Raw genomic sequence first — 57671 nt, 5'->3', positions numbered from 1 at the left:
TTGATCCTTTTACGCTCACGCTGGTGTGTACCGTTCTGCTGGCCTCTTTCTTCCCGGCGCGCGGCGGTTTTGTGCCGTTTTTCGAAGGGCTGACTACCGCCGCTATTGCGCTGTTGTTTTTTATGCATGGGGCAAAGTTGTCACGTGAGGCGATCATCGCTGGCGGTAGCCACTGGCGTTTACATCTTTGGGTAATGTGCAGCACATTTGTGCTTTTCCCGGCGCTCGGCGTGTTGTTTGTCTGGTGGTCGCCGGTGAATATCAGCCAGGAACTGTATACCGGTTTCCTTTATCTGTGCATTCTGCCTGCGACCGTTCAATCAGCTATCGCCTTTACCTCGCTGGCGGGCGGTAATGTCGCAGCGGCGGTGTGCTCAGCATCGGCTTCCAGCTTACTCGGCATCTTTCTGTCGCCGCTGCTGGTTGGCCTACTGATGGACCTGCACGGTGCAGAAGGTAGCCTTGAGCAAGTGGGCAAGATCATGCTGCAACTGCTGCTGCCGTTTGTGCTGGGGCACCTTTCACGTCCGTGGACCGGTGCCTTTGTGGCGAAACATAAGAAGTGGATTTCAAAAACCGACCAGACGTCGATTCTGCTGGTGGTTTACTCCGCCTTTAGCGAAGCGGTGGTGAACGGTATTTGGCATAAAGTGGGCGTCGGCTCACTGTTGTTTATCGTGGTGGCGAGCCTGGTGCTGCTGGCGATTGTCATCGCGGTAAACGTGGTTGTTGCGCGTAAGTGCGGGTTCAACAAAGCCGATGAAATCACTATTGTTTTCTGCGGTTCGAAAAAGAGCCTCGCCAACGGTATCCCTATGGCCAACATCCTGTTCCCGACGTCGGTGATCGGGATGATGGTGCTGCCGCTGATGATTTTCCATCAGATTCAGTTAATGGTCTGCGCCGTGCTGGCGCGTCGCTATAAACGTCAAACGGAGCAACAGCAGGCGCAGGAAGCGGCGAAAGCCTAACCGCGTTTCAGAGGCTGCACCAGATGACTCAGCCCTTCGGTTTTGATAAGCAAGGTTATCTGCATCAACTCGCCCAGCCGCCCGGCAGGAAACGAATCCTTCCGGGCAAACCATAGCAGATACTCTTCAGGCAGATCGATAAGCCGCCGCCCCTGGTACTTACCAAACGGCATAACGGTGTTAGCAATCTCGACGAGCTGTTCCTTTTCCATTTACGCTCCCAGCAGGCGAATCATCTCGGCTTCGTCGATCACTTCAATCCCCAGCTCCTGCGCCTTCGCAAGCTTAGAGCCTGCCGCTTCCCCGGCAATCACCAGATCCGTTTTCTTCGACACGCTGCCCGCCACTTTTGCGCCTAACGCCGTTAAACGTGCTTTGGCGTCATCGCGCGAAAGCTGGCTCAGGCTACCGGTCAGCACGATGGTTTTGCCGGCAAACGGACTGTCGATCTCTTCGGCTTTGACGACAACCGGCGCAGGCCAGTGAATACCTACATCCTCGACTAACTGGCGGATAACCTCGCGGTTGCTCTCTTCATTGAAGAAGTTATCCACGTGCTTCGCCACGACAACCCCGACATCAGGCACTTTTTGCAGCTCGTCAACGCTTGCGGCCATCAGCGCCTCCAGCGTACCAAAGTAAGCCGCCAGACCGGCCGCCGTGGCTTCGCCAACCTCGCGAATACCAAGCGCATAGAGGAAACGGGCAAAAGTTGTCTCTTTGGCTTTCTCCAGCGCATTGACCACGTTTTGCGCCGATTTCGGCCCCATACGATCTAACCCGGTGAGTTTACCGGCCGTAAGGCGGAACAGATCCGCCGGCGTGTGGACATACTCTTTTTCAACCAGTTGGTCGATTATCTTATCGCCCATGCCATCAACATCCATTGCACGACGAGAGACAAAATGCTTAAGCGACTCTTTACGTTGCGCGCCACAGATTAATCCGCCGGTACAGCGAGCAACGGCTTCGCCTTCAACACGCTCAACATCAGAACCGCACACAGGACAGTGCGTCGGGAAAAGCACTTCTCGGGTTTCCTGCGGACGCTCAGAAAGTACCACATTGACCACCTGCGGGATCACATCCCCGGCGCGGCGAATCACCACTTTGTCGCCAATACGCAGGCCAAGGCGGTCAATCTCATCAGCGTTGTGGAGCGTTGCGTTACTGACCAGCACCCCGGCAACGTGTACCGGCTCAAGCCTGGCGACAGGCGTAATCGCACCGGTCCGCCCAACCTGGAACTCCACATCACGCACAAAGGTCATCTGTTCCTGCGCCGGGAATTTGAAAGCAACCGCCCAGCGTGGCGCGCGGGCGACAAAGCCCAGCTGTTCCTGTAAATCAAGCGAGTCGACCTTAATCACCACACCATCAATATCAAAACCAAGCGTTGGGCGATCGGCCTCAACCTGGTGGTAGAAGGCCAGCACCTCTTCCGGCGTGCTGCATAAACGTATGCGGTCACTCACCGGCAGCCCCCAGGTTTTGAACTGCTGCAAACGCCCCAGATGACTACGCGGCAGTTCACCCCCTTCGAGAATGCCGATGCCGTAACAGAAGAAGGTTAACGGGCGTTTGGCGGTGATACGCGGATCGAGCTGGCGCAAGGAGCCTGCCGCAGCGTTACGCGGATTGGCAAACACTTTCGCACCGGTACGCCGCGCATCTTCGTTGATTTTTTCAAATCCCGATTGCGGCAAAAACACTTCACCACGCACTTCAAGGCGGGCGGGGATATTGTCGCCGTGCAGCTTGAGCGGGATGGCGCGGATAGTGCGCACGTTGGTGGTGATATCCTCTCCGGTGGTGCCATCACCGCGCGTTGCCGCACGCATCAGCACACCGTTTTCGTAGAGAATACTGACCGCCAGGCCATCCAGCTTTAGCTCGCAGCAGTAGGTGAGCGCGTCGGTGCTTTTCAGCCTGTCCTGCACACGTTTGTTAAAAGCGAGGAAACTCTCTTCGTCAAACACGTTGTCCAGCGACAGCATCGGCACTTCATGGCGTATCTGGCTAAAAGCGGTAAGCGGTGCTGCGCCAACACGCTGCGTCGGCGAATCCGGTGTCACTAAATCCGGGCGCTGCGCTTCGAGTTCACGCAGTTCACGCATCAGACGATCGTACTCGGCGTCCGGGATCTCCGGTGCGTCCATAACATGGTACAGATATTCATGATGGCGAAGGCTGGTTCGCAGTTCTGTCAGTTGTTGTTCAATTGAGTCCATATCGCACCATCAATGATAAAAAACCCCCGACTGGCGGGGGTTCTGAAAGGAAATAATGTTCGTGGTTCCGTTACGCGTTGGCGTCTTTGACCTCGCGAATACGATCCTGGTATTCACGTAATTTCTGCGGCGTCATCATCCGACGCTGATCGTCCAGCACCACGCCACCTACTTCGTCGGCGATATGCTGCGCTGATTGCAGCATCAGTTTAAAGTTTTGCAGCTCGTCGCCATAAGACGGCACCTGCATAAAGATGGTGACGCCAGGCGTTGCCATCTCGCTCATCGTATCGACATCAAACGTGCCGGGATTGACCATATTGGCAAGGCTGAAAAGCGCCGGGCCACTGCCGTCCGGGCTAAGATGACGATGAAAAATGCTCATATCGCCGAATTTAAACCCGGCCTGCAAAATGCTATTCAGTAGCACTTCACCATTCAACGTGCTGCCATGGTGTGCAGCAACGTTCATGATAATCACGGTTTCTTTACGCTGCGGTTTTTCCACCGGCGCTTCGACAACCGGTTCAGGTTCCGGCTGAGGCGCTGGCTGCGCAATTTCAGGTTGCGATTGATACTGTGGCGCAGGCTGCTGCGGCGCTACAGGCTGTTGCGGGGTATGGCGCACCGGCTGCGTTTCAAATGCAGGTGCTTGCGCAGGGCGTTCCGGCTGCTGCTGTGAATAAGGCTGCTGCGCGTGGTGTGGCGGCTCTTCAGGTTGAACCGGCTGTGCCGACGGGCGTGGCTGTGCCGACGGGCGTGGCTGTGCCGACGCATAAGGCGGCTGATATTGGTGCTGACGCGGCGTGTCCTGCTCGTTACTGACTCCCGGCGCATGATTCACTTTGTGAACACGAACTTCACCTACGCCTTCGTCGTCTTCGACATCCTCGTCATCCAACTCTTCGTCGTCACGTCTCGACTTCATACGTTTTAATGGGCGATCCCGGAACATAGACGAACGTTCTTTGCGACTGGTCCAAAACCCATGAACCAGCAAAGCAATTATGGCGATCGCGCCAACAATGATTAATATCAGACGCAAATCCTGCATCATTATATTCTCTGTTGTTCTAACACCTTGCCACCACGGCAAACATTTACTCACTAAGAGTATTTGCGCATTACGTCAAGTGCAAGTGCGCGCGTGTCTTTCACAGCATAAAGATGAACGAAATTGTGCTTTTTGCTGTTTTTTCGAACATTTCCGAACGGGTTTCCCCCGTATGATGAATATTATAAGCTGCAGTTTTAGGTCGTAATGATAGGAGTATGACCAGATTATGGTTTCATCATCCCCGTCTGCTGCTCGCAGTGGCATGTTTTACTTTTCCCAGGGTTGGAAACTGGTCACACTGCCAGGCATTCGCCGCTTTGTGATCTTGCCGTTAATGGTGAATATTTTGCTGATGGGCGGCGCGTTCTGGTGGCTGTTTACCCGCCTCGATGGTTGGATCCCTTCGCTGATGAACCATGTGCCGGACTGGCTGCAATGGCTTAGCTATTTACTGTGGCCCATTGCCGTTGTCTCAATTCTATTGGTGTTCGGCTACTTCTTCTCAACCCTTGCGAATTGGATTGCTGCACCCTTTAACGGCTTGCTGGCAGAACAACTGGAAGCACGTCTCACCGGCGCGACACCGCCCGACGTCGGCGTTTTGGCGTTGCTCAAAGATGTGCCACGCATAATGAAGCGCGAATGGCAAAAACTGGCCTGGTATCTGCCCCGCGCCTTGCTGTTGCTGGTGCTCTATTTTATTCCCGGGATTGGGCAAACCGTCGCCCCGGTGCTGTGGTTCCTGTTCAGTGCATGGATGCTGGCTATCCAGTATTGCGACTACCCGTTTGATAACCACAAAGTGCCGTTTAAAGCGATGCGCGTTTCCTTACGCGAACGTAAGGTTATTAATATGCAATTTGGTGCGCTCACCAGCCTGTTTACGATGATTCCAGTGCTGAATCTGGTGGTGATGCCAGTAGCAGTATGTGGCGCGACGGCGATGTGGGTCGATTGCTACCGGGAAAAACACGCAGTTTGGCGGTAAGGAATTATTCCGTTTCTTATTCCATACTGGTTAGCATTATTTCGCCTCAGCATATAGATATGCGATTTCCTTACTTCCCCCTCAACAGTAAGTGCGTATGCTGAGGTGGTTCCCAAATTTCATACAGTTAAGGACGGGCTATGAGTAAGATTTTTGAAGACAACTCGTTGACGATAGGTCATACGCCGCTGGTTCGACTGAACCGCATCGGTAACGGCCGCATTCTGGCGAAGGTCGAATCACGTAACCCAAGCTTCAGCGTAAAATGCCGTATCGGTGCCAATATGATTTGGGATGCCGAAAAACGCGGGGTGCTGAAACCGGGCGTAGAACTGGTTGAACCAACCAGTGGCAACACCGGGATCGCGCTGGCCTATGTAGCGGCTGCACGCGGCTACAAACTGACGCTGACCATGCCAGAAACCATGAGCATCGAACGCCGTAAACTGCTGAAGGCATTAGGTGCGAACCTGGTACTGACGGAAGGCGCAAAAGGCATGAAGGGTGCGATCCAGAAAGCGGAAGAAATTGTCGCCAGCGATCCAGCGAAATTCCTGCTGTTGCAGCAATTCAGTAATCCGGCTAACCCGGAAATTCATGAAAAAACCACCGGCCCGGAAATCTGGGAAGACACCGATGGTCAGGTAGATGTATTTATCTCCGGCGTGGGCACTGGCGGTACACTGACTGGCGTAACGCGTTATATCAAAAATACCAAAGGCAAAACTGACCTGATCACCGTCGCAGTCGAACCAACGGATTCTCCGGTTATTTCCCAGGCGCTGGCAGGTGAAGAGCTAAAACCAGGCCCACATAAAATTCAGGGCATCGGCGCGGGTTTTATTCCCGGTAACCTGGATTTGAAACTGATCGATAAAGTTGTCAAAATCACCAACGAAGAAGCCATCAGTACTGCGCGTCGTCTGATGGAAGAAGAAGGTATTCTGGCGGGTATCTCTTCGGGTGCTGCTGTTGCGGCGGCGCTGAAATTACAAGAAGACGAAACCTTTACCAATAAGAATATCGTGGTGATTTTGCCTTCTTCTGGCGAGCGTTATTTAAGTACCGCATTGTTTGCCGATCTGTTTACAGAGAAAGAATTGCAACAATGATGCCAGATTGTTAAATCAGCATAAAAAAGCACCCATTGCGGTGCTTTTTTGTGGCATATATCAAATTTTTGTCCTACCTGGCATTGCCTGAAACCTCCTGGTCTGGTATTTAACCATCACATTTATTTTGATGCGCGAAATTAATCGAAGGCAAGATTTCATCAAGCTGAATCGATTTTATGATTTGGTTCAATTCTGCCTTTCGCTGCATAATGTTTAATGACGAGCGAAACGTCAGCAGCCAGAAGCGCCAGCGTTTGGTTGCGCCAGGCAGGCTTCTGTAGTTTGTCCCGTTGCGCCGGCGCTAACAATACAGGCTAAAGTCATGCCGCCAGGCTAGACTTTAGTTCCACAACACTAAACCTATAAGTTGGGGAAATACAATGTTCCAGCAAGAAGTTACCATTACCGCTCCGAACGGTCTGCATACCCGCCCTGCTGCTCAGTTTGTGAAAGAAGCAAAAGGCTTCTCTTCTGAAATCACTGTGACTTCTAACGGCAAAAGCGCTAGCGCGAAAAGCCTGTTCAAACTGCAAACTTTGGGCCTGACTCAAGGTACTGTTGTGACGTTGACCGCTGAAGGCGAAGACGAGCAAAAAGCGGTTGAGCATCTGGTTAAACTGATGGCAGAACTTGAGTAAGTTTTACTTACTCGTTCTTTTCAAGATCAGTCACAAGTAAAGGTAGGGTTATGATTTCAGGCATTTTAGCATCCCCGGGTATCGCTTTCGGCAAAGCACTGCTGCTGAAAGAAGACGAGATCGTCATCGACCGGAAGAAAATTTCTGCCGACAAGGTTGACCAGGAAGTTGAGCGTTTCCTGAGCGGTCGTGCCAAAGCATCGGCACAGCTGGAAGCAATCAAAACGAAAGCGGGTGAAACTTTCGGTGAAGAAAAAGAAGCCATCTTCGAAGGGCATATTATGCTGCTGGAAGATGAGGAGCTGGAGCAGGAAATCATAGCCCTGATTAAAGATAAGAACATGACTGCCGATGCGGCAGCGCATGAAGTTATCGAAGGTCAGGCAACTGCCCTGGAAGAGCTGGATGATGAATATCTGAAAGAACGTGCCGCTGACGTACGTGACATCGGTAAGCGTCTGCTTCGCAACATCCTGGGTATGCCGATTATCGATCTGAGCGCAATTCAGGAAGAAGTGATTCTGGTTGCGGCTGATCTGACACCGTCAGAAACCGCACAGTTGAACCTGAAAAAAGTGCTTGGATTTATCACTGATATCGGTGGTCGTACTTCCCATACTTCTATCATGGCGCGCTCCCTTGAGTTGCCAGCGATCGTGGGCACCGGTAGCGTCACCACGCAGGTGAAAAACGGCGATTATCTGATCCTCGATGCGGTTAACAACAAAGTCTACGTTAACCCGAGCGATGAAGAGATTGAGACACTGCGCGCGGCGCAAACTCAGGTTGCTGAAGAGAAAGCCGAACTGGCGAAACTGAAAGATCTGCCGGCGATCACCCTTGATGGTCATCAGGTGGAAGTGTGCGCCAACATCGGTACCGTTCGCGATATCGCGGGTGCTGAGCGCAATGGCGCCGAAGGTGTTGGTCTGTACCGTACCGAATTCCTGTTCATGGATCGCGACGCCCTGCCGACGGAAGAAGAGCAGTTCGAAGCCTACAAAGCGGTGGCTGAAGCCTGCGGTTCTCAGGCTGTTATCGTCCGTACCATGGACATTGGCGGCGATAAAGAGCTGCCGTACATGAATTTTCCGAAAGAAGAAAACCCGTTCCTGGGCTGGCGTGCTGTGCGTATTGCCATGGATCGCAAAGAGATCCTACGCGATCAGGTACGTGCGATTCTGCGCGCTTCCGCTTTCGGTAAACTGCGAATTATGTTCCCGATGATCATCTCTGTCGAAGAAGTGCGCGCACTGAAGAAAGAGATTGAGATCTACAAACAAGAATTGCGTAACGAAGGCAAGGCGTTTGACGAGAGCATTGAAATTGGCGTGATGGTGGAAACCCCTGCTGCCGCGACAATTGCCCGCCATCTGGCGAAAGAAGTCGATTTCTTTAGTATCGGTACCAATGATTTGACGCAGTACACCCTGGCGGTTGACCGTGGTAATGATATGATTTCACATCTTTACCAGCCGATGTCACCGTCTGTACTCACCCTGATCAAGCAAGTTATTGATGCTTCTCATGCGGAAGGCAAATGGACTGGCATGTGTGGTGAGCTTGCTGGCGACGAACGTGCTACACTTCTGTTGCTGGGGATGGGTCTGGATGAATTCAGTATGAGCGCCATTTCTATCCCGCGCATTAAGAAGATTATTCGTAACACAAACTTCGAAGATGCGAAGGTGTTAGCAGAGCAGGCTCTTGCTCAACCGACAACGGACGAGTTAATGATGCTGGTTAACAAGTTCATTGAAGAAAAAACAATCTGCTAATCCACGAGATGCGCCCAAATTACTGCTTAGGAGAAGATCATGGGTTTTTTCGATAAACTGAAATCTTTGGTTTCTGATGATAAAAAAGACACCGGAACCATTGAGATTATTGCCCCACTTTCTGGCGATATCGTCAACATTGAAGATGTACCGGATGTTGTATTCGCTGAGAAAATCGTTGGTGATGGCATTGCTATCAAACCGACCGGTAACAAAATGGTAGCCCCGGTTGATGGTACTATCGGTAAAATCTTTGAAACCAACCATGCCTTCTCTATCGAATCCGATAGTGGCATCGAACTGTTTGTTCACTTCGGTATCGACACCGTTGAACTGAAAGGTGAAGGTTTCAAACGCATCGCAGAAGAAGGCCAGCGCGTAAAAGTTGGCGATCCGGTAATCGAATTTGATCTGCCGCTGCTGGAAGAGAAAGCCAAGTCAACCCTGACGCCGGTGGTTATCTCCAACATGGACGAAATCAAAGAGCTTATCAAACTTTCTGGTAGCGTAACCGTGGGCGAAACCCCGGTGATCCGCATCAAAAAGTAATGCGTAATGCATAAAAGAATGGCGCCGTAAGGCGCCATTTTGCTTTACTGTGGCGGTAAAATTAGCTCGTCATAGCCTTTTTCCAGCGTATATCCCATCACTTCTACGACCCGATCGCCCGCAGCGTGTATCGCCACATCAAGCGCTTTTCCCTGAACAATACCGCTCACCAGTTCAGAACAAAACAGGTCACCAGTACCTTTAAGATCCGTCGCAACACGCGGATAACCACTCACATGAACCGCATCAGCGGTAACCAACACAACATGAATTTGCTCATCTTGTTGCTCAACCGGCGCACTGGTGATCGCCACCCAATGCAGCGTTTCCGATAACAGACCTTTTGCCGCCTCAATCGCGCTTTGCAAATCCGGGCATGGCCGACCGCTCAGCACTTCCAGCTCGAACACATTTGGCGTGATACCCTGCGCCAGTGGCAGCAGATGTTCACAATATGCCTGCGGAATTTCTGGTTTTACATAGATGCCGCTATCGGTATCACCGATCACCGGATCGACCAGAATCAACAATTGCGGATGTTTTTCCCGCAGCACCGTGAGCCACTGTGCCAGTAGTTTTATCTGGCTGGCGCTGCCCATATAACCGGTCGTGACAGCTTTAACGCTGCGCAGAACATCACGCTCTTCCAGTGCCTGTAAATAGCCGCTAAACCACTCATCGGGAATGACGCCGCCGTAAAAGGTGTCATAGTGCGGCGTGTTACTAAACAGCACCGTCGGTACGGCCAGTACATTCAAATGGTGCTGGCGAATATTTGGCACCGCTATACTGTTGCCCACGCTGCCATAGACAACCTGTGATTGTACGGCAACGATATCGGCCTGCTGCGCCCGGGTCTTATCCCTGAACAGGATCATCTCCATTTGGTCTCCTTAACGGGTTAAATCCCCGCGCCCTGCGAATAACTCTCTTCACCAAATACGCCAGTAGAAAGATAGCGATCGCCGCGATCGCAAATAATGGCGACAATCACTGCGCCCGGGTTCGCTTTCGCCACCCGTATTGCCCCTGCTACTGCGCCGCCGGAACTGACACCGCAGAAAATGCCTTCCTGCACCGCCAGTGCGCGCATGGTATTTTCCGCTTCGCGCTGATGGATATCCAGCACCTCATCAACCAGAGAAGCGTTAAAAATCCCCGGCATATACTCGGCAGGCCAGCGACGAATACCGGGAATACTGCTGCCCTCTTCCGGCTGCAAACCGATAATCGTCACTTTTTTATCCTGCTCGCGCAGAAAACGCGATACCCCGGTAATAGTGCCGGTAGTGCCCATACTGGAGACAAAATGCGTGATTCGCCCGCTGGTCTGCCGCCAGATTTCCGGGCCGGTGGTGGTGTAATGTGCGTAGGGATTATCCGGGTTGTTAAACTGATCGAGCAGTTTGCCTTCACCGCGCGCCGACATGGCCAACGCCAGATCGCGCGCCCCTTCCATGCCCTGCTCTTTGCTGACCAGAATCAGCTCCGCACCGTAGGCGCGCATCGCGGAGCGGCGTTCCTGGCTCATATTATCCGGCATCAGCAATTTCATGCGGTAGCCTTTCAGCGCGGCGATCATCGCCAGCGCAATACCGGTATTACCGCTGGTCGCTTCAATCAGTACGTCGCCAGGTTTGATCTCCCCGCGCTTTTCTGCCTGCACAATCATTGACAGTGCCGCTCTGTCTTTCACCGATCCCGCCGGATTGTTGCCTTCCAGTTTGACCCAGATTTCACTACCGTTGTCCGGGCTCAGGCGTTGCAATTTGACCAGCGGCGTATTGCCAATGGTTTGTTCTAATGTGTTCACAATCGCTGTCCAATAAAAAACCCGGTCGCAAGATGCATACCGGGCTTGTAGGCCGGAGAAACCTTTACGCTATCCGGCAGAAACCACGTCTGTTTAAGCTATCAGGCAGAATCCGCCAGAGCAAGTTCCGTACGGGACTCAATACGTTCATTACCGTTGTATAAACGGGCATGTTGCAGACCGACGAATAGCCGCTCACCGCGCTGTGGGGGTTGCTCATCACGTATCACCACGGTCAGCGGGTCCGTGTTCCAGCCCAGTGGTTGCACCACCAGTTGGGTGTAATGGCCCTTCGGGCTGGCTTCCAGCACCTGTACCGGCAGCGGAGAATCAAGGCTGGTGCGACGGCTGACATCCACTTCCCACGGGCGCAGAAACAGATCGACATCACCCTGGTAAGCCGGCGTATAACCAAGCGGCCAACGGTGCGCGCCAACATGAAACTGTCCGCCGCGCACCGTACCTTTTAGACGGTTAACCTCGCCCATAAACTCCAGCACAAAGCGGGTTGCGGGTTCGCGCCAGACCTGATCCGGCGCATCCGCCTGTTCAATATTTCCCTGGCTCATCACCACGACGCGATCGGCAACTTCCGTCGCCTCTTCCTGATCGTGCGTAACAAACACGCTGGTGAATTTCAGCTCTTCATGCAACTGACGCAACCAGCGGCGCAGCTCTTTACGCACCTGCGCATCAAGCGCACCGAAAGGTTCATCCAGCAGTAAAATTTGCGGCTCTACCGCCAGTGCACGCGCCAGCGCCACACGCTGTTTCTGTCCACCGGAAAGCTGTGCCGGAAAGCGTTCCGCCAGATGTGCTAACTGCACCATTTCCAGCAGTTGCGTCACTTTGGCTTTGATCGCCGCCGCATTCGGACGTTCTCGACGCGGCAGCACCGTCAGGCCGAAAGCGATATTGTCGAACACCGTCATATGGCGAAACAGCGCGTAATGCTGGAACACAAAGCCGACGCGGCGCTCGCGGGCATGTAAGCGGCTGACGTCAGTCCCGTGAAAACGGATACGCCCGCTGCTCTGATGCTCAAGACCGGCGATAATACGCAGCAACGTTGTTTTGCCGGAACCGGACGGCCCCAGCAGCGCCACCATCTGGCCGGAAGGGATATCCAAAGAGATATCATTCAGCACCTGGGTGCGACCAAAAGACTTCTTAATATTGGCAATCTCAATGCTCATGATTTCCCTCCTGTTGCTGGCGTTTTTCCTGATTATTCAAACGCCACTGCAACGCACTCTTTAAAAACAACGTCAAAATAGCCATCAAAGTCAGCAGGGCCGCGGCGGTAAACGAACCGACGGTGTTGTAATCCTGCTGCAGTAACTCAATTTGCAGCGGCAGCGACAGGGTTTCACCACGGATAGAGCCGGAAACCACCGACACCGCGCCAAATTCGCCAATCGCCCGCGCGTTAGTCAGCACCACGCCGTACAGCAGCGCCCAGCGAATGTTTGGCAGTGTCACGCGCTTGAACATCTGCCAGCCGGAAGCACCAAGCAGAATCGCTGCTTCGTCCTCCTGACTCCCCTGGCTTAACATCACCGGCACCAGTTCGCGCACCACAAATGGGCAGGTGACAAACACGGTAACCAGCACCATGCCCGGCCAGGCGAACATAATTTGCAGATTATGCGCATCGAGCCAGCCGCCAAGCGGGCCGTTCGAGCCATAAAACAGCAGATAGATAAGACCTGCGACCACCGGCGAAACAGCAAAGGGAATATCCAGCAGCGTCAACAGTAACTGGCGGCCGGGGAAGTTAAAGCGCGTCACCAGCCAGGCCAGCAACGTGCCGAACACCAGGTTCAGCGGCACCGAGATCAGCGCAATCAGCACCGTCAGCCAGATGGCATGCAACATGTCGGCATCGGCGAGGTTTTGCAGTACCGGCGCCAAACCTTTGCTAAAGGCCTGCACGAAGATATACATCATCGGCACAACGAGGATAAACGCAGAAACAAGGACGCCCGTGCCAATCAAAAACCATTTGCCCCAGTTCACCTGAGGTTTGTCATAGCGTTTCAATTCAGTAATTTCCGCCATTAGTGACCTACCACACGCTGACCAAAGCGGCTTTGCAGAGTGTTAATGGAAAACAGCAGCAGCAGAGAAGCCGCCAGGATCACCGAGGCAATCGCGCTCGCCGCCGGGTAATCAAACTCCTGCAGGCGCACAAAAATCATCAACGAGGTGACTTCGGTCTTCCAGGCGATGTTACCGGCAATAAAGATCACCGCGCCAAACTCGCCAAGACTGCGGGTAAACGACAACGCTACACCCGCCATCAGCGCCGGAGAGAGTTCCGGCAACACCACTTTGCGAAAACTTTGCCAGCGCGTCGCGCCCAGCGTTTCCGCCGCTTCTTCATACTCCGGCCCTAACTCTTCCAGCACCGGCTGGATGGTGCGAACCACAAACGGAATGCTGGTAAACGCCATTGCCACCGCAATACCGAGCCAGGTATAGGTCACTTTGATATCAAACTTCGCTAACCATTCGCCGTAAAAACCATTCACCGAGAACAACGATGCCAACGTGAGGCCCGCGACTGCCGTTGGCAGCGCAAAGGGTAAATCCATCAGCGCATCCAGCAATGTACGACCAGGGAAACGGTAACGCGTGAGGATCCACGCCATCAGCAAGCCAAACACGCCGTTAAAAACAGAAGCGACAAACGCAGCAATCAGCGTGACTTTATAGGCGGCCACCACCTGCGGATTAGTGACCACCTCCCAGTATTGCGCCCAGCTCATCTGCGCCAACTGCATCACCAGCGCACTCAGCGGCAACAGCAGTATCAGACAAACAAAAAACAGGCTGCTGCCGAGGCTTAAACCAAAGCCGGGCAGCACGCGTTTTGATCCTGCAAACATCACTTACGCCCCGCCGCGAGCAACGTGTCCAGTTCACCACCGCTGGCGAAATGGGTTTTCATCACCTCAGGCCAGGAACCAAACTTGTCTTCTACACGGAACAGCGCCGTCTGCGGGAATTTATCGCTCAGTTTTGCCATTACTTCCGGGTTGTTCACGCGATAGTAGTAATCGGTAATGATGGTTTGCGCCTGCGGGCTGTAAAGCCAGGTGAGATAAGCTTTCGCCGCTTTTTCCGTGCCGTTGGCCTTCACGTTTTTATCCACCCACGCCACCGGGAATTCAGCCAGGATGTTGACCTTCGGTACGACAACCTCAAAACCCTGCGCTTCATACTGCTTGCGGATGTTATTCACTTCCGATTCAAACGAGATCAGCACATCGCCAAGCCCGCGCTCAACAAAGGTGGTTGTCGCGCCGCGACCACCGGTGTCGAATACCTCAACGTTTTTAAGGAATTGCGTCATAAACTGCTGGGTTTTAGCGTTGTCGCCGCCATCCGCTTGATCCGCGGCGCCCCAGGCTGCCAGATAGGTGTAGCGCGCATTGCCGGAGGTTTTCGGGTTCGGGAAAATCAGCTTCACGTCGCTGCGCACCAGATCGTTCCAGTCGTGAATGTTCTTCGGGTTTCCTTTTCGTACCAGAAACGCCATCGTCGAGTAGAACGGTGAACTGTTATTCGGCAAACGGCTCTGCCAGTCCGCCGGGATCAGGTTGCCTTTGTCATGCAGGATCTGCACATCGGTGACCTGATTGTAAGTCACGACGTCCGCTTTCAGCCCTTGCAGAATCGCCAGCGCCTGCTTTGAGGAACCCGCATGAGATTGCTTAATGGTCAGCTTGTCACCGCCGTTATCTTTCGCCCATTGCTGTTCGAACGGCGTGTTGAGGGCCGCAAATAGCTCGCGTGATACATCATAAGAGCTGTTAAGCAGTTCCGTCGCTTGTGCCTGAGCGGCCCACAGCGTCAGCGCTGCCAGCGTCAGATATCCTTTTTTCAGTAAATTAACGGCCATTGCGCACCCTTATAAGCTGATGACATTTCGTCACTCAGTTTATTTATAACGGGTGTGAAACCAGTAACGGTTTTATATACCAATTGGTGATTTGGAATCAGAAAAGAATATAAGCAGAAGGGAGTAGTGACCGGGTTTCCCCGGCCAGGCAAAAGTGCGTGATTTACAGCGCCAGCAGCTTATCCAGCGACGGCGCGAAGTAGTAACCGCCGGTCACCGGGCGGGTAAAACGCAACATTGCGTCACGCTTACCATCGGTGTCGCCAAACATGCTCAGCAGTTGCTGCTCGATGTTGTACAGACGGGCGCAATAGGTACAGAAATAAAGCCCATGCGTGCCGCTGGCGGTGCCATAAGGCAGGCTCTGGCGGACGATTTTCAGCCCTTTGCCGTTTTCCTTCAGGTCGACACGCGTCAGGTGCGACGTGTCCGGGCGCGCATCGCCATCGATCTCTTCATTGGCCTCTTTCGTGCGACCGATCATCATCTCCTGATCGCCCACGCTCATGCGGTTAAGCTGCTTGAGGTTATGCTCCCAACGCTGCACCATCACGTAGCTGCCACCGGCGTCCACACCATCCTGAATAACGGCGACCTCGCGGCGCTTCTCATCGCCGGCCGGGTTTTCCGTACCGTCGATAAAGCCACTCAGATCGCGCTCTTCCACCCAGCGGAAACCGTGCGTCTCTTCTTTGACATCAATCACCTCGCCGAACGTCGCCAGCGCGGCCTGGGCGACGGAGAAATTCACATCGTGGCGCAGAGAAAGAATGTGGATCAGCAGATCTCGCTGTGTCGCAGGCGCAAGGCCTTTGCCATACGCCGGAAAATCTTTTAGCTCGTCTGCGCCTTCGGCACCGTTCAGCGCGCGCCAGGTCTTGTTGCCAAAGGCAATGGTCGAGCCCAGCGCCGCATCGGGGAATTGCAGTTGAAAGGTCGCCAGCTTATCGGCGAAAACGCGGCTCGCCACGCGCAGGGCATCCGGATCCCCTTTAACGTTGGCTTCAATCCAAATCGCCGCACGGCAATGTTCTGGCAAAATACCGCTTTGAACCTGGGACATGACTCCTCCTGGAAAAAACAGGCCACGAAACCGTGGCGATAATCGCGGTATTGTACCTGTTTTTCCAACAGCAGCAGCGAGTTGAGATCAAATTAACGGCGCCAGATAAGCTTGCTCACTTTCCAGTTTTTCAGCGCATCATCGGACGGCATCAACCCTTCCGGGCCGCTCCACTGGCCGGTAAATACGTAGCTGATATGCTGACTACCCGGCGCTTTACACTCCACACCCACGCTGTCATCGCCCGCGCCTTTCACGCAGTTGCCGAAAGCTTTATCAAACAGGGTATTGAACGGCGCACCGATTTTTACCCCTTTGTCGGTGGCGATACTGCTGTCCAGCACATCAATACGGCTGACCGCGCCATTTTCCCCGTTCACCACCAACGCCAGTTTGTCGTCTTTTAGCGCTTCAAAATAACGAACGATGCTGCCTTTTTCCGTCTTCATCCCGCTGCGCAGATGATAGTCACCACCCAGCGCATCATGAATTGCCTGCTCGTTAAGCGGCGTACTGGCGGTGACGTTACCGACACCGTTTTCACTCACCTCAACAGATGAACCAAACCAGTTCCACGGATAGGCCGCCGACCAGTTGACGGAAGCCAGCGTCGAACAGCCGGTTAAGGCCAGCGGCAGAACGCAAATAAGTGTACGCAGGGATTTCATGCTTCATTCCTTTTATTCAATGAACGCCTGTTGGAGTCCCGGAAGTGAAAAAAGTGCCGCTCAATGTTGAGCAGGGGAAAAACAAGCCCGAAGACGCCGGTTTGCCGCCAGCCACCACAGCGCAAAAAGATCGGCAATAACCAGAAACAGCCCAACGCCGGAAAGCGCCTCGCCGGTATACCAGCGCCAGGGTTGCCATACCAGCAACGCCAGTTGCGCCAGCAATACCAGCGGGTAGAGCGCACGCCACAGGCGGGGAAAATGTTCGCGGCGACCGCTCAGTAAAAAGGCCAATGCTGCCGGCATACCCGGCAGCAAGCCCAGCCAGAAATCATCGTGATCGGGGTAAAACAGCGCGAGCAGCGCGTCGCCCTGCCCGCGCGATGCACCCGCAATGACAAACAGCACCCAGGTGCGCGCCTGTAGCAGCAACACGCACCAGAACAGAAAAGGGATTTTCAGGCGACCGTGGTTATCGTAATCGGCGGGATTAATCTCAGTACTCTTCATCTTCAATCAAACGTTTACCCAAACTGGCCGAGTCCATATGTTCATAACCGAGGCGCTCATACATGCCGATAACCATCTCGTTATCTTCCCGCACCATCAGGTTAATTTTCGGGCAGCCGCGGGCAATCAGCTTTTTCTCCAGCCGGTTCAACAAAGCGTTAGCGATGCCACGACCGCGAAACTCAGGATGAACGCCGAGGTAATAAGCCGAACCGCGATGACCGTCATAACCGCCCATCACCGTGCCGACCACTTCACCACCGACTTCAGCTACCAGAAACAGGCTCACATCGTGATTCACTTTGCGTTCAATATCCATTTCCGGATCGTTCCATGGTCGCAACAGCTCACAACGCTCCCACAAGGTGATCACTTCTTCGAAATCTTCCTGGCGAAAAACGCGTATCTCCATGGTATTCCCCGTCATTTTCAGCTGTGTAAACGTAGATTATGGCCCTAAGCGCCGCTGTCGCCAATATCCGGCATCTTCGGCGCTGAAATTTGGCATAATGTCACTCTGTCACGTATTGAAATGAAAAGTAAAACATTAGTTCGCACGGATAGTCGTAACGGTAAACACGATACGATATAACACCAGGGACCACGAATAAGACAATTCAGGCGTATGAGCACCTTTAAACCTTTAAAAACATTTACCTCGCGTCGTCAGGTGCTGAAAGCAGGCCTGGCCGCCCTGACATTAACGGGTATGTCTCGTGCTATCGCTAAGGACGAGACACCGCTCAAAACCACGACCGGGCACAGCAAGCCGAAAGCAAAGAAAGCCGGTGCGAAACGCATTGTGATGCTTGACCCGGGCCACGGCGGTATTGATACCGGCGCGATTGGCCATAATGGTTCGCAAGAGAAACACGTGGTACTGGCGATCGCCAAAACCGTCCGCGCCCAGTTGCGTGCGCAGGGAATTGATGCGCGCCTGACGCGCACCGGCGATAAATTCATTCCGCTTTATGATCGCGTAGAGATTGCCCACCAGCACGGTGCGGATCTGTTTATGTCGATCCACGCCGATGGATTCACCAATCCGAGCGCGGCTGGCGCGTCGGTGTTTGCTCTATCTAACCGCGGGGCCAGTAGCGCGATGGCAAAATACTTGTCGGATAAAGAAAACGCCGCCGACGATCTGGCTGGCAAGAAAGACAGAGACAAAGATCACCTGCTCCAGCAAGTACTGTTCGATTTGGTGCAAACCGACACCATTAAAAACAGCCTGACGCTCGGCTCGCATATTCTCAAGCAGATCAAACCGGTACACCGGCTGCATAGCCGCAACACAGAACAGGCTGCATTTGTGGTGCTAAAATCGCCGTCGATACCGTCCGTGCTGGTGGAAACGTCGTTTATCACCAACCCGGCGGAAGAGAAGCTGCTTGGCACGTCGGCGTTTCGCCAGAAAATCGCCAGCGCCATTGCCGACGGCGTACTCAGCTATTTTAGCTGGTTTGATAATCACAAAGCCCATACGAAGAGACGCGGATGACCACGCCTGATATCCACCCGGTTAAAAACGCCCTGCTGAATTTGCAGGACAAGATCTGTAATCAGCTGGGCGCCATTGATGGCGGCGCATTCATTGAAGATGCGTGGACGCGTGCGGCAGGTGGTGGCGGGCGCAGCCGTGTGCTGCGTGATGGCGGCGTGTTTGAACAAGCGGGCGTCAATTTTTCGCACGTCCACGGCGACGCAATGCCCGCTTCGGCCACCGCGCACCGCCCGGAGCTGGCGGGTCGCAGTTTCGAAGCGATGGGCGTCTCGCTGGTGGTTCACCCACATAATCCGTATGTGCCCACCAGCCATGCCAACGTGCGCTTTTTTATCGCCGAAAAACCCGGTGCGGAGCCAGTATGGTGGTTTGGCGGCGGCTTTGATTTAACACCCTTTTACGGTTTTGAAGAGGATGCTCGCCACTGGCACCGCACGGCGCGCGATATCTGCCTGCCGTTCGGCGAAGAGGTGTATCCACGCTATAAAAAGTGGTGCGACGATTACTTCTACCTGAAACATCGCGACGAACAACGCGGCATCGGCGGGCTGTTTTTCGACGATCTCAACACGCCAGATTTCGATCACTGCTTTCGCTTTATGCAGGCGGTGGGCAACGGCTACCTCGACGCCTATCTGCCGATCGTTGAACGCCGCAAAGCCACGCCTTATGGCGAACGTGAGCGCGAATTCCAGCTTTACCGTCGCGGCCGTTACGTGGAGTTTAATCTGGTGTGGGATCGCGGCACGCTGTTTGGCTTACAAACCGGCGGGCGCACTGAATCCATTCTGATGTCGATGCCGCCGCTGGTGCGCTGGGAATACAATTATCAGCCCACAGAAGGCAGCCCGGAAGCCGCCCTCAGCGAGTTTATAAAAGTCAGAGACTGGGTTTAATTTCTTGAATTCTCAAGCCGGGTAAAGTGCGCTATTCAACGGATATGTCGCTGATGAGGTATTGTTCCGTTCACCAGATGTTCCATAATTTCTGAAACATTGCTGCAAGTGAACGGGAAAAGGGGAGCTGCCGCGCTCCCCTTTTCAATCCCCGCGGCTTCGCGGGAAATCGGTGCTTCGCACTACGCTCACCTCCCGAGTGCTTGCCTGCGGTCGGCTCGACTCGCGATTACTCGTCCCATCCCTGCGCCTCACCCCTTCGGGGCCAGCGCAAGCGCTGCTCAAAATTGCTCCCGGCAATTTTGTCCATGGCTCGATTCGCCTCTGGTCGCCATCCATGGCGTCCAGACCTTGCCACTCACTCTTCGGTTCGCCGATTTCAGCGGAACTCAACCTATCGCGATTGAATTCCGCCCGGACAGAAATAGCGAGCGGCTTCCTTCAAAAACACAAGCAACACGCGACAATCCGATTATCGACGGTTCGTAGACACAAACATTACAGCGGCTGCGTTTGCGCCTCCACTACTGCCAGCGCAACCATGTTGACGATACGCCGCACCGAGGCAATCGGCGTCAGCACATGCACCGGTTTCGCCACGCCCATCAGTACCGGCCCGACGGTAACCCCTTCCGAACTGGACACGCGCAGCAGGTTATAGCTGATTCGCGCCGCTTCTACGTTTGGCATAATCAGGATATTTGCCGCCCCTTTCAGCGGACTATCCGGCATACGTTCATGGCGGATGCTCTCATCCAGCGCCGCATCACCGTGCATTTCGCCATCAATCATTAACTCCGGCGCGCGTTCACGCACCAGCGCTAACGTATCGCGCATTTTCACCGCCGCAGGCGCGTTCGATGAACCATACTGTGAATGCGAAAGCAGCGCCACGCGCGGTTCAATACCGAAACGGCGCACGGTTTCCGCCGCCAGAATGGTGATCTCCGCCAGTTCTTCCGCGCTCGGATCCTCATTAACGTAAGTATCGGCGATAAAGGTGTTGCCGCTCGGCAGCAGCAGCGCGTTCATCGCCCCTGCGGTATGGACGTTGTCGCGATAACCGAAGATCGGCTGCAACACGCTGAAGTGCTCGTGATAATCACCAATAGTGCCGCAAATCAGCGCGTCCGCTTCGCCGCGATGCACCATGATCGCGCCAATAATGGTGGTATTGCCGATCACCGCGCGCTGCGCCTGCTCCTGCGTCACGCCGCGGCGTTTCATGATGTTGAAGTACTCGGTCCAGTACTCTTTAAAACGCGGATCGGACTCGTTATTGACGATTTCAAAATCCACGTCCGGGCGAATTTGCAAACCGAGTTTCTGAATACGCATCTCAATAACGCTCGGACGGCCAATCAGGATCGGTTTTGCCAGCCCTAACGTCACCAGCTCCTGCGTGGCATGCAGCACACGCGGCTCCTCACCTTCTGCCAGCACTACGCGTTTCGGTGCGTTGCGCGCCTGCGAGAAGATCGGCTTCATAAACAGATTGGTTTTGTAGACAAATTCAGTGAGTTTATCGACATAAGCATCGAAATCGGCAATTGGTCGCGTTGCCACGCCGGAATCCATGGCGGCTTTTGCCACAGCAGGCGCGATTTTGACAATCAAACGCGGGTCGAACGGTTTCGGGATCAGGTAATCCGGGCCAAAACTGAGATCCTGATCGCCATAGGCCGAAGCTACCACTTCGCTCTGCTCAGCATGCGCCAGTTCCGCGATGGCATTGACCGCCGCCAGTTTCATCTCTTCGTTAATCGCCGTTGCGCCAACGTCCAGCGCGCCACGGAAGATAAACGGGAAGCAGAGCACATTGTTCACCTGGTTAGGGTAATCGGAACGCCCTGTGCAGATGATGGCGTCCGGGCGCACCGCTTTCGCCAGATCCGGCAGAATTTCCGGCTCCGGGTTCGCCAGCGCGAGGATCAACGGCTGGCGCGCCATGCCTTTTACCATCTCCGGGGTCAGCACTTTCGGCCCGGAACAGCCAAGGAAGATATCCGAACCGGCAACCACATCCGCCAACGTGTGTTTGCCGTCATCGTCAACGGCATAAGCAGCTTTGGTTTCCGCCATGTTCGGTTCGCGGCCTTTGTAGATAACGCCTTTCGAGTCGCAGACCACAATGTTGTGTTTCTGCATCCCGAGCGCCACCAGCAGGTTCATACAGGCGATCGCTGCTGCGCCCGCGCCGGAAACCACCATGCGTACATCGGAGAGGTTCTTTTCGACCACGCGCAGGCCGTTGAGAATGGCGGCAGTGCTGATAATCGCCGTACCGTGCTGATCATCGTGGAATACCGGAATATTCATGCGTTCGCGCAGCTTCGCTTCAATGTAGAAGCACTCCGGCGCTTTGATGTCTTCCAGGTTGATGCCGCCAAAGGTCGGTTCCAGCGCGGCGACGACATCAATCAGTTTGTCTGGATCGTGTTCATCCACTTCGATATCAAACACATCGATCCCGGCGAATTTTTTGAACAGTACGCCTTTGCCTTCCATGACGGGTTTACCGGCCAGTGCGCCAATATTGCCAAGGCCGAGTACCGCAGTACCGTTGGATACCACGGCGACCAGATTGCCGCGCGCGGTGTATTTGTAGGCCGCCAGCGGATCTTTTTCGATCTCAAGACAAGGCGCGGCGACGCCGGGGGAGTAGGCCAGTGCGAGGTCTCGCTGTGTTGCCAGCGGTTTTGTCGGGGAGACCTGAATCTTCCCCGGACGGGGGAATTCGTGAAAATCGAGGGCACTTTGTTTTAGTTGGTCGTCCATTTGAGGTTCCTTTCACGTTGTTTTCAGAGTGAAACGTGCGATGTCTATCCCAATGCGCCGCATAGTATGGCCTCTGTCGCCCGCATAAACTTTGAACATAGCCAAAATCTCGCCATGACATAAACAAAATTGTTATCAATTTATCGCAACTTTGTTACTTGCCGCAAAACGCAGGGCCGGGGCGCGTCTGCTATGCTTTTTTGTTATGCACCTCTCATCCTCACAAAAGTGCGCTCGAAAGCACTCCAGTAATCCATTGCTTTTAAAGGAGTTATTTTTCATGAATCATTTAGACGGCCTGAAACAATTCACCACCGTAGTGGCCGACAGCGGCGACATCGAATCCATTCGCCACTATCAGCCGGAAGATGCCACCACCAACCCTTCCTTGCTGCTGAAGGCGGCCGGGCTGGCGCACTTCTCGCATCTGATTGACGATGCCATTGCCTACGGCAAAGCGCGCGGTAAAACTCAGGAGCAGCAAGTGGCCGAAGCCAGCGACAAACTGGCGGTCAATTTTGGTGCGGAAATTCTGAAAAGCATCCCGGGGCGCGTCTCCACCGAGGTTGACGCCCGCCTCTCTTACGACAAAGAAAAGAGCATCGCCAAAGCGCGCCGTCTGGTCGAGTTGTATCAGGATCAAGGCATCGACAAGTCGCGCATTCTCATCAAACTGGCGTCGACGTGGGAGGGGATCCGCGCAGCGGAAGAGCTGGAAAAAGAGGGTATCAACTGCAACCTGACGCTGCTGTTCTCGTTCGCCCAGGCGCGCGCCTGTGCCGAAGCGGGCGTGTTTTTGGTTTCACCTTTCGTTGGCCGCATTTACGACTGGTATAACGATCGCAAACCGCTCGACCCGTATGTGGTGGATGAAGACCCTGGCGTGAAGTCGGTGCGCAATATCTACGACTACTACAAACAACACCGCTATCAAACCATCGTGATGGGCGCAAGCTTCCGCCGCACCGAGCAGATCCTCGCGCTGGCGGGCTGCGACCGCCTGACTATCTCTCCGGCGTTGCTGAAAGAGCTACAAGCGCAGGAGGGCACCGTCGAACGCAAACTGGTGCCATCGCGCCAAACCTTCCATCGCCCGGAACCGTTAACAGAAGCGGAATTCCGCTGGGAGCACAACCAGGATCCGATGGCCGTCGATAAGCTGGCTGACGGTATCCGCCAGTTCGCCGTCGATCAGCGCAAACTCGAAGATCTGCTCGCCGCTAAACTTTAACCTTTGCCATGGAGTGAATTATGTCCCGTAGAGAGCTTGCTAACGCCATTCGCGCCCTGAGTATGGATGCGGTGCAAAAAGCCAATTCCGGCCACCCTGGTGCCCCGATGGGGATGGCGGATATTGCCGAAGTGCTGTGGAATGATTTTTTGCGCCACAACCCGACAGACCCAACCTGGTACGATCGTGACCGTTTTATCCTCTCCAACGGTCATGCCTCGATGCTGCTGTATAGCCTGCTGCACCTCAGCGGTTATGACTTGCCGCTTGAAGAGCTGAAAAACTTCCGCCAGCTTCATTCCAAAACGCCGGGTCACCCGGAGATCGGCTATACGCCGGGCGTGGAAACCACTACCGGCCCGCTCGGGCAGGGGCTGGCGAACGCCGTCGGCCTGGCAATTGCCGAGCGTACGCTGGCGGCACAATTTAACCGCCCGGGGCATGACATTGTTGACCACTACACCTATGTGTTTATGGGCGATGGCTGCCTGATGGAAGGCATCTCTCATGAAGTCTGTTCGCTCGCAGGTACGCTGGGGCTTGGCAAACTGATCGGCTTTTACGATCACAACGGCATCTCGATTGATGGCGAAACCGAGGGCTGGTTTACCGATGACACCGCCAAACGCTTCGAAGCGTATAACTGGCATGTGATTGGCGATATCGACGGGCATTCACCCGAGGCGGTGAAAAAAGCTATCGAAGAAGCACAAAGCGTGAAAGATAAACCGTCACTGATTATCTGCCGCACGGTGATTGGCTTCGGCTCGCCGAACAAAGCCGGGAAAGAGGAGTCGCACGGCGCGGCGCTCGGCGAAGAAGAAGTGGCGCTCACCCGTCAAAAACTGGGCTGGAAATACCCGGCCTTTGAGATCCCGAAAGAGATTTACCAGGCGTGGGATGCCCGCGAGCGCGGGGCGAAAATTCAGCATGACTGGAATGAGAAACTGGCGGCCTGGGCCAAAGAATACCCGGATCTGGCGGCCGAGTTTACACGCCGCATGAGCGGTGAACTGCCAGAAAGCTGGGAAAAAACCACCACTGAGTGGATCAATAAGCTGCAAGCCAACCCGGCGAAAATCGCCACCCGTAAAGCGTCGCAAAACACGCTCAACAATTATGGGCCAATCCTACCAGAGCTGCTTGGCGGCTCCGCAGACCTCGCTCCCAGCAACCTTACCATCTGGTCTGGTTCGACATCGCTGAAAGAGGATCTGGCCGGGAACTACATTCACTACGGCGTGCGCGAGTTTGGTATGACGGCCATTGCCAACGGTATCGCGCACCATGGCGGTTTTGTGCCTTACACCGCCACCTTTTTGATGTTCGTTGAATATGCCCGCAACGCAGCGCGAATGGCGGCGCTGATGAAAGCCCGGCAGATTATGGTCTACACCCACGATTCGATTGGCTTAGGGGAAGACGGTCCAACGCACCAGGCGGTGGAGCAACTCGCCAGCCTGCGCTTAACGCCAAACTTCAGCACCTGGCGTCCGTGCGATCAGGTGGAAGCGGCTGTCGGCTGGAAGCTGGCGATCGAACGCCATCATGGCCCGACGGCGTTGATCCTCTCGCGCCAGAACCTTACGCAAATGGAGCGAACCCCGGAGCAGGTACAGGCCATCAGCCGTGGCGGTTATATCCTGAAAGATTGTGAAGGTACGCCGGATCTGATCCTGATTGCTACCGGTTCAGAGATGGAGATCACCGTCAACGCGGCGGAGCAACTGACGCAGGAAGGGCATAAAGTGCGTGTGGTATCGCTGCCGTCGACTGATATTTTCGACGCGCAGGATGAAGAGTGGCGCGAATCAGTGCTGCCTTCGGATGTGAGTGCGCGCGTTGCGGTTGAAGCCGGGATTGCCGATTACTGGTACAAATATGTTGGCCTGAAAGGGGCGATAGTCGGTATGACCAGCTACGGTGAATCAGCGCCTGCCGAGAAGCTGTTCCCTTATTTCGGCTTCACGGTCGAAAATGTCGTAGCAAAAGCCAAAGTGGTACTGAAAAAATAAGCGCGGGCGCGCCAGCATACGACTGGCGCGCCATTTTTATTTCACCACCAGCAACGGCTCGCTCTCCTGCGGCGTCACGATATCTTCTTGCTTTTCATCCCACAGCGCTTTTTTCACCAGCACATTGCCGTTGTGCTGCGTATCACGTTTCACCAGCGTTGCGGCGTCATCGTCTTCCTGAATATTGATGTTAATGGGAAACGACTGCAGCGCTTTGGTCCATTGTCCTTGTTGGATATCAAAGACATAAACCACACGCCAGGCGCTCGTCCACCACTGCGGGAAAACAACGACCCGATCGCGCCCGCTATCATCGAGTTGCGACAGCGTTTCCACTCCACCACCAATGCACTGCGGCACCACCGCGGGTTTTACAGCCGGGTTGCTGCTCCAGAGCTTACATTCACAGTCGCCCTCTTCATCGCAACTGCCGCCGGTTTTGGGGTCGCGCGCGTTCACCCACACCGCCTCTTTAGTGATGCCGCCAAACTTGCCTTTGGTCAAAAGCCCCTGTACCGACGCCTCTTTTTGATTCAGGCGAGTGAGTAAATCGGTTTCGCCGCTAATGCGCCAACCCTCGGGTTGTTTGTTGAAGGTAAGCTGCGCCGGGTAGTTTTTTACCTGTTTTGCATCAAGCCCGGCTTGTTTGACAAACTCGACCTGAACCTGACCCGCTTCATCTTCAGCGATATCAAGCGTGGTGATAATTCGTTGCGCATAGTGCGGTGAGTGAGAGGTGAACGCTTGCTGACGGCGCAGTATCTCGTCGCGCTCAAGGCGCTGGCCAAACCATTCGACCTGAGCCGCATAGAGATCGCTGCCGGTTGCCGGGGCCTTGCCATTCAGATGGCTATTCCAGACATCGACAAGCTGGGTGATATTCTGTTTATCCGCTGAGGTCAGTTCAGCCTGCGCAGGCAGAACGACCAAAAAGAGTACGCAGGCCGCAAGCCATTGTGGGTAAAAGCGTTTCATTATTCCCTTCCCGATAAAAATATCCGAGAAGGATTATGTCAGCGAAGGGTTAGCGCGTCACCCATAGCGTTGGCCACGCATCGGGACCGTGCCAGCTATCGCAGGAGGGCTCCTGGGCGTAACGCACCAGGCGAAAACGCTGACCATCAAAACGCCAGCGACTCGACACGCCGCAATCCGCCAGGCTGCGCCCTTTGGAGAGCGTCGTAAGCTCGCGGGTTTTCTCATCAAACGCCGCGTTCATCAGCTCCATTTCATCGTTACCGTTATCCGGCGTGAAAGGCAGCAACAGGCGTACCAGCCGCGCAGCAAACGGTTTTTGCCTCGACACCAGCCACGCGCGTTCGACCATGTTATACGCACCCGCTTCACAGTCGATCAACAGCAGCGCGTTATCATCAGTCAGCGCACTCACGCGCACCTGACGACGCATGGGATCCAGTGAACACTGGCTGCTGTTCATTCGCCAGGTGCCGTAATCCAGCAAATCGTTCAGTTCCTGGTGCGTCAGCGGGCTTGGCGCAACGTTGGCCACCGCCACCTTTTTCAACGCGGGCGCGGGCGGAACGCTTAACGACGGGCTATCGCCCTTTTTAATCCATGCCGTTTCGCTGCCGACGCGTTTTTGCAGCGCATCAATAAACAACAGTGCAGCTTTCAACCCCACCAGAGAAATCTCGCCCTTGCTGCCTTGCAAGGTAAGCGACTGGCCTTCCTGAATGTTTTTTAAAAACGAAGTGATGGCATCGGTATTATCCGTCACCAGATGCCACGGGGTGATTTGCCAGCGCTCACTCGCCAGCGCCAGCGGCTGACCGTCAAATAATAAGCGCCCGGCAATCGGCGGTTCTTTGGTAATCGGTGCGTCGATGCCGCCATAATCGATACGCAGCGTGGCATCGGTGCGTGCGCCGGCGCTGCGCTCCAGCGTCATGACCAGCCCCTGATGCTCACCAATATTGCGCGCCACGCAAAAATTCTGGTTATTACAGGTGACTTGCCAGTCGGAAAAGGTTTGTTGCGCGGGCGCAGCACACAGCACCGGTGCGGTCAGAAGACCGAAGAGCAAAGTCAAAACGCTGCGGTAACGCATGGATGGCACAACCCCGGAAGAATAGACGCAGAACCTGCGTATATTCTATTTCCCGGTTGGCTTGCTCAATCGGATTTGTCGGATAGCTTCATCTGAAACTGAAGCTGATAACCTTATAAATTTCAGTCCATTAGGCCAGATGTTTGCAAATATTGCAGTAAAATCACCGCTTTGCCATCACGGATCTCACCGTTTGCCACCATCGCTAAAGCTTGCTGGAAGGGCAATTCCAGCACTTCGATATCTTCATCTTCCACCCCACCGCCATTATTAGCGCGCTGCGCGTCGTTATATTCCGCAATAAAGAAGTGGACAATTTCTGTTACCCCGCCCGGCGACATGTACAACTCAAACACTTTGCGCACCTCGCCAACCTGGTATCCGGTTTCCTCAATGGCTTCTTTACGAATGCACACTTCCGGCTCATCGTCATCCAGCAGCCCGGCGCACGCTTCAATCAAGCGGCCATCCACGTTGCCATTCACCCAGGTGGCGATCCGGAACTGGCGGATCAGCAGCACGCTCTGTTTTTCACGGTTATAAAGCAGGATAGTCGCGCCATTGCCCCGGTCGTAGACTTCGCGTTTATGACGCACCACTTCACCGTCCTGACGGGTCAAATCGTAGGTGATATTGCGCAGGACAAAGTAATTTTCAGAGAGGATTTTATCTTTGATAACTTCAATTTTCAGCGACATACAGGCTCCAGAGCGCTAGCAACTTTGCGTAATACTACGCCGCGAAGTGTAACGCCGTGAAGCCTGTTTTATGGCAAACGACTTAATGTTGCCCAGGCGTTTTGACGCCTAACCAGTCCATCATGCCCTTCGCGGCGTGGCGCCCCTCCGCCATCGCGGTCACCACCAGATCGGCACCGCGCACCGCATCGCCCCCGGCAAAAATTTTCGGATTACTGGTCTGGTAACGGAATTGGCTTTCGACACTGGCGTCAATTCGCCCCCAGTCATCAACGCGCACACCGTGGCGCTCCAGCCATGGCATCGAATGCGGGTTGAAACCAAACGCCATGATCACCGCATCGGCAGGCATAATAAATTCACTGCCTTCAATCGGCACCGGACGGCGGCGACCTTTGGCATCCGGCTCGCCAAGCTGGGTGCGTAGCAGGCGAATACCGCAAACTTTACCGTTCTTATCCAGCTCAAGATTCACCGGCTGGACGTTGAACTCAAAATCAGCCCCTTCATCCCGCGCGTTTTTCACCTCTTTCTTCGAGCCGGGCATATTGGCTTCGTCGCGACGGTAGGCACAAGTCACTTTGCTCGCGCCATGGCGCAGTGCGGTACGCACACAGTCCATTGCCGTATCGCCGCCGCCGAGCACCACGACATTGCGCCCCTCGGTGTTGATAAACGGCTCGTCGGCGCTGTCCGGCAACCCCATTAACTGGCGGGTGTTAGCAATCAGGAACGGCAGCGCATCGTAAACGCCCGGCGCATCTTCATTTGGCAAACCGGCTTTCATTGAACGGTAAGTACCAACGCCCACAAACACCGCGTCATAATCGCTGAGCAGCGTATCCAGCGCGATGTCTTTACCGATTTCACAATTGAGTTCAAAGCGGATGCCCATCGCGCTGAAAATTTCACGACGACGCGCCAGCAGTGATTTATCCAGTTTAAAAGCGGGAATGCCGAAAGTGAGCAAACCGCCGATTTCCGGGTGACGATCGAACACGGTGGCGCTCACGCCGTGGCGAGCGAGCACGTCCGCACAGGCCAGGCCCGCCGGACCAGCACCGATGATCGCGATGCGTTTATCGACTGCCGCAACCTGCTGCAAATCAGGCCGCCAGCCCTGCGCCAGTGCCTGATCGGAGATATAGCGCTCAATATTGCCGATAGTGACCGCACCATACTCATCGCGCACCGTACATGCCCCTTCGCACAACCGATCTTGCGGGCAGACGCGACCGGTGATCTCCGGCAAGCAGTTGGTTTGATGCGAAAGTTCGACCGCCGCCGCAATATCGCCCTCTTTCACCCGCTCAATCCATTGAGGGATATGGTTATGCAGCGGGCAAGTCCATTCGCAAATACTGTGATCGCCGCACTTCAGGCAGCGCTCAGCTTCACGATTGGCCTGATCGGCGCGAAATGGCAGGTAAATCTCATCAAAGCCGCTTTTACGCGCCGCCAGCGGCAGTTTATCTGGCTCACCGCGCGGCGGCGTTTTACGCATCTGCCGCACTTTACGGTCGTTAAAAGCGGGAGTCAGTGCCGCGACACTGTGCCACGGCTGCGCCTCATGGCTGGCCGTGCGCAGGCGGCGGGATTTCGCAAGTCCCGCCAGCGCATCACTGTTCACCAGTTGCAGCGCATCGGCCGGGCAATTCTGCGCGCAAGCCGGGCCTTCCGCTCGGCCCTGGCAGAGATCACATTTGTGCGCGGTGGCTTTTACCAGCCCGTCGCCAATCGGTGTGACCAGCACCTGCATGGTGCCAAACGGACAAGCTACCACGCAGGATTTACAGCCAATACACTTCTGCTGATTGACCTGAATCGCCTCATCAATGCGGCTGATTGCGCCATTCGGGCAACTGCGGGCACAGGGCGCAGCTTCACAGTGGTGGCAGGTCACCGCGCTGCGGTGCTGCTGATGTTTAATCACGGTGATCCGTGGGTGAAAATGCCCGGCGCTTAACACATGTTGCTCGTCATTGTGCGCCATCACACACGCGACTTCGCAGGCACGACATCCTATACATTGCTGGCTATTCGCCATAATAAAACGATTCATGGCACCCTTCTTTTCTGGTTTAATAAACCCTATTTTTTATATGAGCATTGTATTTACCGGGGCGGCACGACACAGGCAATGTTCAATTGCCCAGAAAGGTTATCTATTTGTCACGAGCTTGTAGCAGATCAATTTATTTCAGGATTTCTGAAAAATTATTTCATTCGATGGACGTTCAGGCCGATGTTTCCTGTACGTAACATCAGGATTGGGAAGCGCTGCAGTGATAGTCAAAAAATCTGTTTCAGGAAGCCTGGCCAGAGCCTTTTTCTCTCTTGTTTTACTGTCGCTGCTCTCCACCGGGGTAGCGCTCGTCACGCTTGCCAGCAGCCTGCGGGACGCGGAAGCCATTAATATCGCCGGGTCGCTGCGCATGCAGAGCTACCGTCTTGGTTACGAACTGCAAAAACAGACCACCGAGCTACAATCCCACCGCCAGATTTACCAGCAGACGCTGAACTCTCCCGTATTACAAACGTTGAACCGCTGGTACGTTCCACAAGAAGTGCAGGAACGTTATGGGCAATTGCACGAAAACTGGCACCAGATGGAAAAGCATCTGATTCAGGGCGATCAGCAATGGTATGAGCAGAATATCCAGGCTTATGTCGGGCAAATTGATTTGTTCGTGCTGGCGCTCCAGCACTACGCCGAACGCAAGATGATGCTGGTAGTCGCTATTTCGATGCTGGGCGCGGTAGGGATTTTCACGCTGGTGTTTTTTACGCTGCGCCGTATTCGCCAGCGGGTCGTCAAACCGCTTAATAACCTGGTCGCCACCTGCCAGCGTATCCAGCAAGGGCACTTTTCCTTGCTGCCGCTCGATAACAAACTGGATAACGAACTGGGGTTACTGGCCTCAACATTCGACCGAATGTCCGGGCAACTGTTTAAACTTTACCGCTCGCTGGAAACCTCGGTGGCGGAAAAAACCCGCGATCTGCACGAAGCCAACAGCCGCCTGGAGGTGATGTACCAGTGCTCGCAGGCGCTCAATACCAGCCAGATTGACGCCCTCTGTCTGCAGCAGGTGCTGCAAATCGTCTACGACCATCAGTCAGCCTACTTCCTGGAACTGGTTGTCGATGACAACTGGCGCATTCAGCAAGGTGAGGCCGATCCCACGCTGCCGGTGAACAGCTTGCCGGTAAATATGCAGGAGAACGTGCTGGGCGAGCTGCGCTGGCAAAGCCACCAGCAGCATCTCTCCGCACCGCTGATGTGTAACATCGCCACCATTCTTGGGCGCGGGCTCTATATCAACCAGGCGCAGAAGCATTACCAGCAATTAATGCTGATGGAAGAACGCGCGACCATTGCCCGTGAGCTGCACGATTCGCTGGCGCAAATGCTCTCTTATTTGCGTATCCAACTGGCGCTGCTCAAACGTTCTGTGCCAGAAGATAATGCCCCTGCCCACCTGATTATCGACGACTTTTCACGTGGTCTGAACAATGCCTGGCAGCAGTTGCGTGAGCTGCTCACCACATTCCGCCTCTCCTTACAGCAAAGCTCGCTACCCGCTGCGCTGCGTGAAGCACTGGATGTATTACAAAGCCAGACCAGCGCGAAGCTGAATCTGGATTGTCGTTTACCCACACAGGCGCTGGACGCGCAACAGCAAATGAACGTTTTACAAATTGTGCGTGAAGCGGTAATTAACGCGATTAAACACGCGCAGGCCAGCGAAATCACCGTCAGTTGTGTGACCGATCCTGACGGGCTGCATTCGATCTACATTCGTGATAACGGCATCGGTATGAACAGTACGCTGGAGCCCGCCGGACATTATGGGTTAACGATCATGCGAGAGCGCGCTGAGCGTCTTGGCGGTGTGCTGGAAATCGTCTCCCCACCGGGCAGCGGCACCCAGGTGCAGTTTCGTTTTCCGTTACTGACCCGCGCTGGTCGTCAATAAGTGTAAAGAATTTCAAGTAAAATGGTTTTTGGCAGGAGTAAATTTTGCTTAAGTCTCGTTATGCATAGTTATGCCTTAATCGGGCATGATAATTTACATTTTCTCCTTTTTTTCTACACGATTGGTTTCTGCATTGCCGCTACATTGATGCAAGCAATGTCACTATAACGATGCGCAGCAATATGAGGTTTTATTTCTGATGGCGAATTTTTTTATTGATCGCCCCATTTTTGCGTGGGTGCTGGCGATCCTGATCTGTCTTACGGGGACACTTGCCATTATTTCTTTACCCGTCGAACAATATCCCGATTTAGCCCCGCCGAATGTCCGAATTACCGCTAACTACCCTGGCGCATCGGCACAAACGCTGGAAAACACCGTGACGCAAGTTATCGAGCAGAATATGACCGGCCTCGATAATTTAATGTATATGTCCTCGCAAAGCAGCGCCACCGGGCAGGCAACGGTCACCCTCAATTTCAGCGCCGGCACCGATCCTGATGAAGCCGTACAGCAGGTGCAAAACCAGTTGCAATCGGCAATGCGTAAACTTCCGCAAGCCGTGCAAAACCAAGGCGTCACGGTGCGTAAAACCGGTGATACCAACATTTTAACCATCGCGTTTGTCTCCACCGACGGTTCGATGGATAAGCAAGATATCTCCGACTACGTGGCAAGTAATATTCAGGATCCGATTAGCCGCGTAAACGGCGTCGGCGATATCGACGCCTACGGTTCGCAATATTCCATGCGTATCTGGCTCGACCCTGCAAAGCTCAATAGCTACCAGCTCACAGCCTCGGACGTGACCAGCGCTATTTCGTCGCAAAACGCGCAAATCGCCGTCGGGCAACTTGGCGGAACGCCGTCCGTTGATCGCCAGGCGTTAAACGCCACCATCAATGCGCAGTCGCTTTTACAAACGCCGGAACAGTTCCGCAATATTACGCTGCGTGTGAATCAGGATGGTTCAGAAGTTCGTCTCGGCGACGTGGCGACGGTGGAACTGGGCGCAGAGAAATATGACTACCTGAGCCGTTTCAACGGCAAAGCTGCCTCCGGGCTGGGGGTAAAACTGGCTTCCGGCGCTAACGAAATGGCCACGGCAGAGCTGGTGATTAACCGCTTAAACGAGCTGTCGCAGTTTTTCCCGCACGGTCTGGAATATAAAGTCGCCTACGAAACCACCTCGTTTGTTAAAGCCTCGATTATCGATGTGGTGAAAACCCTGCTCGAAGCTATCGCGCTGGTGTTTCTGGTGATGTACCTGTTCCTGCAAAATTTCCGCGCTACGCTGATTCCCACTATCGCCGTACCGGTCGTGCTGCTTGGTACGTTCGCAGTGCTCTACGCATTCGGCTACAGCATTAACACTCTGACCATGTTCGCCATGGTGCTCGCCATCGGTCTGCTGGTGGATGATGCCATTGTGGTGGTGGAAAACGTCGAACGCATCATGACCGAAGAAGGGCTGTCGCCCAGAGAAGCGACACGCAAATCGATGGGGCAAATCCAGGGCGCGCTGGTGGGGATTGCGATGGTGCTGTCGGCGGTATTTGTGCCGATGGCTTTCTTTGGCGGCACCACTGGCGCGATTTATCGCCAGTTTTCTATCACCATTGTCTCGGCGATGGTGCTTTCTGTGCTGGTGGCGATGATCCTCACACCGGCACTGTGCGCCACGTTGCTCCGGCCGCTGCATAAAGGCGAACTGCACGGGCAGAAAGGCTTTTTCGGTGCCTTTAACCGCATTTTCAACCGCAACGCCGATCGCTATGAAACCGCCGTCGGTAAAATTTTGCACCGCAGTCTGCGCTGGATTTTGCTCTATATGTTGCTAATTGGCGGCATGGTGTTGCTGTTCCTGCATCTGCCAACGTCGTTTCTGCCGCTGGAAGACAGGGGCATGTTTACCACGTCCGTGCAATTACCGAGCGGTGCTACGCAACAGCAGACATTGAAAGTGGTGCAAAAAGTCGAAGACTATTTCTTCACCCACGAAAAAGAGAATGTTGAATCGGTGTTTTCCACTGTCGGCTCCGGCCCCGGCGGTAACGGGCAAAACGTGGCGCGTTTGTTTATCCGCCTGAAAGACTGGGAAGCCCGCGACCCGAACAGCGGCAGCGCGTTTGCCATTATCGAACGCGCTACCAAAGCATTTAGCCGCATTAGTGAAGCTCGCGTTTTCGCCAGCAGCCCGCCCGCTATCAGCGGCATGGGGAGTTCGGCCGGTTTCGATATGGAATTGCAGGATCACGCCGGTGCAGGCCATGACGCTCTGATGGCCGCCCGCGATCGTCTGATTGAGATGGCGGCGAAAGATCCGGCGCTGACCCGCGTTCGCCATAACGGTCTTGATGACAGCGCCCAGCTGCAAATCGATATTGATCAGCGCAAAGCGCAGGCGCTGGGCGTATCGATTGATGATATTAACAACACGCTGAAAACTGCCTGGGGCTCCAGCTACGTGAATGACTTTATGGATCGCGGGCGCGTGAAAAAGGTCTACGTACAAGCTGCGGCGAAATACCGCATGCTGCCGGACGATATTAACCTTTGGTATGTGCGAAATAGCAGCGGTGGAATGGTGCCGTTTTCCGCGTTTGCCACTTCGCGCTGGGAAACCGGCTCGCCGCGCCTTGAGCGCTACAACGGCTATGCTGCGGTGGAAATTGTCGGCGAATCCGCTCCCGGCGTCAGTACCGGTACGGCAATGGATGTGATGGAAAAACTGGTTAGCCAGTTGCCTACCGGTTTTGGTCTGGAGTGGACAGCGATGTCTTATCAGGAGCGCCTTTCCGGTGCGCAGGCACCGGCGTTATATGCGGTTTCCCTGTTGGTGGTTTTCCTGTGCCTCGCGGCACTATATGAAAGCTGGTCTGTGCCGTTCTCGGTGATGTTGGTGGTGCCGCTTGGCGTGATTGGCGCGTTGCTGGCAACCTGGATGCGCGGGCTGGAGAACGATGTGTACTTCCAGGTCGGGTTGTTGACGGTGATTGGCCTGTCGGCGAAGAATGCGATCCTCATCGTTGAGTTTGCCAACGATATGAATGCGAAAGGTGAAGATCTTCTGGTTTCCACGTTGCATGCCTGCCGCCAGCGCTTGCGGCCAATCCTGATGACCTCGCTGGCGTTCGTTTTCGGTGTGCTGCCGATGGCAACCAGCACCGGCGCGGGCTCCGGCAGCCAGCATGCAGTGGGTACCGGTGTGATGGGCGGGATGATTTCCGCCACCGTGCTGGCGATTTTCTTTGTCCCGCTGTTCTTCGTGCTGGTGCGCCGCCGTTTTCCATTGAAAGCGCGTGCACAGTAATTTCCGCATAACAAAAAGGCGACCTACTGGTCGCCTTTTTTTCATGTGTTGGTTCACATTGTTATTTATCAAGCTGTCACTGCTTAATCGTTCATCAGGAAATTATTTACGAAGCATGCCTTCGATAAAATCTTTCCAGTTCCCCAGTTCATGTTCAATCATAACTACCTCTCTTATTATTTTGGCAATTCTACTTAAACCCGTAACGATGTTGAAGAGACGTTAATCAATTGCTTCAATTGCTATTAGCGGGGTACTTTTAATGCTTGCGATAACTATGAGCCGATGCCAGGTCATTTACTGTGAATAACGGCAATATTCCATAAAAACTTTAGGGCTAAATGAAATGACGATCACATTGTTTGATAAATCAGCAATTGAAGCGGTGGACTGGTTGGCGTTAACGACGCTGATTGCCGCAGGCGGTCTCAATCAGCGCGACCCGCTGCAGGTCGAGCAGGCGTGGCGTAACAGCACCTTCTGCTGGTTTGGTTACCATAATGGGGAACTGGTCGCCACGGCGCGTGCTATCAGCGATCTGACGTGGGCCAGTTATGTTGCGGATATTGTGGTCGCACCAGAAATGCAGGGGCGTGGTTATGGAAAACAGCTGATGTCTGACATTGTTAGAACATTATTACCGTTCGGCAAAACCTTTATTTATTCCGTACCGGAAAAAACAGGATTTTATCAACAATATGGTTTCCGTTTTTTAACCACTGGCATGGTATGCGCAACGCCTGAAAGTTTATTCAAACTGGAACAGAGTGGTTATATCCGCTGACATTTGCTTATCAGACCAATCACAGGCAAATTAAAACCCATTATTCTAATTTCTTGCACAAATAACCAAAAATGAGACAAAAGGATTCACCATGATCACCATGTACGGCATCAAAAACTGCGACACCATCAAAAAAGCGCGCCGCTGGCTCGAATCGCAGCAGGTGGAATACCATTTCCACGATTACCGCGCAGACGGTATTCATGCAGATTTACTGCGTACATTTATTGATGAACTCGGCTGGGAAGCGCTGGTAAATACCCGTGGCACCACCTGGCGCAAGCTGGATGATGCCCAGCGCGCAACCATCACTAATGATGAGGCTGCCATCGCGTTGATGCTTGAAATGCCTGCAATTATCAAACGCCCATTGCTCTGCGCGCCGGGTAAGCCTATGCTGCTGGGTTTCAATGAATCCAGTTATGAGAAGTTTATTAACGAGGTGTAGTTTATGTCGTGCCCGGTTATTGAGCTGACACAGCAGCTTATTCGTCGCCCTTCTCTGAGCCCCAATGATGCAGGATGCCAGGCGCTAATGATTGAACGTCTGCGCGCTATCGGTTTTACCATTGAGCCGATGGATTTTGGCGACACGCAAAACTTCTGGGCATGGCGCGGACAAGGCGAAACGCTGGCCTTCGCTGGCCATACAGATGTGGTTCCGGCTGGCGATGCGGACCGCTGGATCAACCCGCCTTTTGAACCGACTATCCGTGACGGCATGCTGTTTGGTCGCGGCGCGGCAGACATGAAAGGTTCACTGGCTGCTATGGTCGTCGCCGCCGAGCGTTTTGTCGCACAGCATCCGCAGCATAAAGGCCGTCTGGCGTTTCTTATCACGTCTGACGAAGAGGCCAGCGCGACAAACGGCACCGTCAAAGTAGTCGAAACGTTGATGGCACGTAATGAACGGCTGGACTACTGCCTGGTCGGTGAGCCTTCCAGCACGGAAGTGGTGGGGGATGTGGTGAAAAATGGCCGCCGCGGTTCAATGACCTGCAACCTGACCATTCACGGCGTTCAGGGTCATGTCGCCTATCCGCATCTGGCGGATAACCCGGTGCATCGCGCCGCGCCAATGCTCAATGAACTTGTGGCGATTCAGTGGGATCACGGCAACGAATATTTCCCGCCGACCAGCATGCAAATTGCCAATATCAAAGCTGGCACTGGCAGCAACAACGTTATCCCTGGCGATCTGTTTGTGCAGTTCAACTTCCGCTTTAGTACCGAACTAACCGATGAGATGATCAAAGCCCACGTGCAGGCGTTGCTGGATAAACATCAGTTGCGCTACAGCGTGGAGTGGTGGGTTTCCGGGCAGCCGTTCCTCACCGGGCGCGGCAAGCTGGTGGATGCGGTAGTCAATGCCATTGAGCACTATAATGAGATCAAACCGCAGTTGTTAACCACAGGCGGCACATCTGATGGCCGTTTTATCGCGCGTATGGGCGCACAAGTGGTTGAGCTCGGGCCGGTGAACGCGACCATTCACAAGATCAACGAATGTGTGAACGCGGCGGATTTGCAACTGCTTGCCCGTATGTATCAACGCATTATGGAACAACTCATCGCCTGATGGCTGGAGGATGACATGGATTGGCTGGCAAAATATTGGTGGATTCTGGTACTGGTGTTTTTACTTGGCGTACTGATTAATGTGATCAAAGACCTTAGCCGGGTTGATCACAAAAAATTCCTCGCTAACAAACCGGATCTGCCGCCGCATCGTGATTTCAACGATAAGTGGGATGACGATGACGACTGGCCGAAACAGGATCAGCCGAAAAAGTAAGTCTCAAATTATTCACCCCCTTTCGGGGGGTGAATGTCTGCTCATAAAAACTCAATAATATCGTCATCATTCGGCTTACCGCCGCTTAACGCTTCATCAAAGTAGTGCTTCGGTACGGTGTAGCGTAAATGATTGAGCGCCAGCTCAATACTGCGATCATCAATGGCGTGGCCCAAATTCTCAACAATATCCAGCGTGATATCGCCGCCTAACGTTTGCACAGCTTCCTGCGCCTTCACCGCCCAGGCCAGATCGATAACTCTATCTTCACCGCCGTGAATCAGGTGAATGGTCTGCGCCGTGGAAACCACTTGCGGCAGCGTGGCATAACGCCCGTTGAAAGCAATCACGCGCGAGGCGAGATCCGGCTGCGCTTTCAACCCTTCCAGCGCCATAATCGCCCCTTGCGAAAAGCCAATCAGCGCCGTTGCCAGCGCGTTCACACCGCTTTGCTGCTGCCAGTATCGTACAACGTCAATAAACTGCGGCATCACAGCATCAATGCGTTGCTGACGATTTTCTTCCGTCACGCCAGCCACGGAAAACCACTGGCGGGCCGGTGGTGCGCCGCAGGCTTCCACGCCGCCAATACTGACAATCAGCGCATCGGGAAAGTGCGGTGCAAACCAGCGACCAATCTGCCCCATGGAGACCGGGTTATCGCCAACGCCATGAAACAACAGCAGTAATTGTTTTGCCGGGGATTGCGGACTTTGCACAACGAAATGGTCATGTTTCATGGTTGTCTCCTTAAATCGTTGAGTGCAGTTTACGCCCGGGAGCCATAATGACCATGCCATTTAACTGAATGAGTTAGTTAAAAAAATTGCAGTTTCTGCACCTGTGTTTTCAGAGTTAGCGCGCGAGGGGCGTCCAGATGTACGAGCGCCTGTTCGCACTCCTGGCGCTGGCGTACTCGCAGTGCTTTACGCCCGCTCAGCGATAAACGCTGGCACAGAGCCTGTTCGCTTTCTCCATCGGTTACCCATCCTCGCAATGCCAGCAATGGCAAATGCGTGTGTGCCAGTAAACGGCATAACGCGCCATAAGCCGCCGAAAGCGGACGGTGCGCGAAAGCAAAACCGGCCAACTCCAGCCAGTCCTCTTGATTAAGGGTAGTCGACGGAACGACAGGCAGTGACAACGTTTCCCCACGCCAGTCAGCAAGCCAGGGCAGATCGCGCGCCAGCCGGGTCTGTTCCCGAACCAGTAGCGCTTCACCAGCCGCCGTCAGCGGGATTATCGCCATGGCGGTAAAACAACCGCTGCTCGCTTCACGATGGCTACCAAGGCGCACCAGCGAAAAACCGCAGCGCTGCCAGAAGCGCCAAAGCGCTGGCGTGTAGCCAAAACTGACGGAGAGGTAATCACACGCCGCTGTTTGCGCCCGCGCATGGGTGATGAGCGCACTACCAATCCCTGTGCGCTGGCAAAAAGGATGCACAGCAATGCGGCTGATGCGCCGTCCACGCAATGTCGCCGCCAGCGGGCTGCCGCCGTGCGCGGCCAGCGATTGCGCCACCAGGTTACCGCGCGGGCGACGAAAACCCGCCCACACCGCCTGGCTCAGCCCGGCGCTTAACCCGCCCTCTTCCACCAGCCAGAGCGCGGCAACCGCCACTTTTGCCCGGCGGGCCAGCCAGAAATGCTGCCCCGGTGCGTCCATCATGCGCCGCAGATCGAGTGGTGATGTTCGGTAGTGGGCGCTCGCCAGCAGACGATAAATCGCTGCCGGGATCGCCGGTGTCTCTTGCCAGGCCTGCGCCGACAGCGGCTGCATGGTTATGTCACCTGTCGGCGGTTTAATGACAGATTCATCGTCAAACAGCAACAGGGCGCTAATCGCCTGCTCCAGCGGGCAGCCCAGCGCCCAGCGCAGCGGCGTGGAGAGCGTGTAATGGCGTAACTGCGGAAACCCGGCGCAGAACTTCAGCAAGAAGCCCTGCCCGGTGCCTTCATAGCCCTGCACGGTGGTGGTGAGCAGTACGCGAGGGAAAGCGGAAACCAGCGCATGCAGCAGCGGGCCAGGGATCGCGGCTGCTTCATCCACCACCAGCCAGCCAGGCTGCGCGCCTTGTGCCGTTATCTGCTGGAGCAATGCATCCGGAGCGATAAAGTTGAACCGTTCCCCGGCGTAGTGCGCCAGCACCTCGGTAGCGGTGCGCGCGGGTGCGGTGATCGTGACAGGCTCGGATGTGCGGGCAATATGCATCCCCGCCAGCGCCGATTTACCTCGCCCGCGCGGTGCGGTGACCACTGCGACACCTGGCGGCATGCGATGAAGTTGTTCGAGGATCTGTGCCTGCTCTTGCTCGGGCGCGCCAGTTGCCGCATGCCACTCACGACGGAGAGGAAAGTCTGAAAGAGAGAAAGGTGACGCTTGCTGCCACACCACGGTTTGTGGATCGTCACGGAGTGTACGGCAAAAGTGGTCAACAAAAACCGGGGTCGGAATCGGCTCGGCGGTGTCGCTCCAGCGCAGACTGTCAGCATCCGGCATCTGCGGCCACAGCTCAAGCGGCGGAGTGAGTAACACCAGCCAGCTACCTGCCGTCAGCGTCCCGCCAAGCGCGGCGAAAGCAGCCACATCAAAACCCTTGCGGGCGTCAAATACCGCGTGGCGAAATTCCCGACCGAGCAACGAGGTTAACGCGCGCGGCTTAATGTGTTGTGGCCAGTCGCTGTTTTCACCGACCCACAGCCAGTCGCCGGGAAGCGAGTCGCGCAACTCTGTCGCCTGGGTTTCACTCCACGCAGACGCACCGGCAATCACCAGCAAGCGACGAATACCTTCCCGAGCCATCCGGGCGCTCAGCTCAATCAGTTGTTGCATCACGTAGTGCTTACAACTGCCCGCTGAACGTATTGCACTGCGCCGGATCGCCACTGCCCATTCCGCGTTTGAACCAGGCGTAACGCTGAGCCGAAGTGCCATGTGTAAAGCTCTCCGGGAACGCGACACCCTGGCTGCGCTGCTGTAAGCGGTCATCACCAATCGCCTGCGCTGCGTTCAGTGCCTCTTCCACATCACCCGGTTCCAGCACACCTTGCTGCTCCATGCTGTGGCCCCAGACGCCCGCATAACAATCGGCCTGCAACTCCATGCGCACCGACAAGGCATTCGCCTGCTGTTGCGTGGCATTTTGTTGCAGACTGCGCACTTTGGCCTCAGTCCCCAGCAACTTTTGCACGTGATGACCGACTTCATGGGCAATCACATAACCCTGTGCGAAATCGCCACCCGCGCCGAGCTTGTTTTTCATCTCATCGTAAAAAGAGAGATCGATATAAATTTTGCTGTCTGCCGGACAGTAAAACGGCCCCATGATGGATTGCCCGGTACCGCAACTGGTATGGGTGCTGCCACGGTACATCACCAGCGTCGGCTGTTGATAATGTTGCCCCATTTTTTCAAACAGCTGGCCCCAGGTCTCTTCAGTGGTAGCGAAAATGACGCGGGTGAAATGCGCGGACTCATCTTCGTGCGGGTTCGCCGCGCGCTGTTGTTGCGTTGGAGGGCTAACCGGTTCCCCGGTCAGTAAACTGGTGAGATCAACCCCGTAATAGCTTGCCACGATCACCACAAACAGCAGGAGTAATCCCCCCTTGCCGCCCGGTAAACGGAACCCCGGCCCGCGCATCACCGGCCCACCCGACTCGTTACGTCGGTCTTCTACGTTGTCACTCTCTCGACGGCCTTGCCAGCGCATAACTACCTCACTATCCCAATGATGGACTCAGTGTATATATGATCGTAGGCGCAGAAGGAAGGATTAGCACAGGAAAAAAGTGAGGAAATCCAGAGGATGCAGGCACCCTCCGGAAGTAACGCGGGCTGAAGATCAGTCCAGTTTTACGCCAAGACGGTGCGCCACCGCTTCATAGGCTTCGATCAGGCCGCCAAGGCTCTGACGGAAACGATCTTTGTCCATTTTATCCAGCGTCTCTTTATCCCACAGGCGGCTGCCGTCCGGGGAGAACTCGTCGCCGAGCACCACTTCGCCTTTAAACAGGCCAAATTCGAGTTTGAAATCAACGAGGATCAGACCTGCGTCATCAAACAGTTTGCTCAGCACATCGTTGGCTTTGTAGGTCAACTCTTTCATGCGCGCCAGATTTTCTTTGTTCACCCAGCCGAAGGTTTCGCAGTAGGATTCGTTCACCATCGGGTCGTGCATCGCATCGTTTTTGAGGAACATATCGAACAGCGGCGGATTCAGTTCAATGCCCTCTTCAATGCCCAGACGTTTCACCAGCGAGCCTGCCGCACGGTTACGAATAACGCACTCTACCGGCACCATATCCAGTTTTTTCACCAGACATTCGGTATCAGAAAGCAGCGCTTCCATCTGGGTCGGGATGCCCGCTTCTTGCAACTTGGTCATAATGAAATGGTTGAACTTGTTGTTCACCATGCCCTTACGATCGAACTGTTCAATGCGTGCGCCATCCCCTGCTGACGTATCGTTACGGAATTCGAGCACCAACAGGTCCGGGTTTTCCGTACTGTACACGGTCTTCGCTTTGCCGCGATACAACTCAGCTTGCTTTTGCATCTTTATTACTCCAGGTGTGATTACAAGGCTAATTTGGCTATTTTACGCCGACGCACACGTTTGCGTCACCATAATAAAAAAAGGCCGGAAGATCCGGCCCTGAGGATTATCGGTTAAACGCCGCCTGGAAGGCTGCGACTAACGCGTCGTTCTGCGATTGTGTCAACGTATGACCTTTCGGATCGATGAACTGGAGGCTGCTGCGGTTATCCAGATCGCCGACCTGCAGTTTATAGTCACCCGAGGCCAGACCCGGATCGCGCGCGCCCAGTTCCTGCCAGCTGCTGTCGGACAACGGCTTGTAGGTCACTGCAATACTGCCCGTTGAGCGGGTGCTGTCGGTCACTTTCATGCCCACTTTTTCCAGCACGGACGGCAGGCGCTGCCACACGACGTTAAACGGACCACGCACCACCAGCATCGGCAGACCGGTATCATCGGCGGCACTCTGGACGTTCAGCGTAGAGACGCTACGGTTTTCCGCCGCGCTTTGCGCGTCAGTTGCGGTTTTATCCAGACCGGACGAGATCACGTTCAGCATTTCAGTGCTGTAACGCTGCAACGACGCGGCGTCCGCTACCGGTTTGCCCGCCTGTTCCAGATTCACCAGCTTGACGACAACCGCCTGCTGATACCCCTGCGGTTTCACCGAGATTTGATAACGACCACGATACTGCTGATCTTCATCCAGACGGTTCCAGTCAACCCAACCGGTGGTCAGGGTCTGCGTGGCATCGTCACGTTTGTCGATACTGTAGTTTTTCCCCTGAAGAATGCTGACGACCTGCGGCCACAGCGTGCTGTTGCGACCGTTTTCGACCATCAGCGTCGCGGTGTCACCGGTAAACTGGGTGCGCGCACCGCTCACCAGCGCCAGCGGCTGAGCCGGCGGACGAATGTCCAGCGCTTTACCTACCGCGCCGCTGCCGTTAGCAACAGGGATGGTGTAATCACCGTTTTGCACCGGGAGGATCATCCCTGCGGGCGCGTGAAGTTCAGCAAGCGGAGCCGCATCCAGATAGGATTCGTCACCGCTAACCTGACGCTTGTAACGTGAATCGGAACTACAGGCGGCGAGCAACATCACAAGTGAAACACCCGCTACCTTCGCCAGGCGCGACTTCTGTACTGAGTAAGCCATCAAATCTCCCTAAACTTTACAGCAGACCGGCATGCTTAAGCGCAGTGCGGACAACTTCACGACCGTGGTCAGTGATTGGCGTCATCGGCAAACGCAGCGTATCGGTTGCTACAAGCCCCAACTCCATACATGCCCATTTGACTGGGATAGGATTGGGTTCGACAAATAGTTTGTTGTGTAACGGCATCAAACGCTGGTTGATTACGCGTGCTTCGGCGTAATTCCCCTGGGCCGCCAGTTTGCACATGTCAGCCATATCGCGCGCCGCCACGTTGCTGGTAACGGAAATCACACCGTCACCGCCGAGCTGCATAAAGTCCAGCGCAGTGGCATCGTCGCCGCTCAGCAGGATAAAGTCATCTGAAACCAGCTCTTTGATCTGGTGAACACGACTTAAGTTCCCGGTCGCTTCCTTAATACCGATAATATTTTTAATTTTCGCCAGACGGCCTACGGTTTCCGGCAGCATATCGCAGCCAGTACGCGACGGCACATTATACAGAATTTGCGGCAGGTCAGTATGTTCGGCGATGGCTTTAAAGTGCTGGAACAGCCCTTCCTGGGTCGGGCGGTTATAATAAGGCGTAACGGTCAGGCAACCCACCACACCGCTATCGTTGAAACACTGGGTCAGGCTGATGGCTTCTGCGGTAGCGTTCGCCCCCGTCCCGGCAATCACAGGGATGCGCCCGTCGGCCAGTTCAACCGTCATCTTCACCACGTCGGCATGCTCATCATGGCTCAGCGTAGCGGATTCACCGGTAGTTCCTACCGAAACGATCGCCGTGGTTCCGTTGGCGACATGGTAATCAATCAGTTTTTTCAGGCTTGACCGGCAGACTTTACCTTGCGAATCCATCGGCGTGATAAGCGCGACAATACTTCCCGTGAACATGGGCCATCCTCTGTGCGAACAAGATTCTCAATGGTACGTGCGGTGCCGTCAGAAAAGCAAGAGACCTGAGGCCCTGTGGCGGTTGTATGCCGGTTTTTTTTATGCTTTCCTTATGATTACCTCATGTTTGACAGGAAGCTCAGGTTTGACAACCTCATCACAACACTTTTTGGTTATCACTGCGCTGGGGGCCGACAGGCCTGGCATTGTGAACACGATCACACGCCACGTCAGCAGTTGCGGCTGTAATATCGAAGATAGCCGTCTGGCGATGCTGGGGGAAGAGTTCACATTTATAATGCTGCTTTCGGGTTCGTGGAACGCTATCACGCTTATTGAATCGACTTTGCCGCTGAAAGGTGCCGAGCTGGATTTGTTGATAGTGATGAAGCGCACCGGCGCCCGTCCGCGTCCTGATATGCCAGCGACCGTGTGGGTGCAGGTTGAAGTCCCCGATTCTCCCCACCTGATTGAGCGTTTTACTGCGCTTTTTGACGCACACGAAATGAATATTGCGGAGTTGGTCTCCCGTACGCAGCCCGGCAACCTTGCCGTTGCGCCAACGCTATTTATCCAGATAACCGCTCATAGCCCCGCGTCACAGGACGCGTCAAATATTGAGCAGGCGTTCAAAGCCCTATGTACAGAATTGAATGCGCAAGGCAGTATAAACATCGTCAACTATTCCCAGCATGATGAACAGGATGGAGTTAAGTAATGAATCCACTGAAAGCCGGTGATATCGCACCGAAATTTAGCTTGCCCGATCAAGACGGTGAACAAGTAAATTTGGCCGACTTCCAGGGACAGCGTGTACTGGTCTATTTCTACCCGAAAGCCATGACACCAGGCTGTACTGTCCAGGCCTGCGGCCTGCGCGATAACATGGATGAGTTAAAGAAAGCGGGTGTGGAAGTGCTGGGTATCAGCACCGACAAACCAGAGAAACTTTCCCGCTTTGCCGAAAAAGAGCTGCTCAACTTTACGCTGCTCTCTGATGAAGACCATCAGGTCTGCGAGCAGTTTGGTGTCTGGGGTGAAAAAACCTTTATGGGGAAAACCTACGACGGCATCCACCGTATCAGTTTCCTCGTGGACGCTGACGGCAAAGTTGAACATGTGTTTGATGACTTCAAAACCAGCAATCATCACGACATCGTGGTTAACTGGCTGAAAGAAAACGCCTGACAGCAACACACCTTTTCTCAGGGCGGCCCGTTCGGGTACGCCCTTTCCTTTGCCTTCTCCCTGCCAATATTTGACCGCGATCACACTTCACACCGCCATGTCGACACTTGTGCCGATAGCTTGTTTTTTGTTCTGCGCTGACCATCACTTTTGTTCGCCCTCCGTTCCCGAAAATCACATAACCAACTGAAAAATAATAACTTATAACTTTGGCACATCTTATGCTAAAGCAGGCTCAATGTTCTTACCTCGATTCCAGGGAGCCGAAATGAACCGCTTTGTGATTGCCGATCCCGAGTGGTGTATAGGATGCAATACCTGCCTTGCCGCCTGCTCGGATGTGCATAAAAGCCAGGGATTGCAGCACCATCCCCGGCTAACACTCGTGCGCACACCCACCAAAACCGCGCCGATACTGTGCCGCCACTGTGACGATGCGCCGTGCAAACAGGTGTGTCCGGTCAATGCCATTTCGTTTCAGGATGATGCCGTTTATCTCAACGAAACGCTGTGCATTGGCTGCAAACTGTGTGGGCTGGTGTGTCCGTTCGGGGCGATCACGCCCGCCGGCAGCCGCCCGCTCAATATTCCCGCCCGTTACGAGCACCACATTGCCGAAGAACACCTGCGCGATGTGCCCGGCAGCGCGCCCAACGCGCATCCGTTTTTAAGCTGGAACGCGGGAGTGCAAACCATCGCGGTGAAATGCGATCTCTGCGACTTCCTGCCCGAAGGGCCAGCCTGCGTACGCGCCTGCCCGACTAACGCGCTGCATCTGGAAACCGAAAGTACGATGCATAAACAGCTCAAAGCCCGTCGGGAGCTGGCAGCGCTAAGTTCAACCGATGTGACCTTCCCTCCTCTTTCCTCTACGCCGGAGCAACGCTAATGGATGCCCTGCAATTATTGATGTGGTCAATCGTGGTGTACGTCGCCGGAGGCGTCTTTTCATTGCTGCTTGCCCGCAGGCAGGAACTGGCGATCAACGTCGCCGGGATCGCCGCCATGCTCGGCGGCGTGCTAGGGATCGCCAGCGCCCTGAGCGCATTGCACGGCGGTGTGCCGCTGAATTTTCAAGCCATCGGTCCTTTTGATTTCGCCCATTTCGTGGTGCGTATGGATAACCTGAGTGCCTTTATGGTGCTGGTTATCTCACTGCTGGTAACGCTGTGTGGGCTCTATTCGCTGGCGTATGTGCGGGAATACATCGGCAAAGGCGCCGGGGCAATGGGCTTCTTTATGAACCTGTTTATCGCCTCGATGGTTGGCCTGGTGGTGATGGATAACGCGTTCTGGTTCATCGTGCTGTTTGAAATGATGTCCCTCGCCTCGTGGTTTTTGGTTATCACTGAGCAGGATGAAGAGTCGATCCGCGCCGGGATGCTCTACTTCTTTATCGCCCATGCCGGGTCGGTACTGATTATGATCGCCTTCTTCCTGATGTGGCGGCAGAGCGGCAGCCTCGATTTCGCCAGCTTCCGCACACTCACGCTTGATCCAGGCACCGCGTCGGCGGTCTTCCTGCTGGCCTTCTTCGGCTTTGGTGCCAAAGCCGGGATGTTGCCGCTGCACAGTTGGCTGCCGCGCGCCCACCCGGCTGCGCCCTCGCACGCGTCGGCGCTGATGTCCGGCGTGATGGTGAAAATCGGTATCTTCGGCATCATCAAAGTCGGTATCGACCTGCTCGGTCACAGCGGGATTCCATTGTGGTGGGGCGTAGTGGTGCTGGCGTTTGGCGCAGTGTCGTCGGTGCTTGGCGTGCTGTACGCGCTGGCTGAGCACGACATCAAACGCCTGTTGGCATGGCATACCGTCGAGAACATCGGCATCATTTTGCTGGGCGTCGGTGTTGGCATGGCGGGCATCGCCTTACATCAACCGGTGATTGCCGCTGTCGGCCTGCTCGGCGCGCTGTTCCATCTGCTTAACCACGCGCTGTTTAAAGGCCTGCTGTTTCTGGGCGCAGGCGCGATCATCTTTCGTCTGCATACCCGCGATATGGAACAAATGGGCGCGCTCGGCAAACGGATGCCGTGGACAGCAGGCGCGTTTCTGGTGGGTTGCCTCGCCATTTCCGCGATGCCGCCACTGAACGGCTTTATCAGCGAGTGGTACACCTATCAGTCGTTGTTCTCCCTGACCCGTATCGACGCGATCATCCCGCGCCTCGCTGGCCCCATTGCCATTGTGATGCTGGCGATCACCGGCGCGCTGGCGGCGATGTGTTTTGTGAAAGTTTACGGCGTCAGTTTTTGCGGCAATGCCCGCAGTAAAAAAGCCGACCAGGCGCGCGAAGTGCCGTGGCCGATGGTTGCCGCCATGTCCGTGCTGGCATTGCTGTGCGTGGCGCTCGGCGTAGGCGCAAGCTGGGTTGCCCCGCAGTTAATGCATATCGCGCTGAGCTTAACGCCACCAGCAGCGCTTGCCGCCGCCGAAGGCGCAACGCTTATCCCCGGTGATGCGCAGCAAGCGATGCTGACGCCTTCCACCGTGTTCCTGCTGTTACTGCTTTTGCCCTTGCTGCCCGGCATGCTGTGGTTTCTCAACCGCCAGACGCGCGGTGCGTTTCGTCGCAGCGGCGATGCCTGGGCCTGCGGCTACGCGTGGGAAAAAGGCATGGCGCCTTCCGCAGGCAGTTTTACCCAGCCATTGCGCGTGATGTTCGGCCCGCTTTACCAGCTGCGTAAACAGCTCGATCCAGCACAACCTTTACAGCGCAGCCTCGGCGGTATTACGCAGGCGGCAATGCGCACGGAGCCGTTCTGGGACGACAAAATCATTCGCCCGCTGGTCAGCGCGACGCAGCGCGTGGCTCGCGTGGTGCAGTACCTGCAAAGCGGCGATTTCCGGCTCTACTGCCTGTATGTGATTGCCGCGCTGGTGATCCTGCTGCTGACGATCGCGCTGTGAGGAGGAGACAACAATGTTAGAACAGACTTCTGCGTGGTCACTTGGGGTGTTTGCCCTCTGCCAGGCAGCCCTATTGCTGGCGCTGACGCCCCTGTTTACCGGCGTTTCCCGGCAAATCCGTGCCCGCATGCACTCCCGAAAAGGGCCGGGGATCTGGCAGGATTACCGCGACTTACAAAAGCTGCTAAAACGCCAGGCTGTTGCACCAGCTTCGTCTGGCTTGATGTTCCGCACCATGCCATGGGTATTGCTCAGCAGCATGCTGCTGGTGGCGATGACGCTGCCGCTGTTTATCCGCACCGCGCCGTTTGCCGGGGCGGGCGATTTAATCACCCTGATTTACCTCTTTGCCCTGTTCCGCTTCTTCTTTGCCCTCTCCGGGCTGGATACCGGCAGCCCCTTCTCTGGTCTCGGTGCCAGCCGCGAGCTGACGCTGGGGATTCTGGTTGAACCGATGCTAATCCTTTCGCTGCTGGTGCTGGCGTTACTGGCGGGTTCCACCCAAATCAGCGCCATCAGCAACACACTGGCGGCGGGCTGGATGTCACCAGTCGCCACGCTACTGGCAATGCTGGCTTGCGGGTTCGCCTGTTTTATTGAGATGGGCAAAATCCCGTTCGACGTAGCAGAAGCGGAGCAGGAACTGCAGGAAGGTCCGCTGACCGAATACTCCGGCGCGGGTCTGGCGCTGGTGAAATGGGGCGTCGGTCTGAAGCAGGTGGTGATGGCCTCGCTGTTCCTCGCGCTGTTTTTCCCCTTCGGCAACGCCGTCACGCTCAGTGTGGGCGCAATGGCGCTGTCACTGGTGATGACGCTACTGAAACTGTTGGTGGTGTTTGTGCTGTCGTCGGTGGTGGAAAACTCGCTGGCGCGCGGGCGCTTTTTGCTGACGCACCGCCTGACCTGGCTCGGCTTCAGTCTGGCTGCGCTGTCCTATGTCCTCTGGCTAACCGGTTTGTAAGGAGCGCGGAAAAATAATGGAAACTCTTGCTCTGACGACACTGCTGCTGCCCTTTATCGGCGCGCTGGTCGTCTCGCTTTGCCCACGGAAAACCGCGCCGCAGCTTGCCACGCTCTTCGCGCTTCTGGCAACGCTTGCCACCGTGTTGCTGGCCTGGCGTTTTTACCAGGCAGGCAGTGAAACTGCGGACATGCCGCTGCTGGCGGCGGGCCAGGTGGTGCTGTTTGGTCTGTTAGTCGACCGCATCAGCACCCTGATCCTGTTTGCGGTGGTGTTTCTTGGCCTGCTGGTGGCGCTCTATTCGACCGGTTACCTGACGCGCGACAACCGCGAGCATCCGCATGACGGCAGCAACCGTTATTACGCGTTTCTGCTGGTGTTTATCGGTGCGATGTCCGGTTTAGTGCTCTCCTCCACGCTGCTCGGGCAACTGCTGTTTTTCGAGATCACCGGCGGCTGTTCCTGGGCGTTGATTAGCTATTACCAGAGCGAAAAATCCCAGCGCGCGGCGATGAAAGCGCTACTTATCACCCACGTCGGTTCGCTTGGCCTGTATCTGGCGGCGGCCACGCTGTTTTTGCATACCCACACTTTTGCGCTGAGCGCCATCAGTCAGCTACAAGGCCCGGCGGCGTATCTGGTTTATGGCGGCATTCTGTTTGCCGCGTGGGGCAAATCCGCCCAGTTGCCGTTGCAAGCCTGGCTGCCGGATGCGATGGAAGCACCAACCCCGGTGAGTGCTTACTTACACGCCGCGTCAATGGTGAAAGTGGGGGTCTACATTTTTGCCCGCGCTATCGCCGAAGGCGGACACATCCCTCACACCATTGGCTGGATTGGCGTGGGCATGGCGACGTTAACGCTGGTGTATGGTTTTTTGATGTACCTGCCGCAGAAAGACATGAAACGGCTGCTGGCCTGGTCGACCATCTCGCAACTGGCGTGGATCTTTCTTGCGCTGTCGCTCTCGACCTTCGGCTCGCCGCTGGCCTTCAAAGCGGGGATTGTTTACATCTTCAACCACGCCTTTGCCAAGAGCCTGTTTTTCCTCGTCGCGGGCGCACTGAGTTACAGCTGCGGTACTCGCCTGCTGCCGCGCTTGCGCGGGGTGATGAAGACATTGCCGCTGGCGGGCATTGGCTTTTGCGTTGCCGCACTGGCGATCACCGGCGTGCCGCCATTTAACGGTTTCTTCAGTAAATTTCCCCTCTTCGCCGCCGGGTTTGCCCTGTCGAATGACGACCCGATTTTACTGGCGGTGATGATTCTGGCGCTGGTGGAATCCGTCGCCAGCTTCGGCTGGTTTATTTACTGGTTCGGGCGCGTGGTGCCAGGTGAGCCGAGCGAAGAAGTGGCACAGGCCGCACCGCTGCCGTACGCGATGAAACTGGTGCTAGTGATTCTGATTGTGATGTCGCTGTGCTCAAGCGTGATTGCTGCGGCGTGGCTTGGATAAGGGAGTCGATAATGACGGGAACACTGCTTGTTAACAATCTGGCGGGGCTGATGATGTTCACCTCTCTGCTGGTCACCTGCGCCAGACGCTACTCCGTCTCCTGCTGGTTGTATGCCCTGCAATCGCTGGTGCTGGTCTCTATCTTTTTTACCCTGTCGCAGTTGCTGGATGCCAAACAGCTGCTGATGTGGTCGTTCAGCGCGTTCTTCACCAAAGTGCTGCTGGTGCCGCTGATCATGGGCTACGCCTTTCGCAAGATGGCGCAATCCGGCGTTGGGGAGCGGCTGTTTGGCCCGGCAACGCTGGTGCTGATGGCGGCGGCAATTGTGCTGTTGTGCTGGTTTGTGGTGCGCCCGGTGCAATTACCGATGATCGCGCAGCTAAAACCGGCACTCGCCGTTGCGCTTGGTCACTTCCTGCTAGGTCTGCTGTGCATTATCAGCCAACGCAATATTTTGCGGCAAATCTTCGGCTACTGCCTGATGGAAAACGGCTCGCATTTAGTGCTGGCGCTGCTCGCCTGGCGTGCGCCGGAGCTGGTGGAGATTGGCATCGCCACCGACGCCATTTTCGCGGTGATTGTGATGGTGCTGCTGGCACGGAAAATCTGGCGCACTCATGGCACGCTGGATGTCAACACGCTGACAGCACTGAAGGGGTAACACCATGAGTCATACCTTGATGTTCACGTTGTTACTGCTGACGCCGCTGCTGGTTTCTGCGCTGTGCTTCGCCTGCCGCCTGAGCGGCAATGCAGCGCGCACGCTGGTTACGGTGGTGCATACGCTGGGGATTTCCCTGCTACTGGTTATCGCCCTGTGGACAGTCGCAGAAGCGGTGCGCGAAGGGGAAATTTTCGCCGCCAGCCGCTGGTTGCATATCGACAGCCTGAGCGGGCTGTTCCTGTCGCTGCTAGGGATAATCGGTTTTATCACCGGCCTCTACTCGATTGGTTATATGCGCCATGAAGTCGATCACGGTGAAATCAGCGTACCGACGTTGTGTTATTACTACGGTTTTTTTCACCTGTTCTTGTTCACCATGCTGCTGGTGGTCACCAGCAATAACCTGATTGTGATGTGGGCGGCGATTGAAGCCACCACGCTGAGCTCCGCTTTTCTGGTCGGTATTTACGGGCAGCGCTCGTCGCTGGAAGCGGCATGGAAATACATCATTATCTGTACCGTCGGCGTGGCGTTTGGCCTGTTCGGTACGGTACTGGTGTACGCCAATGCCGCCAGCTTTATGGCACAACCGGATCACGCCATTTTCTGGACCGAAGTGCTGAAAGAGAGCGGTCAGCTCGACCCGACGCTGATGGTACTGGCGTTTGTATTTGTGCTGATTGGTTTTGGTACCAAAACCGGGCTGTTCCCGATGCACGCCTGGCTGCCGGACGCGCACAGCGAAGCGCCCAGCCCGGTGAGCGCCCTGCTCTCGGCGGTGCTGCTCAACTGCGCACTGTTGGTGCTGATTCGCTACTACATCATTATTTGCCACGCCATTGGCGACAGCTTCCCCAACCGGCTACTGCTGATTTTTGGCCTGCTGTCGGTGGGCGTCGCCGCATTCTTCATTCTGGTGCAGCAGGATATGAAACGCCTGCTGGCTTACTCCAGTGTGGAAAACATGGGGCTGGTAGCTGTTGCGCTCGGTATCGGCGGCCCGCTCGGTATTCTGGCGGCGCTGCTGCACACGCTCAATCACAGCCTGGCGAAAACGCTGCTGTTCTGCGGCTCCGGCAATGTGCTGCTGAAGTACGGCACCCGCAATATGGATGTGGTGTGCGGCATGCTGAAAGTGATGCCGTTTACCGCTGTGCTGCTGGGCGGCGGCGCGCTGGCGCTGGGCGGTATGCCACCGTTCAATATTTTCCTCAGTGAGTTTATGACCGTTACCGCCGGACTGGCGGCGGAACATCTCGCCGTCACGATCCTGCTGCTGGTGTTACTGACGCTGGTGCTCGGCGGGCTGGTGCGCATGGTGGCGAAAGTGCTGTTTGCCACGCCGCCGCAACAGGTGGCAACCGGCGAGCTGGGCTGGCTCACTACCGTGCCGATGGTGATTCTGCTGGTGATGATGCTGGTGATGGGTACGCATATTCCTCAGCCGGTCAGCCGGTTACTGGCCAGCGCCGCCACCATCGTGCAGCAAAACAATGATGATCATCCCACGCAGCTTAGCTGGCTGTGGGCCAATTTTGATACCACCGCCGCATCGGCCACGCCGTCGCATCGTCAGGGAGAGTGAAAGTGAGTTATTTAGCAAGCGTGAATCTCCAGCAACCTCGCGGCAACGCCTGTCTTGCTGCATTGAAGGCGCAGTTTCCCGGCGCGGTGCTGGACGAGGAGCGCCAGACCTTCGAACAAGTCACTATAACGGTCAAAATCAATCTGTTGCCGGACATTGTGCACTACCTCTATTACCAGCATGACGGCTGGTTACCGGTTCTCTTCGGCAACGATGAGCGCACCCTCAATGGCCATTACGCGGTCTACTACGCGCTGTCGATGGAAGGTGCGGAAAAGTGCTGGATTGTGGTGAAAGCGCTGGTCGATGCCGACACGCGCGAATTCCCGTCGGTGACGCCGCGCGTACCTGCCGCCGTATGGGGCGAACGTGAGATCCGTGATATGTACGGTCTGATCCCGGTCGGCTTGCCGGATCAGCGCCGCCTGGTGCTGCCGGATGACTGGCCGGACGATCTGCACCCTCTGCGCAAAGACACCATGGATTACCGCCTGCGCCCGGAGCCAACCAGCGACACGGAAAACTACACCTTTATCAACGATGGCGGTAATTCGGCGCGCATTGTGCCGATCGGCCCGCTGCACATCACCTCGGATGAACCGGGGCACTTCCGCTTATTTGTGGATGGCGAACGGATTGTCGATGCCGATTACCGTTTGTTCTATGTCCATCGCGGCATGGAAAAGCTGGCGGAAACCCGCATGGGCTACAACGAAGTGACATTCCTTTCGGACCGGGTTTGCGGCATCTGCGGTTTTGCCCACAGCGTGGCTTACACCACGTCGGTGGAAAATGCGCTCGGCATTGTGGTGCCGCAGCGGGCACACACCATTCGTTCGGTGCTACTGGAAGTGGAACGGCTGCACAGCCATTTGCTGAACATTGGTCTTTCCAGCCACTTTGTCGGTTTTGATACCGGTTTCATGCAGTTTTTCCGCATCCGCGAGAAATCGATGACCATGGCTGAATTGCTCACCGGTTCGCGCAAAACCTACGGTCTGAATCTGATTGGCGGCATCCGCCGCGACATTCTGAAAGAGCAGCGCGTCAAAACCATCCAACTGGTGAAAGAGATGCGCGCGGAAGTGGCGCAATTGGTCGATATGCTGCTTTCCACCCCCAATATGGCGCAGCGCACCCAGGGTGTGGGCATTCTTGACCGCCAGATAGCGCGCGATTTCAGCCCGGTTGGGCCGCTGATCCGTGGCAGCGGTTTCGCCCGCGATCTACGTTTCGATCATCCGTACGCCGATTACGGCAACCTGCCGAAAACGCTGTTTACCTGGCCGGATGGCGACGTCTTTTCACGCCTCATGGTGCGGGTGAAAGAGGTGTTCGACTCGCTGGCGATGATTGAGTTTGCCCTTGATAACCTGCCGGATACGCCGCTGCTGACCGAAGGGTTCAGCTATCAGCCACACAAATTCGCGCTCGGCTATGTGGAAGCGCCGCGCGGCGAAGATGTCCACTGGAGCATGCTCGGCGACAACCAGAAGCTTTACCGCTGGCGCTGCCGCGCGGCGACTTACGCCAACTGGCCGGTACTGCGCTATATGCTGCGCGGCAATACCGTTTCCGATGCGCCGCTGATTATCGGCAGCCTCGATCCCTGCTATTCGTGTACCGACCGCGTGACGCTGGTGGATGTGCGCAAGCGTAAATCGACAACCGTGCCCTACAAAGAGATCGAACGTTACGGCATTGAACGTCGCCACTCGCCGCTGAAGTAAGGAAAGAAACGATGCTGAAATTGTTGAAAACCATTCTCAGAGCGGGCGAGCCAACGGTGAAATACCCGTTCGCGCCGCTGGAGGTGTGCCCGGGGTTTCGCGGAAAACCGGAACTGGACCCGCAGCAATGCATCGCTTGCGGCGCCTGTACCACCGCCTGCCCGGCGAACGCGCTCACGCTGGAAACGGATGCCGGGGAGAACAGCCGCGTCTGGCAGTTGTTCATTGGCCGCTGCATCTACTGCGGGCGCTGCGAAGAGGTGTGCCCAACGCGGGCCATTCGCCTGTCGGAAGAGTTTGAACTGGCGGTCACTAACAAAGCCGATCTCTATGTGCGCGCCACCTTCCGCTTGCAGCACTGTAGCGAGTGCGGTGTGCCGTTTGCGCCAGAAAAATCCGTGGCGCTGGCGGTGGAACTGCTGGCTCTGAACCAAAACGCACCGCACCAGTTGGAGAATTTGCGGGCGCAAGCCTGTCTCTGCCCGGCGTGCCGCCGACGCGCGGCGCTGGAGCATCGCGGCAGCGTTAACGTGCATTACTATCTTAAGGAGCAAGCATGAGTTCCGACCTGAAGGTGCTGAACCAGCATGTCAGCCAGCCGGTGCCGCTCGATGAATCCGCGCAGAAAATGAAACAGTTGCTGCTGCGCGATATCCAGCGCTCCGCCTATGTTTACCGCGTCGATTGCGGCGGCTGCAACGGCTGTGAAATCGAAATTTTTGCCGCCATTACACCGCTGTTTGATGCGGAACGCTTTGGCATAAAAGTGGTGGCCTCGCCGCGCCACGCGGATATTTTGCTGTTTACCGGCGCGGTCACGCGCGCCATGCGCATGCCAGCCCTGCGCGCCTGGGAAGCTGCACCGGATCATAAAATCGCCATCTCCTACGGCGCGTGCGGCGTCGGCGGCGGTATCTTTCACGATCTCTACTGCGTGTGGGGCGGCAGCGACACCATTGTGCCGATTGATGTATGGATCCCCGGTTGCCCGCCGACGCCTGCGGCGACGATCCACGGTTTTGCCGTGGCGCTTGGCTTGCTGGAGCAAAAACTGCACGCCGTCGATCATCAACAGGCGGTAGACGAAATCGCCAGCGTGCGCTGGCCGACGCTGCCGCTGGCATTACGCGTGACGCTTGAACGGCTGGCACGCCAGCTGGCGGGTTATCGCCAGGGACGCGAGATCACCGACCAGCTCTTTGCTTTACTAACCGCAGGCGATCCCGCGCAGGCCACGCTGCGGGTGAATAACTGGCTGCAACAGGCGGCGGACCCGCGCCTGACTTCCATCGTGCAACAACTGATGAACGAGCTGGAGCGCGCCCATGTCTGAGCAGCAAGCGAAAGTGATGTTCTGGATGCTGCGACAAAAGTTTGTCGATAACAGCGTCGAGCTGGAAGAGAAAAGCCGCCAGGTGATGTATTACTCGCTGGCGATTGGCCACCACGTTGGGGTGATCGACTGCCTCAACGTGGCGCTCGAATGCCCGCTTGATGATTACCAGCATTGGCTAACGTTGATCGATGACGCTGATGCCAGGCGCAAAATGCAGGGGTTATTAACGTTTGGCGAGATAATCATCGACGCCAGCCACGTGAATACTCTGGCACCGATCTTCGCGCAGCTTTCGAAAACGGCGGAAGAGCCTTGGCGGAGCTGGAGCCGCCAGTTACTGCAACATTTGCAGGATATGGCCCATGAACCGGCGATCTACCTGATGGTGCGGCTGCTGCGCTGAATAATTCACCATATAAATGTCACCCCAGTGATTTATACGTGAAGCTTGTAACACTACAAAAATAAGGGGTAATGTACTATTTACGCTCACCATTAAGGGCGATGTATCCATGATCTTACGGCAGTTGCTGGAACAGAATACTCACACTTCGTTATTGCGGGCGTTTATCCCCTTACCGCCCCCTTTCAGCCCCGTCCAGTTTATCGAATTACGTCTAAATAATGCCCACTTCTGGCGCTGCTTTGATGAGGGCAGCGTCGAAAGTAGCGAGCATGAATACGGCGGAAAAGTCAGCGACAGTTCGTTGCACCTTGTGCTGTTGGCGCAAAGTGATGTGCTGGAGCTGCGTTTTGTGCGCACCGATAACGGCCAGTTCACTGAGCAGGACAACACGATGTTTAGCTGGCTGGCGCGGCTGGCAAGCCAGGCGCTGGAAGCGCAACTTTCTCAAATGGCGTTGAGCGAGTCGATCGAAACGCTACGTGAAGAGCGCGA

General features: G+C 55.2%; 54 protein-coding genes (2 of these 54 running past the window's edge). 29 read left to right on the top strand and 25 right to left on the bottom strand.

What is annotated here, in order from left to right:
• On the top strand, nucleotides 1–971 hold the 3' portion of the coding sequence (locus ACFX4O_RS17110; RefSeq protein WP_380210016.1) for a bile acid:sodium symporter family protein. 19 nt of this gene lie to the left of the window's left edge; the window shows 971 of its 990 coding nt (coding positions 20–990); the start codon falls outside the window, past its left edge; its stop codon occupies nucleotides 969–971.
• Here the strand turns inward: ACFX4O_RS17110 and ACFX4O_RS17105 are convergent.
• The 3 genes from ACFX4O_RS17105 to zipA form a co-directional block, all read right to left on the bottom strand.
• Complete coding sequence (locus tag ACFX4O_RS17105) at nucleotides 968–1183, bottom strand: DUF3820 family protein (protein ID WP_065370407.1); 216 nt, start codon at nucleotides 1181–1183, stop codon at nucleotides 968–970. The two genes, ACFX4O_RS17110 and ACFX4O_RS17105, sit on opposite strands and share 4 nt — an antisense overlap.
• A complete protein-coding gene (gene ligA / locus ACFX4O_RS17100) occupies nucleotides 1184–3202 on the bottom strand; it encodes an NAD-dependent DNA ligase LigA (RefSeq protein WP_380210014.1) in 2019 nt (672 codons plus the stop codon).
• A 70-nt stretch (nucleotides 3203–3272) separates the two neighbouring features.
• Nucleotides 3273–4259 carry a cell division protein ZipA gene (gene zipA, locus ACFX4O_RS17095; protein WP_380210012.1) on the bottom strand — a complete coding sequence of 329 codons (987 nt, stop codon included), beginning with the start codon at nucleotides 4257–4259 and terminating at the stop codon, nucleotides 3273–3275.
• 226 nt (nucleotides 4260–4485) lie between these two features.
• On the opposite strand from zipA, the gene cysZ reads away from it, so the two are divergent.
• From cysZ to crr, 5 genes are all read left to right on the top strand, one after another.
• A complete protein-coding gene (gene cysZ, locus ACFX4O_RS17090) occupies nucleotides 4486–5247 on the top strand; it encodes a sulfate transporter CysZ (protein WP_380210010.1) in 762 nt (253 codons plus the stop codon).
• A 140-nt stretch (nucleotides 5248–5387) separates the two neighbouring features.
• Nucleotides 5388–6359, top strand: a complete 972-nt coding sequence (gene cysK, locus ACFX4O_RS17085) for a cysteine synthase A (protein WP_017458913.1) — start codon at nucleotides 5388–5390, stop codon at nucleotides 6357–6359.
• Nucleotides 6360–6742: 383 nt separating this feature from the next.
• Complete coding sequence (gene ptsH / locus ACFX4O_RS17080; protein WP_007370907.1) at nucleotides 6743–7000, top strand: phosphocarrier protein Hpr; 258 nt, start codon at nucleotides 6743–6745, stop codon at nucleotides 6998–7000.
• 50 nt (nucleotides 7001–7050) lie between these two features.
• Complete coding sequence (gene ptsI, locus ACFX4O_RS17075; protein WP_131406617.1) at nucleotides 7051–8778, top strand: phosphoenolpyruvate-protein phosphotransferase PtsI; 1728 nt, start codon at nucleotides 7051–7053, stop codon at nucleotides 8776–8778.
• 39 nt (nucleotides 8779–8817) lie between these two features.
• Complete coding sequence (crr, locus tag ACFX4O_RS17070) at nucleotides 8818–9327, top strand: PTS glucose transporter subunit IIA (RefSeq protein WP_020454651.1); 510 nt, start codon at nucleotides 8818–8820, stop codon at nucleotides 9325–9327.
• 44 nt (nucleotides 9328–9371) lie between these two features.
• Here crr and pdxK read toward each other — a convergent pair whose 3' ends face one another.
• The 10 genes from pdxK to ACFX4O_RS17020 all read right to left on the bottom strand — a co-directional run bounded on the left by pdxK (nucleotide 9372) and on the right by ACFX4O_RS17020 (nucleotide 17700).
• Entirely contained in the window at nucleotides 9372–10211 is an 840-nt protein-coding gene (gene pdxK, locus ACFX4O_RS17065) for a pyridoxine/pyridoxal/pyridoxamine kinase (protein WP_131406615.1), read from the bottom strand.
• Nucleotides 10212–10228: 17 nt separating this feature from the next.
• A complete protein-coding gene (gene cysM, locus ACFX4O_RS17060) occupies nucleotides 10229–11140 on the bottom strand; it encodes a cysteine synthase CysM (protein WP_131406613.1) in 912 nt (303 codons plus the stop codon).
• A gap of 101 nt (nucleotides 11141–11241) precedes the next feature.
• Nucleotides 11242–12336 carry a sulfate/thiosulfate ABC transporter ATP-binding protein CysA gene (cysA, locus tag ACFX4O_RS17055; RefSeq protein WP_131406611.1) on the bottom strand — a complete coding sequence of 365 codons (1095 nt, stop codon included), beginning with the start codon at nucleotides 12334–12336 and terminating at the stop codon, nucleotides 11242–11244.
• Nucleotides 12326–13201 carry a sulfate/thiosulfate ABC transporter permease CysW gene (cysW, locus tag ACFX4O_RS17050; protein WP_380210006.1) on the bottom strand — a complete coding sequence of 292 codons (876 nt, stop codon included), beginning with the start codon at nucleotides 13199–13201 and terminating at the stop codon, nucleotides 12326–12328. The genes cysA and cysW overlap by 11 nt, the downstream gene beginning before the upstream one ends.
• A complete protein-coding gene (cysT, locus tag ACFX4O_RS17045; protein ID WP_017458920.1) occupies nucleotides 13201–14031 on the bottom strand; it encodes a sulfate/thiosulfate ABC transporter permease CysT in 831 nt (276 codons plus the stop codon). Before cysT ends, cysW begins: the two co-directional genes overlap by 1 nt.
• The gene (locus ACFX4O_RS17040; RefSeq protein WP_380210004.1) at nucleotides 14031–15047 is read right to left on the bottom strand and encodes a sulfate ABC transporter substrate-binding protein; all 1017 of its coding nucleotides are present in this window, start codon (nucleotides 15045–15047) and stop codon (nucleotides 14031–14033) included. Before ACFX4O_RS17040 ends, cysT begins: the two co-directional genes overlap by 1 nt.
• 163 nt (nucleotides 15048–15210) lie before the next feature.
• Entirely contained in the window at nucleotides 15211–16110 is a 900-nt protein-coding gene (locus ACFX4O_RS17035; RefSeq protein WP_380210002.1) for a Dyp-type peroxidase, read from the bottom strand.
• 92 nt (nucleotides 16111–16202) lie between these two features.
• Entirely contained in the window at nucleotides 16203–16778 is a 576-nt protein-coding gene (locus ACFX4O_RS17030) for an RpoE-regulated lipoprotein (protein WP_380210000.1), read from the bottom strand.
• A gap of 60 nt (nucleotides 16779–16838) precedes the next feature.
• Nucleotides 16839–17288, bottom strand: coding sequence for a DUF2919 domain-containing protein (locus ACFX4O_RS17025; protein ID WP_380209998.1), 450 nt, complete (start codon nucleotides 17286–17288; stop codon nucleotides 16839–16841).
• Nucleotides 17275–17700, bottom strand: coding sequence for a GNAT family acetyltransferase (locus ACFX4O_RS17020; RefSeq protein WP_131406597.1), 426 nt, complete (start codon nucleotides 17698–17700; stop codon nucleotides 17275–17277). The genes ACFX4O_RS17025 and ACFX4O_RS17020 overlap by 14 nt, the downstream gene beginning before the upstream one ends.
• 213 nt (nucleotides 17701–17913) lie before the next feature.
• Here ACFX4O_RS17020 and amiA point away from each other — a divergent pair, with 213 nt between their 5' ends.
• Together amiA and hemF are read left to right on the top strand one after the other, a co-directional pair.
• Complete coding sequence (gene amiA / locus ACFX4O_RS17015; protein ID WP_380209996.1) at nucleotides 17914–18789, top strand: N-acetylmuramoyl-L-alanine amidase AmiA; 876 nt, start codon at nucleotides 17914–17916, stop codon at nucleotides 18787–18789.
• The gene (hemF, locus tag ACFX4O_RS17010; RefSeq protein WP_380209994.1) at nucleotides 18786–19688 is read left to right on the top strand and encodes an oxygen-dependent coproporphyrinogen oxidase; all 903 of its coding nucleotides are present in this window, start codon (nucleotides 18786–18788) and stop codon (nucleotides 19686–19688) included. Before amiA ends, hemF begins: the two co-directional genes overlap by 4 nt.
• A 498-nt stretch (nucleotides 19689–20186) precedes the next feature.
• Here the strand turns inward: hemF and maeB are convergent, their stop codons facing one another.
• Nucleotides 20187–22466 (bottom strand): NADP-dependent oxaloacetate-decarboxylating malate dehydrogenase, encoded by a 2280-nt coding sequence (gene maeB / locus ACFX4O_RS17005; protein ID WP_380209992.1) that lies wholly within the window; start codon nucleotides 22464–22466, stop codon nucleotides 20187–20189.
• Between the two features lie 280 nt (nucleotides 22467–22746).
• On the opposite strand from maeB, the gene tal reads away from it, so the two are divergent.
• Both tal and tkt read left to right on the top strand, forming a co-directional pair.
• The gene (gene tal, locus ACFX4O_RS17000; protein ID WP_380209990.1) at nucleotides 22747–23697 is read left to right on the top strand and encodes a transaldolase; all 951 of its coding nucleotides are present in this window, start codon (nucleotides 22747–22749) and stop codon (nucleotides 23695–23697) included.
• Between the two features lie 20 nt (nucleotides 23698–23717).
• On the top strand, nucleotides 23718–25712 hold the full coding sequence (gene tkt / locus ACFX4O_RS16995; protein ID WP_380209989.1) for a transketolase: 1995 nt from the start codon (nucleotides 23718–23720) through the stop codon (nucleotides 25710–25712).
• Nucleotides 25713–25748: 36 nt separating this feature from the next.
• On the opposite strand, the gene ACFX4O_RS16990 is transcribed toward tkt, so the two are convergent.
• The 4 genes from ACFX4O_RS16990 to aegA all read right to left on the bottom strand — a co-directional run bounded on the left by ACFX4O_RS16990 (nucleotide 25749) and on the right by aegA (nucleotide 30540).
• Nucleotides 25749–26687: a hypothetical protein gene (locus ACFX4O_RS16990; protein WP_380209987.1), complete on the bottom strand. Its 939-nt coding sequence runs from the start codon at nucleotides 26685–26687 to the stop codon at nucleotides 25749–25751.
• 49 nt (nucleotides 26688–26736) lie between these two features.
• The gene (locus tag ACFX4O_RS16985; RefSeq protein ID WP_380209985.1) at nucleotides 26737–27780 is read right to left on the bottom strand and encodes a DUF1176 domain-containing protein; all 1044 of its coding nucleotides are present in this window, start codon (nucleotides 27778–27780) and stop codon (nucleotides 26737–26739) included.
• Nucleotides 27781–27902: 122 nt separating this feature from the next.
• Entirely contained in the window at nucleotides 27903–28478 is a 576-nt protein-coding gene (gene nudK, locus ACFX4O_RS16980) for a GDP-mannose pyrophosphatase NudK (protein ID WP_131406581.1), read from the bottom strand.
• 82 nt (nucleotides 28479–28560) lie between these two features.
• Nucleotides 28561–30540, bottom strand: a complete 1980-nt coding sequence (gene aegA, locus ACFX4O_RS16975; RefSeq protein ID WP_380209983.1) for a formate-dependent uric acid utilization protein AegA — start codon at nucleotides 30538–30540, stop codon at nucleotides 28561–28563.
• Between the two features lie 223 nt (nucleotides 30541–30763).
• Here aegA and narQ point away from each other — a divergent pair, with 223 nt between their 5' ends.
• Entirely contained in the window at nucleotides 30764–32458 is a 1695-nt protein-coding gene (gene narQ / locus ACFX4O_RS16970) for a nitrate/nitrite two-component system sensor histidine kinase NarQ (RefSeq protein WP_380209981.1), read from the top strand.
• Nucleotides 32459–32657: 199 nt separating this feature from the next.
• Nucleotides 32658–35771, top strand: a complete 3114-nt coding sequence (gene acrD / locus ACFX4O_RS16965) for a multidrug efflux RND transporter permease AcrD (protein ID WP_380209979.1) — start codon at nucleotides 32658–32660, stop codon at nucleotides 35769–35771.
• A gap of 102 nt (nucleotides 35772–35873) precedes the next feature.
• Here the strand turns inward: acrD and ypfM are convergent, their stop codons facing one another.
• Complete coding sequence (gene ypfM, locus ACFX4O_RS16960; protein WP_100181659.1) at nucleotides 35874–35933, bottom strand: protein YpfM; 60 nt, start codon at nucleotides 35931–35933, stop codon at nucleotides 35874–35876.
• Nucleotides 35934–36117: 184 nt separating this feature from the next.
• On the opposite strand from ypfM, the gene ACFX4O_RS16955 reads away from it, so the two are divergent.
• The 4 genes from ACFX4O_RS16955 to ACFX4O_RS16940 all read left to right on the top strand — a co-directional run bounded on the left by ACFX4O_RS16955 (nucleotide 36118) and on the right by ACFX4O_RS16940 (nucleotide 38350).
• Entirely contained in the window at nucleotides 36118–36555 is a 438-nt protein-coding gene (locus ACFX4O_RS16955) for a GNAT family N-acetyltransferase (RefSeq protein WP_380209978.1), read from the top strand.
• Between the two features lie 91 nt (nucleotides 36556–36646).
• On the top strand, nucleotides 36647–37003 hold the full coding sequence (locus ACFX4O_RS16950; protein WP_380209976.1) for an ArsC family reductase: 357 nt from the start codon (nucleotides 36647–36649) through the stop codon (nucleotides 37001–37003).
• A gap of 3 nt (nucleotides 37004–37006) precedes the next feature.
• Nucleotides 37007–38134, top strand: a complete 1128-nt coding sequence (gene dapE / locus ACFX4O_RS16945; RefSeq protein ID WP_131406569.1) for a succinyl-diaminopimelate desuccinylase — start codon at nucleotides 37007–37009, stop codon at nucleotides 38132–38134.
• A gap of 15 nt (nucleotides 38135–38149) precedes the next feature.
• Nucleotides 38150–38350, top strand: a complete 201-nt coding sequence (locus ACFX4O_RS16940; protein ID WP_017458940.1) for a YpfN family protein — start codon at nucleotides 38150–38152, stop codon at nucleotides 38348–38350.
• A gap of 41 nt (nucleotides 38351–38391) precedes the next feature.
• On the opposite strand, the gene ypfH is transcribed toward ACFX4O_RS16940, so the two are convergent.
• From ypfH to dapA, 6 genes are all read right to left on the bottom strand, one after another.
• On the bottom strand, nucleotides 38392–39090 hold the full coding sequence (gene ypfH / locus ACFX4O_RS16935) for an esterase (RefSeq protein ID WP_380209973.1): 699 nt from the start codon (nucleotides 39088–39090) through the stop codon (nucleotides 38392–38394).
• 77 nt (nucleotides 39091–39167) lie between these two features.
• A complete protein-coding gene (locus ACFX4O_RS16930; RefSeq protein ID WP_380210074.1) occupies nucleotides 39168–41183 on the bottom strand; it encodes a tRNA(Met) cytidine acetyltransferase TmcA in 2016 nt (671 codons plus the stop codon).
• A gap of 10 nt (nucleotides 41184–41193) precedes the next feature.
• Nucleotides 41194–42060 carry a neutral zinc metallopeptidase gene (locus tag ACFX4O_RS16925; protein WP_380209971.1) on the bottom strand — a complete coding sequence of 289 codons (867 nt, stop codon included), beginning with the start codon at nucleotides 42058–42060 and terminating at the stop codon, nucleotides 41194–41196.
• Between the two features lie 132 nt (nucleotides 42061–42192).
• Nucleotides 42193–42906, bottom strand: coding sequence for a phosphoribosylaminoimidazolesuccinocarboxamide synthase (purC, locus tag ACFX4O_RS16920; protein ID WP_017458944.1), 714 nt, complete (start codon nucleotides 42904–42906; stop codon nucleotides 42193–42195).
• 106 nt (nucleotides 42907–43012) lie between these two features.
• On the bottom strand, nucleotides 43013–44047 hold the full coding sequence (bamC, locus tag ACFX4O_RS16915; protein WP_131406560.1) for an outer membrane protein assembly factor BamC: 1035 nt from the start codon (nucleotides 44045–44047) through the stop codon (nucleotides 43013–43015).
• Nucleotides 44048–44063: 16 nt separating this feature from the next.
• Entirely contained in the window at nucleotides 44064–44942 is an 879-nt protein-coding gene (dapA, locus tag ACFX4O_RS16910) for a 4-hydroxy-tetrahydrodipicolinate synthase (RefSeq protein ID WP_131406558.1), read from the bottom strand.
• Nucleotides 44943–45087: 145 nt separating this feature from the next.
• Between dapA and ACFX4O_RS16905 the strand changes: the two genes are divergently transcribed.
• The 13 genes from ACFX4O_RS16905 to ACFX4O_RS16845 form a co-directional block, all read left to right on the top strand.
• Nucleotides 45088–45660: a glycine cleavage system transcriptional repressor gene (locus ACFX4O_RS16905; RefSeq protein WP_380209968.1), complete on the top strand. Its 573-nt coding sequence runs from the start codon at nucleotides 45088–45090 to the stop codon at nucleotides 45658–45660.
• Nucleotides 45660–46130 (top strand): thioredoxin-dependent thiol peroxidase, encoded by a 471-nt coding sequence (gene bcp, locus ACFX4O_RS16900; protein WP_020454679.1) that lies wholly within the window; start codon nucleotides 45660–45662, stop codon nucleotides 46128–46130. Before ACFX4O_RS16905 ends, bcp begins: the two co-directional genes overlap by 1 nt.
• A gap of 268 nt (nucleotides 46131–46398) precedes the next feature.
• Nucleotides 46399–47019 carry a 4Fe-4S dicluster domain-containing protein gene (locus tag ACFX4O_RS16895; RefSeq protein WP_131406556.1) on the top strand — a complete coding sequence of 207 codons (621 nt, stop codon included), beginning with the start codon at nucleotides 46399–46401 and terminating at the stop codon, nucleotides 47017–47019.
• A complete protein-coding gene (hyfB, locus tag ACFX4O_RS16890) occupies nucleotides 47019–49040 on the top strand; it encodes a hydrogenase 4 subunit B (protein ID WP_380209966.1) in 2022 nt (673 codons plus the stop codon). Before ACFX4O_RS16895 ends, hyfB begins: the two co-directional genes overlap by 1 nt.
• A 13-nt stretch (nucleotides 49041–49053) precedes the next feature.
• Entirely contained in the window at nucleotides 49054–50001 is a 948-nt protein-coding gene (locus ACFX4O_RS16885; RefSeq protein WP_380209964.1) for a respiratory chain complex I subunit 1 family protein, read from the top strand.
• Between the two features lie 16 nt (nucleotides 50002–50017).
• Nucleotides 50018–51457 carry a hydrogenase 4 subunit D gene (locus ACFX4O_RS16880; protein ID WP_380209962.1) on the top strand — a complete coding sequence of 480 codons (1440 nt, stop codon included), beginning with the start codon at nucleotides 50018–50020 and terminating at the stop codon, nucleotides 51455–51457.
• Nucleotides 51458–51468: 11 nt separating this feature from the next.
• Entirely contained in the window at nucleotides 51469–52119 is a 651-nt protein-coding gene (gene hyfE / locus ACFX4O_RS16875; protein WP_097400293.1) for a hydrogenase 4 membrane subunit, read from the top strand.
• 4 nt (nucleotides 52120–52123) lie between these two features.
• Nucleotides 52124–53707 carry a hydrogenase 4 subunit F gene (hyfF, locus tag ACFX4O_RS16870; RefSeq protein ID WP_131406548.1) on the top strand — a complete coding sequence of 528 codons (1584 nt, stop codon included), beginning with the start codon at nucleotides 52124–52126 and terminating at the stop codon, nucleotides 53705–53707.
• A gap of 20 nt (nucleotides 53708–53727) precedes the next feature.
• Complete coding sequence (locus ACFX4O_RS16865; RefSeq protein WP_131406937.1) at nucleotides 53728–55437, top strand: NADH-quinone oxidoreductase subunit C; 1710 nt, start codon at nucleotides 53728–53730, stop codon at nucleotides 55435–55437.
• 11 nt (nucleotides 55438–55448) lie between these two features.
• On the top strand, nucleotides 55449–55997 hold the full coding sequence (hyfH, locus tag ACFX4O_RS16860; RefSeq protein WP_131406546.1) for a hydrogenase 4 subunit H: 549 nt from the start codon (nucleotides 55449–55451) through the stop codon (nucleotides 55995–55997).
• On the top strand, nucleotides 55994–56770 hold the full coding sequence (locus ACFX4O_RS16855; RefSeq protein WP_380209958.1) for an NADH-quinone oxidoreductase subunit B family protein: 777 nt from the start codon (nucleotides 55994–55996) through the stop codon (nucleotides 56768–56770). The genes hyfH and ACFX4O_RS16855 overlap by 4 nt, the downstream gene beginning before the upstream one ends.
• Nucleotides 56763–57176 carry a formate hydrogenlyase maturation HycH family protein gene (locus tag ACFX4O_RS16850; RefSeq protein WP_131406543.1) on the top strand — a complete coding sequence of 138 codons (414 nt, stop codon included), beginning with the start codon at nucleotides 56763–56765 and terminating at the stop codon, nucleotides 57174–57176. The genes ACFX4O_RS16855 and ACFX4O_RS16850 overlap by 8 nt, the downstream gene beginning before the upstream one ends.
• Nucleotides 57177–57285: 109 nt before the next feature.
• Nucleotides 57286–57671 carry the 5' portion of a sigma 54-interacting transcriptional regulator gene (locus tag ACFX4O_RS16845; protein ID WP_380209956.1) on the top strand. 1564 nt of this gene lie beyond the right edge of the window, so the window shows 386 of its 1950 coding nt (coding positions 1–386); its start codon is at nucleotides 57286–57288; its stop codon lies beyond the right edge, outside the window.

The organism is Kosakonia sp. YIM B13571, assembly GCF_042788095.1.
Taxonomy (GTDB): domain Bacteria; phylum Pseudomonadota; class Gammaproteobacteria; order Enterobacterales; family Enterobacteriaceae; genus Kosakonia; species Kosakonia quasisacchari.
Note: the sequence above shows the minus strand (reverse complement) of the source record. Positions and strands in the feature narration are given on the sequence as shown.

Excerpts from the sequence above, each read along its gene's own strand:
- ACFX4O_RS17035 (WP_380210002.1), bottom strand. The coding sequence starts at position 16,110 with ATGTCCCAGGTTCAAAGCGGTATTTTGCCAGAACATTGCCGTGCGGCG.
- ligA (WP_380210014.1), bottom strand. The coding sequence starts at position 3,202 with ATGGACTCAATTGAACAACAACTGACAGAACTGCGAACCAGCCTTCGC.
- cysZ (WP_380210010.1), top strand. The coding sequence starts at position 4,486 with ATGGTTTCATCATCCCCGTCTGCTGCTCGCAGTGGCATGTTTTACTTT.
- ACFX4O_RS16985 (WP_380209985.1), bottom strand. The coding sequence starts at position 27,780 with ATGCGTTACCGCAGCGTTTTGACTTTGCTCTTCGGTCTTCTGACCGCA.
- tkt (WP_380209989.1), top strand. The coding sequence starts at position 23,718 with ATGTCCCGTAGAGAGCTTGCTAACGCCATTCGCGCCCTGAGTATGGAT.
- hyfH (WP_131406546.1), top strand. The coding sequence starts at position 55,449 with ATGCTGAAATTGTTGAAAACCATTCTCAGAGCGGGCGAGCCAACGGTG.
- maeB (WP_380209992.1), bottom strand. The coding sequence starts at position 22,466 with ATGGACGACCAACTAAAACAAAGTGCCCTCGATTTTCACGAATTCCCC.
- ACFX4O_RS16895 (WP_131406556.1), top strand. The coding sequence starts at position 46,399 with ATGAACCGCTTTGTGATTGCCGATCCCGAGTGGTGTATAGGATGCAAT.
- ACFX4O_RS16950 (WP_380209976.1), top strand. The coding sequence starts at position 36,647 with ATGATCACCATGTACGGCATCAAAAACTGCGACACCATCAAAAAAGCG.
- ACFX4O_RS16925 (WP_380209971.1), bottom strand. The coding sequence starts at position 42,060 with ATGCGCTGGCAAGGCCGTCGAGAGAGTGACAACGTAGAAGACCGACGT.
- cysA (WP_131406611.1), bottom strand. The coding sequence starts at position 12,336 with ATGAGCATTGAGATTGCCAATATTAAGAAGTCTTTTGGTCGCACCCAG.
- ptsI (WP_131406617.1), top strand. The coding sequence starts at position 7,051 with ATGATTTCAGGCATTTTAGCATCCCCGGGTATCGCTTTCGGCAAAGCA.
- aegA (WP_380209983.1), bottom strand. The coding sequence starts at position 30,540 with ATGAATCGTTTTATTATGGCGAATAGCCAGCAATGTATAGGATGTCGT.
- zipA (WP_380210012.1), bottom strand. The coding sequence starts at position 4,259 with ATGATGCAGGATTTGCGTCTGATATTAATCATTGTTGGCGCGATCGCC.
- ACFX4O_RS16990 (WP_380209987.1), bottom strand. The coding sequence starts at position 26,687 with ATGAAACGCTTTTACCCACAATGGCTTGCGGCCTGCGTACTCTTTTTG.
- ACFX4O_RS17025 (WP_380209998.1), bottom strand. The coding sequence starts at position 17,288 with ATGAAGAGTACTGAGATTAATCCCGCCGATTACGATAACCACGGTCGC.
- bamC (WP_131406560.1), bottom strand. The coding sequence starts at position 44,047 with ATGGCTTACTCAGTACAGAAGTCGCGCCTGGCGAAGGTAGCGGGTGTT.
- hyfE (WP_097400293.1), top strand. The coding sequence starts at position 51,469 with ATGACGGGAACACTGCTTGTTAACAATCTGGCGGGGCTGATGATGTTC.
- hyfB (WP_380209966.1), top strand. The coding sequence starts at position 47,019 with ATGGATGCCCTGCAATTATTGATGTGGTCAATCGTGGTGTACGTCGCC.
- ACFX4O_RS17105 (WP_065370407.1), bottom strand. The coding sequence starts at position 1,183 with ATGGAAAAGGAACAGCTCGTCGAGATTGCTAACACCGTTATGCCGTTT.
- hemF (WP_380209994.1), top strand. The coding sequence starts at position 18,786 with ATGACCACGCCTGATATCCACCCGGTTAAAAACGCCCTGCTGAATTTG.
- ACFX4O_RS17020 (WP_131406597.1), bottom strand. The coding sequence starts at position 17,700 with ATGGAGATACGCGTTTTTCGCCAGGAAGATTTCGAAGAAGTGATCACC.
- ACFX4O_RS16955 (WP_380209978.1), top strand. The coding sequence starts at position 36,118 with ATGACGATCACATTGTTTGATAAATCAGCAATTGAAGCGGTGGACTGG.
- dapE (WP_131406569.1), top strand. The coding sequence starts at position 37,007 with ATGTCGTGCCCGGTTATTGAGCTGACACAGCAGCTTATTCGTCGCCCT.
- purC (WP_017458944.1), bottom strand. The coding sequence starts at position 42,906 with ATGCAAAAGCAAGCTGAGTTGTATCGCGGCAAAGCGAAGACCGTGTAC.
- crr (WP_020454651.1), top strand. The coding sequence starts at position 8,818 with ATGGGTTTTTTCGATAAACTGAAATCTTTGGTTTCTGATGATAAAAAA.
- nudK (WP_131406581.1), bottom strand. The coding sequence starts at position 28,478 with ATGTCGCTGAAAATTGAAGTTATCAAAGATAAAATCCTCTCTGAAAAT.
- ACFX4O_RS17040 (WP_380210004.1), bottom strand. The coding sequence starts at position 15,047 with ATGGCCGTTAATTTACTGAAAAAAGGATATCTGACGCTGGCAGCGCTG.
- ACFX4O_RS16880 (WP_380209962.1), top strand. The coding sequence starts at position 50,018 with ATGGAAACTCTTGCTCTGACGACACTGCTGCTGCCCTTTATCGGCGCG.
- cysK (WP_017458913.1), top strand. The coding sequence starts at position 5,388 with ATGAGTAAGATTTTTGAAGACAACTCGTTGACGATAGGTCATACGCCG.
- tal (WP_380209990.1), top strand. The coding sequence starts at position 22,747 with ATGAATCATTTAGACGGCCTGAAACAATTCACCACCGTAGTGGCCGAC.
- ACFX4O_RS16940 (WP_017458940.1), top strand. The coding sequence starts at position 38,150 with ATGGATTGGCTGGCAAAATATTGGTGGATTCTGGTACTGGTGTTTTTA.
- ACFX4O_RS16885 (WP_380209964.1), top strand. The coding sequence starts at position 49,054 with ATGTTAGAACAGACTTCTGCGTGGTCACTTGGGGTGTTTGCCCTCTGC.
- hyfF (WP_131406548.1), top strand. The coding sequence starts at position 52,124 with ATGAGTCATACCTTGATGTTCACGTTGTTACTGCTGACGCCGCTGCTG.
- cysT (WP_017458920.1), bottom strand. The coding sequence starts at position 14,031 with ATGTTTGCAGGATCAAAACGCGTGCTGCCCGGCTTTGGTTTAAGCCTC.
- dapA (WP_131406558.1), bottom strand. The coding sequence starts at position 44,942 with ATGTTCACGGGAAGTATTGTCGCGCTTATCACGCCGATGGATTCGCAA.
- bcp (WP_020454679.1), top strand. The coding sequence starts at position 45,660 with ATGAATCCACTGAAAGCCGGTGATATCGCACCGAAATTTAGCTTGCCC.
- ptsH (WP_007370907.1), top strand. The coding sequence starts at position 6,743 with ATGTTCCAGCAAGAAGTTACCATTACCGCTCCGAACGGTCTGCATACC.
- ypfH (WP_380209973.1), bottom strand. The coding sequence starts at position 39,090 with ATGAAACATGACCATTTCGTTGTGCAAAGTCCGCAATCCCCGGCAAAA.
- acrD (WP_380209979.1), top strand. The coding sequence starts at position 32,658 with ATGGCGAATTTTTTTATTGATCGCCCCATTTTTGCGTGGGTGCTGGCG.
- amiA (WP_380209996.1), top strand. The coding sequence starts at position 17,914 with ATGAGCACCTTTAAACCTTTAAAAACATTTACCTCGCGTCGTCAGGTG.
- ACFX4O_RS16850 (WP_131406543.1), top strand. The coding sequence starts at position 56,763 with ATGTCTGAGCAGCAAGCGAAAGTGATGTTCTGGATGCTGCGACAAAAG.
- pdxK (WP_131406615.1), bottom strand. The coding sequence starts at position 10,211 with ATGGAGATGATCCTGTTCAGGGATAAGACCCGGGCGCAGCAGGCCGAT.
- ACFX4O_RS17030 (WP_380210000.1), bottom strand. The coding sequence starts at position 16,778 with ATGAAATCCCTGCGTACACTTATTTGCGTTCTGCCGCTGGCCTTAACC.
- cysW (WP_380210006.1), bottom strand. The coding sequence starts at position 13,201 with ATGGCGGAAATTACTGAATTGAAACGCTATGACAAACCTCAGGTGAAC.
- ACFX4O_RS16855 (WP_380209958.1), top strand. The coding sequence starts at position 55,994 with ATGAGTTCCGACCTGAAGGTGCTGAACCAGCATGTCAGCCAGCCGGTG.
- ACFX4O_RS16930 (WP_380210074.1), bottom strand. The coding sequence starts at position 41,183 with ATGCAACAACTGATTGAGCTGAGCGCCCGGATGGCTCGGGAAGGTATT.